Below are 57,671 nucleotides of genomic sequence, written 5' to 3'. Positions count from 1 at the left end.
CCGAACACCCAGGCCCTAGGTGCTGCAATGCGGGCCCTGGTGGAGGAAGGCCTGGATCAGCTGCCCTTGCCGGGCAGCGGCCAGACCCTGGAACGCTTCAGCCGACTGGCGCAAGTGGCGGGTCATGACCTGCGCTTGTGCAAGTTGTTTGAAGGCCACACGGACGCTCTGGCGATCATCGCGGAACTCGACAGCCCGTTGCCGCCGGTTGGCAGCACGTGGGGCATGTGGGCGGCCGAGCCGCCCACCGCCAAGGTACGAATCCGGCGCGATGGCCAGCGCGTGCGGCTGGAGGGCCGCAAGGCCTGGTGCTCGGGCGCGGCGGTGGTCAGCCACGGGTTGCTCACAGCGTGGGATGAAGAGGATCGCCAGCAACTGGTTGCAGTGCAAATGCACCAGCCCGGCGTAACCGTCACCGACGTGGGCTGGGCCGCCGTGGGCATGGCCGCTACCGGCAGTGTTGAAGTGCTTTTCCATGACGCCGTTGGCCTGGCTATCGGCAAGCCTGGGGACTACCTGGCACGCCCGGGCTTCTGGCAAGGCGGCATCGGCATCGCCGCTTGCTGGTACGGCGCGGCACAACGCCTGGCCGAGGCTTTGCGCGAGCAATGCAGCAAGCGCCCGGAGCCCCACGCCCTGGCGCACCTTGGCAGCGTCGACAGCGCCTTGCACAGCGCGGCCTGTGTGCTGCGTGACTGCGCCACGCATATCGACCGCCAACCCAAGGCCGATGCCCGGCTATTGGCACAACAGGCACGGGCCTGTATCGAGGAGACGGTCGACCAAGTGATCCATCACGTCGGTCGTGCGCTGGGGGCCGGCCCTTATTGCAAGGACCCGCATTTCGCGCAGTTGATGGCCGACTTGCCGGTGTACCTGCGCCAGAGCCACGCCGAACGCGACCTGGCGGCCCTCGGTGAACAAGTCGCCGGCGAGCCCACAGGGAGGTGGCAACTGTGAAAACCAATCCAATCGTTGGCCAGGGCACCCCATTGCACTTGTGGCAAAGCTCGTCGCGGCTGGCCGAACTGCCTTGCGTAACCATTGCCGAACTGGTACCTGAAGGCCGCCGTGCCGTGATCATCGCGCCGCATCCGGACGATGAAGTCCTCGGTTGCGGCGGCCTGTTGCAAAACCTTGCCGCGCTGGATCGCCCTATCCTGCTGATCTCCGTCACCGACGGCAGCGCCAGTCATCCCGGCTCACACCGCTGGCCGGTGGAACGCCTGAGCGTGGTCAGGCCGCAAGAGTCGGCGCAGGCCCTGCATCGACTGGGCTTGCCGTTGCACAGCCTGAAATGGCTGCGGGCCGGCTTTCGTGACAGCCAGGTGGCCGAGGGCGAAGAGGATTTGAGTCAATTTATCGAACGCTACCTCAAGCCCGGCGACGTGGTGTTCACCACCTGGCGCGAAGACGGTCATTGCGACCATGAAGCCGTGGGCCGGGCCAGTGCCAAGGCCGCGCGGACCGTGGGCGCTACCTTACTGGAACTGCCTGTATGGACCTGGCACTGGGCAACCCCCGAAGACGGCCAGGTGCCTTGGCACCGCGCGCGCAAGATCCTTCTAACGCCTGAGGAAGTGGCCCGCAAACGGCACGCCATTTATGCATTCGCCAGCCAGTTGGAAGGCGACCCGCAGATCGGCCTGCCGCCGGTGCTCGCGCCTTATGTGCTGGAGCGCCTGTTGCAACCCTTCGAAGTGGTGTTTGTATGAGTGTCGCCACGCCCTACTTCGATGAGCTGTTCGCCGGCAACGACGACCCCTGGGCCTTTCGCCAACGCTGGTACGAACAGCGCAAGCGGGCCCTGACCCTGGCGATGCTGACCCGGCCCCGCTACGCCTCGATTTTCGAGCCCGGCTGTGCCAACGGTGAGCTGAGCTTCGAGCTGGCCCCGCGCTGTGACCGCCTGCTGTGCTGCGACACGGCGCAAGCGGCCGTCAGCCTGGCACAGGCGCGGCTGCGGGGGTTCAGCCATGCCACGGTGCAGCAGAGTCGCTTGCCGGAGCAGTGGCCCAGTGAAACCTTTGAGCTGATCGTGCTCAGCGAGCTGTGCTACTACCTGGACCCGAAGGATTTCGATGGGCTGATCGATCGCGCCCTCGCCTGCCTGACAGCCGACGGACAAATCCTCGCCTGCCATTGGCGCCCGCCCATCGACGGTTGCCCCCAGACCGCCGAGCAGGTGCACGCCCGACTCGCCCAGCGACTGGATATGCCACATCTGACGCAGCATCACGAAAGCGATTTTCTAATGGACCTGTGGAGCCGTGACGGCACCACGGTTGCAACCCTGGAGGGACTGCGATGATCGGCATTCTGATACCCGTGCATAACGAAGAAAAGCTGCTGCCCGAATGCCTGAAAGCCGCGATGGTCGCCGCCAGTCATCCGGGCCTGCTGGGCGAAGAAGTGCAGATCCTGGTGGTGCTCGACAGTTGCAGCGATCGCAGTGCCATGATCGCCCGCGAATACCGCGTAGAAAGCCTGGAAGTGCAGGCACGTAACGTGGGCCACGTGCGTGGCGTGGGTGCGCGGCACTTGCTCAATAACGGCGCGCGCTGGATCTCCTGCACCGACGCCGACAGCCGCGTCGCCCCCGACTGGCTGGTGGCCCAGCTCGCCCTGGGTGCAGATGCCGTGTGCGGCACGGTGACGGTGGATGCCTGGAGCGAAGACTTCGACCCGGCGGCGCAAATCCGCTATCACCAGGCCTATGAGGCCCGGGGCGGCCATCGGCATATCCACGGTGCCAACCTCGGAATCAGCGCGGGAGCCTACATACGCGCTGGGGGGTTTGAGCCCTTGCCCTGCCATGAAGATGTGGAACTGGTGCGCCAACTCGAGCGCTGCGGGGCCTCCATTGCCTGGAGCCACTCGCCTCAGGTGATTACCAGCGCCCGCCTGGATTGCCGCGCCCAGGGCGGCTTCGGTGACTACCTGAAGAGCCTGATGCACGCCTCCTGAAAAAATTGCGACACCCGGCGGTGTTAAAGCGGCGATTCATAACTATCATCAGTATTCCTTGCACGGCAATCCAGGGTTGGAACGCCGTCGCGCCGCGAGCGCGCCTTGTAGGCCGCTCGCGTACCACAAGAGCCGTCCCGTCAACGGGGTACGGCCTGCACCACCGATGAACAAGGACGTGACACTCATGAAGCCTGCACTGTTAAGTGATAACCGCCGGGGCCCCGCGCAAATCTGGAACAGCGCCCCGCAACTCGCGCAAATCCCTGCCATCAATCCCGCAACCCTGGTGCCAGCTGGCGCCCGCGTGGTGGTCATCGCCCCCCATCCCGGCGACGAAGTGATCGCCTGTGGCGGTCTGCTGCAATTGCTCAGCACCCTTGAATACCCTCTGCAACTGATCTCTATCACCGACGGCAGCGCCAGCCATCCCGGTTCCACCGTCTGGCCGGTCAAGCGCCTGAGTGTGGTGCGGCCCCAGGAAAGTGTCGAAGCCCTGCGCCGCCTGGGTGTGCCCCTGCACAGCCTGAAATGGATCCGTGGCGGCTTTGCCGACAACGCCCTGGCCGCGCGGGAGCAGCAGATGAGCCAGTTCATCGCGCGCTATCTGCAACCCGGTGACGTGGTGTTCACCACTTGGCGTAACGACGGCAATGACGACCATGACGCCGTAGGCCGCGCCGCAGCCAAAGCCTGCGGACTCAAAGGCGTGCGCCTGCACGAACTGCCGATCTGGGCGTGGCACTGGCCCGTGCGAGAGTCCGCCGCAATCCCCTGGCAGCGCGCACGCAAAGTACGGCTTGATACCTGGAGCGTCGCCCGCAAGCTGCATGCCGCCCACGCTTATGCCAGCCAATTGGCGGGCGATCCGGAAATCGGCCTGGCGCCGATCCTGGCGCAGGTGCTGCTGGAGCGCATGCGCGAGCCCTATGAGATCGTTTTTTTGTAGGCGTATCAACTCGTCCATACCTGTAACTTCTGACAGTAGCGGACGCGCCCTCTGTATGGCTAGCTTAGAACCCTGGCTTGCACGGAGGGCGAATCATGAGCACACGTTTTTCTCCTGTGACGTATTTGAGCGTCTGGGGCGTGACAACGCTGCTGCTCAATTGGCCACTGCCCGCGCAAGCTGCCTGCACGCTGGTCATAACCGCTGGCGACGACACCACCATTTGCCGCGATGGCACTGCTGGCGCGCTGACGGATTTACAGGGAAACAACGTCCTGGAGTTCCCCCTCGGTGGTACCGGCATCATTGTCGGTAATGTGACCTATGGCGCGGGTAATGATCGGGTCACGATGGATTCCGGCGCGATCAATGGCGCGATCAACCAAGGTGACGGAAGAAATATTTTCCAGCTGTTCAATGGCAATATTTCCGGCACGGTGACTCAAGGCGCGGGCAGTGACATTGCGCAAATCAGCGGGGGCAGCGCCGGTGCAATCTCCCAGGGGGACGGGGTTGACCAGTACTTCCAGAGCGGTGGCACCGTCGCCTCACTGGCTCAGGGCGACGGTCATGACGAGTTCACCATGAGCAGCGGCAAGATTGTCGGCGCCTTTGAAGATGGAGATGTCGCGCTGATGACCGGTGGCAGCATCGGACGGGTCGACATGAAGCTCGACAACAACCTGTTCGACCTGAGGGGTGGAACGATCATCGGTAACCTCGTTACTGGCTTCGGAAACGATACCATTCTGGTTTCCGGAGGAACTGTCGGTGGCAACATCAGCGTCAGCGGCGGCGACGACATCATCAAAGTCAGCGGCGGGGAGATAGGTGGGCAGATCCTCGCCAGTTTTGGCAACGATGAGTTCAGTTGGGACGGAGGTGGCCTGATCCACAAGGAAATCCTCATGGGTGATGGCGCTGATAGGGGGTTCCTGTTCAACCTGACAGAAACCACCCTGGCCTCCACACCGCTCCTGGACGGCGGCCTGGGTAATGACACCCTGACCTTCGACAATACCCAATCCGCCACACCAACCCGCTATGTCAACTGGGAAACGGTCAACCTGGACAACCATTCACGCCTGACCCTGGGCGGCGACTTCAAGCTCGGTGACAGTGCTACGGGTACCGGCACGATGAACATTTTTGGTAGCGCCGCCCTACAGGTGACCCAAGGCAGCATCAGCCCCTTCACTGCCGGGCAACGTGCGAACTTGAACAACGGTGGCCTGATCGACATGACCACCGGCAGTTCCAGCGCGACCGATAGCCTGACCGTCAACGGCAACTACACCGGCAATGGCGGCGAACTGGCGCTGCAATCGGTGCTCGGTAAAGACGGCTCAGCCAGTGACAAGCTGGTGGTCAACCAGGGCACGATACAAGGTGGCACCACCATCACCGTCACCAACCTTGCGGGCCCAGGGGCCATGACCCTGCAGAACGGCATCCAGGTGGTTGAAGTTCTTAACGGTGCAACCAGCAGCGACCTCGCTTTTACCCTGCGCGGAGGTGCCGTATCCGCTGGCGCCTACGAATACTATCTGTTCAAAGGTGGCGTAACGCCAGGCACCGGCCAAAACTGGTTCCTGCGGTCCTCGGTCGTGGCTCCGCCACTGCCCAACCCTGGCGAACCTGAGAATCCTGGTAACCCTGAAAACCCCGGAAATCCTGGTAACCCCGGGAACCCTGAAAACCCGGTGGGCATCTTCCCCCCCGTTCCTGCCGATGGCACGCCAGAGCTTCCGGGCATCTTCCCAGGCGAAGAGCCCATACCGATCTATCGCCCGGAAGTCCCGGTGTATGCCGTGCTGTTTCCCGCAGTACAGCAAATGGTCCAGGGCATGCTGGGCACCTACCACGAACGCATGGGCGATCAAAGCCTGCAACGGCAACCTGGCACCTTGGCGGCAGGTTGGGGCCGGGTGTATGGCAGCAGCACACGCCAATCGTTCGCCGGCACGGTCAGCCCGTCGCTGGATAGCTCGATATCCGGTTTCCAGGTTGGCACTGACCTGTACGCCTGGACCAACGACGCTGGCCTGACCCAACGCTTCGGCTTCTTCGTCGGCCACAGTCGCCTGACGGGTGATGTGGCGGGATTCAATGGCGGTTTTCAAGGCAAGGACGCCGGCAACACCACCCTACGCGGTGATAGCTTGGGCGCCTATTGGACGCTCATCGGCGCCAATCGCGCCTATATCGATTTCGTGCTGATGGGTACACGGTTCGATGGCCACAGTGAATCCGACCGGGGCGTCAAACTCCCAACCAAGGGCCACAACGTGCTGGGGTCCGTGGAAGTGGGAATGCCGTTTGCGGTGTCTGAACACTGGGAGGTTGAGCCGCAGGCGCAAGTGATTGTCGATCGAAGCTATCTGCACAGCCAGAACGACGGGATTTCAGATGTCTCATTCAGCGCCGACACCAACGTTGTTACCCGCCTCGGCGTTCGCCTCAATGGCAGCTACAGCGTGAGCGGCATGCCGGTGCAGCCTTATGTGCGTACCAACGTGTGGCACGCCAGCGCCGGGAATAACACCATCACGTTCAATGACAGCACCAACATCAATACCGAACAGAAATCCACCACGCTGGACGTCAGCGCCGGGGCAACGTTGCAGGTATCGAGCACGGTCAGCGTGTATGGCGAGGTGGGCTACAACAGCAATCTGGACAGTAATCAGCTGAATGGGCGCAAGGGCACCATTGGAGTGAAAGTTGACTTCTAAGCCACACCACATCCCAACTGTGGGAGCGGGCTTGCTCGCGAATGCGGTGTGTCAGCCAAAAAATCTGGCACGGGTACTCCGCATTCGCGAGCAAGCCCGCTCCCACATGGGGGTCTTCAGCGCCTGAAAGTCAGGCGTCCGGCCGCAGAATCAGCACACCCAAAGGCGGCAGGTTCAACGAGAGTGACAACGGCTGCCCATGCTTGGGCTCTTCCTCCGTAAACGCTCCGCCACCGTTGCCAAAGTTGGAACCGGCATAGGTGTCGGCATCGCTGTTGATCACCTCGCTCCAGCGCCCGGCAAAGGGTACGCCGACCTTGTAAGACTCCCTCGGCACCGGCGTGAAGTTGGCCACCACCAGCACCGGCCTGCCGTCCTTGCTCCAGCGCAGCCAGGCGTAGACGCTGTTGATCGCATCGTCGCCGATCAGCCACTGGAAGCCCTGTGGCGCGTCGTCCTGGTCGTGCAGCGCCGGCTCTTCGCGGTACAGGCGGTTGAGGTCGCCCACCAGTTTCTGCACGCCCCGGTGTTCGGGGTATTGCAACAGGTACCAGTCCAGTTGCTGGTCGTGGTTCCACTCGCGCCATTGGCCAAACTCGCAGCCCATGAACAGCAGCTTCTTGCCCGGGTGCATCCACATGAAGCTCAGGTAAGCCCGTAGGTTGGCAAACTTCTGCCAGCGGTCGCCGGGCATCTTGTCGATCAACGAGTGTTTGCCGTGCACCACCTCATCATGGGAAATCGGCAGGATAAAACGCTCGGACCAGGCATACACCAGGCCGAAACTCAGCTCGTTGTGATGATGAGCGCGGTACACCGGGTCTTGCTGGATGTAGTGCAGCGAGTCGTGCATCCAGCCCATGTTCCACTTGTAGTTGAACCCCAGGCCACCCTGTTGGGTCGGCTGGCTCACGCCCGGCCATGCGGTGGATTCCTCGGCGATCACCAGTGCGCCGGGGGCTTCCAGGGCGACGACGTCGTTGAGGTGACGCAGGAAGTCGATGGCTTCAAGGTTTTCACGACCGCCGTGGCGGTTCGGCACCCATTCACCGGCCTTGCGCGAATAGTCGCGATACAGCATCGACGCCACGGCATCCACCCGCAGACCGTCGATATGGAAGTGCTTGAGCCAGTGCAACGCCGACGCCAGCATGAAGCCATGGACTTCGGTGCGACCGAGGTTGTAGATCAGGGTGTCCCAATCCTGGTGGAAGCCTTCCAGCGGGTTGGCGTATTCGTACAGCGCGGTGCCGTCGAATTGCGCCAGGCCGTGGGTGTCGGTAGGGAAATGGGCCGGCACCCAGTCGAGGATTACGCCAATGTCGGCCTGATGGCAGGCATTGACGAAGTACGCGAAATCCTCCGGCGAGCCGAAACGCGCCGTCGGCGCAAATTGCGACAGCGCCTGGTAGCCCCAGGAACCGCCGAACGGGTGCTCCATGATCGGCATCAGCTCGATATGGGTGAAGCCCAACTGCTGCACATACGGAATCAGCCGCTCGGTCAGCTCGCGCCAACTGTACTGGCGGGACACCTCGCCGACTTCGTCCAGTTCGCACTGCCAGGAACCGGCGTGCAACTCGTAGATCGACAAGGGTGCGCTGGGTTTCTGCCGTTCGCTGCGCGATTGCATCCAGTCGTGGTCCTGCCAGTCGACTTGCAGCGGCGCAGCGACCTTGGACGCAGTATCCGGCGGCAACTGCGTGGCCAGGGCCATGGGGTCGGCCTTGAGCGGCAGGATCCCGTGGGCACCGAGAATTTCGTACTTGTAGGCGGCACCCGGTTGCAGGCGCGGGATGAAAATTTCCCAGACCCCGGATGGATGGCGCAGGCGCATCGGATGACGGCGCCCGTCCCAGATATTGAAGTCGCCCACCACCGATACCCGACGGGCATTCGGTGCCCATACGGCAAAGCGCACGCCCTGGACGCCGTCGACGCTGGTCACTTGTGCCCCAAGGCAACTGCTCAGGTCGCGGTGATTGCCTTCGGCGAACAGGTACAAATCCATCTCGCCCAGCAATAACTGGCTAAAGCTGTAGGGGTCTTCAGTGACCTGTTCGCCACCGGCCCACTGGATCTTCAGCAGGTACGCCTGGCGACTGCCGAAATGCCCGACAAACAGGCCCGGCACCTGAGTCGCATCGAGGCTGCCGATGTGCTCGCCGCTGTCGCGGGCCAGTACCTGGACACTCAGGGCTTCCGGCAGAAAGGCCCGAATGAACTGGCCGCCCTGCTCGTCATCATGGGGGCCCAGGATCGAGAACGGATCATGGTGTTCGGCCCGTACCAGGGCTTCGATATCAGCAGGCTTGGGCATCACACTCAACTTTTCCTGCAGCGGTTCTTTGCTTGTAAAACTCATGACGACTCCCCACCGCGTGCAGTTTTCGATATTGGTTTCAACCCGCTGAGCAGCCCGTGCAAACCTTGCAACGGCACCGGCAACCAGCTTGGGCGATTCTCTGCTTCGTAGGCCACTTCGTACGCGGCCTTCTCCAGGCTGAACAACGCCAGCGCTGCGTCCTGGCCTTTGGCATCCTGCCAGTCATGGGCCAGTGTAGTCGTGGCAGCGTGATAGGCCTGGATAAATGCCTGTTTGGCCTCCTGCAGGTAGCGATCCGCTACCCGCTGCCGGGATGCATTGGCTTCAGGTGACTGGTCGACGCCCTGCACATTCACCGCCATGGCCGCCGCGTAATCAAACGACCGTAGCACTCCGCTCACATCCTTGTATGGGCTGTGTTTGCCGCGACGTTCAGGCAGCGGTCGCGCCGGTTCGCCCTCGAAGTCGATCAGGTAGGCATCACCTTTCACCACCAGTACCTGGCCCAGGTGCAGGTCGCCGTGCACGCGAATGCGCAACCCGCCCACCGTGGCTTTCGCCAGGTCCTGAACGTGACTGGCGATGGCCTTTTTCTGATCCAGTAAAGCACTGACCAACGCCTGATCGGCAGGGTTCAACTGAGTTTGATGCTGTTTGAGCAACTGCAACGCGCGGTCGATTTGTGCGCCCACGTGCTTGGCCCAGCCCTGGGTGTCCTTCAGGGACGTGACCTCGGGCTTGAAGGCCTTGTTGGTGGTGGGCGCCGCAAGCACCTGGTGCATCTCGCCCAGGCGCTGGCCGAGCAAGCCGGCGAAATCCGCCAGTTCGCCGAGGGCGTTGTAGTGCTGTTCCTGCTCGGACATGGCTTCGGCCAGTTCGTCGCGAATCGCTCGCTCCAGGTTGTTCTGGGTCCAGCCCCAGGCGTCGCCCTGGTTGCTCAGGTACCCCTGGGCGATCATCAGCAGGTTGTCCTGGCCGTCGGCGTCGTGGCGAATCACCGAGCCCAGCAGCGGCGAGATATGCTCGTAGCCGGCCTCGGTCAGGTAGGCGCCCATTTCCAGCTCGGGGTGAACCCCGGCGCTGACTTTTCGGATCAGCTTGAGCACCAGGCTGCCACCCACCACCACTGAACTGTTGGACTGCTCGGCCGCGAGGTAGCGCACTTCCGATTCGTCGTTCAATTCCAGCTTGGCCAACTGCGCCGTGGGCTCAAAGCGAATCTCGCCATCGGTGGAGCTGAGCACGGTGCTGGCCTGCAGGCCTTGGATCACCCCGCGGATATACGTATCGAGACTGAAAGCGTCAGTGACCAAACCCACCTGACGCACTCGCCGCACTCGGGCAAGCGCCAGTTGTTGCGGCAAGGCGCTGGTGAACTGGTCTTCGCCCAGGAAGCCGAACGGCAGCTGATAGCGGCTGACCTGCCCGGCGCTGGTGACTTCGATTTCACTGAGCAACACCGGATGCTGCGGGCTGCCGAAGCGCACGCCGTAGGCGATGTGCACGCTGTCGATCGCCGTGTCCTTGCTGGCAAACCAGCGGCGCTTTGGCAGCCACGCCGGCAACGCATTCTGTTCCAGGGTCGTGCGGCACGGCGCTTCGAGCAGCTCTTCCATGCGCTTCTTCAGCACCAGGGTGGTGAAGTCCGGGATGCTTTGCGCCGGTTCCACGTGCCAGCTTGGCATCTGGTTTTCCGCCGCGAGCACGAACCAGTAGAAGCCATACGGCGCCAGGGTCAGCAGGAAATTCAGCTGGCCAATGGGCGGGAAGGCATTGCCGCCAAGCATCTCCACCGGAACCATGCCGGCAAACGCCGAGAGGTCCAGTTCTGCGGCCTGGGCACTGCGGGACACGTTGGCCACGCAGAGGATGATTTCATTCTTGCCATCGGCGCCCACATATTCGCGGGTATACGCCAGGATGCGGCGGTTGCTGGGCGAGAGCATTTTCAGGCTGCCGCGACCGAAGGCTTTGGACTGTTTACGCACGGCCAGCATGCGCCGGGTCCAGTTCAACAACGAGTGCGGGTCCTGGGTCTGGGTTTCGACGTTGACCGATTGGTAGCCGTATTGCGGGTCCATGATCGGCGGCAGGACCAGGCTGGCCGGGTCGGCGCGGGAGAAGCCACCGTTGCGGTCGATGGACCATTGCATCGGCGTGCGCACGCCGTCGCGGTCACCGAGGTAGATGTTGTCGCCCATGCCGATTTCATCGCCGTAGTACAGGGTCGGCGTGCCAGGCATCGACAGCAGCAGGCTGTTGAGCAACTCGATGCGCCGGCGGTCTCGTTCCATCAGCGGCGCCAGGCGCCGGCGAATCCCCAGGTTGATCCGCGCCCGGCGGTCGGCGGCGTAGTAGTTCCAGAGGTAGTCGCGCTCTTTGTCGGTGACCATTTCCAGGGTCAGTTCATCGTGGTTGCGCAGGAAGATTGCCCATTGGCAGTTGGCCGGGATCTCCGGAGTCTGGCGCAGGATATCGGTGATCGGGAAACGGTCTTCCTGGGCCAGCGCCATATACATGCGCGGCATCAGCGGGAAGTGGAACGCCATGTGGCACTCGTCGCCGTCGTCGCCCTTCTTGTCACCGAAATACAGCTGGGTGTCTTCCGGCCACTGGTTGGCTTCGGCCAGGAGCATGCGGTCAGGGTAGTTGGCGTCGATCTCGGCGCGGATCTGCTTGAGCACATCGTGGGTTTCGGGGAGGTTTTCGTTGTTGGTGCCGTCACGCTCGATCAGGTACGGGATGGCGTCCAGGCGCAGGCCGTCGATGCCCATGTCAAGCCAGTAGCGCATCACCGACAGTACGGCTTTCATGACCTGCGGGTTGTCGAAGTTGAGGTCCGGCTGGTGGGAATAGAAGCGGTGCCAGAAGTATTGGCCGGCGACCGGGTCCCAGGTCCAGTTGGACTTTTCGGTGTCGAGGAAAATGATGCGGGTGCCGTCGTATTTCTGGTCGTCATCGGACCACACGTAGAAGTCCCGTGCGGCCGAACCCGGCTTGGCCTTACGGGCGCGCTGGAACCATGGGTGCTGGTCAGAGGTGTGGTTGATCACCAGCTCGGTGATCACCCGCAGCCCGCGTTGGTGGGCTTCGGCGATAAAGCGCTTGGCGTCGGCCATGGTTCCGTAGTCGCCGTGCACACCACGGTATTCGGCGATGTCGTAGCCATCGTCACGGCGTGGCGAGGGGTAGAACGGCAGTAGCCAGATGGTGTTCACGCCGAGGTCGGCGATGTAATCAAGCTTGGCGATCAGCCCGGGAAAGTCACCGATGCCGTCGTTGTTGGAGTCGAAATAGGATTTGACGTGAACCTGATAAATCACCGCGTCCTTGTACCAGAGCGGGTCTTTGATAAAGGTGGCAGCCTTGGGTTTCTTCGCCATTGGAAACTCCTGGAAAATTCGTGAGGGCCGCTGATCGTTCCCACGCTCTGCGTGGGAATGCCTGTTGCGACGCTCCGCGTCACGCTTGGGGGACGCAGAGCGTCCGGGGCTGCATTCCCACGCGGAGCGTGGGAACGATCTCAACTTACGGTAATGCGCCAGATGCCAAACGGCTGATGCCAGGGTTCGATCCGCATCCACTGGGTCTTGCCGTACCAGGTCCAGCGATGGCCGGTCATCAAGTCTTCACCTTGGGTCTGGGCGTCGTCCGGCAGGCCCATCTCCCACAGCGGCAATTCGAAATTGGCCTCCTGGGCGTTGAACGGGTCGAGACTCACGGCCACCAGAATGAAGTTGCTGCCGTCCTCGCTGCGTTTGCCGAAGTACAGGATGTTGTCGTTCCACGCGTTGTAGAGTTTCAGCCCGAGGTGCGTCTGCAAGGCCGGGTTTTGCCGGCGGATGCGGTTGAGCTGGGCGATCTCGGCAATGATGTTGCCGGGGGCCGTGAAGTCTCGCGGGCGGATCTCGTACTTCTCCGAGTCCAGGTACTCTTCCTTGCCCGGCACGGGGGCCGCTTCGCACAGTTCAAAGCCGGAATACATGCCCCACAGGCCCGAGCCCATGGTGGCCAGCGCGGCGCGGATCAGAAAGCCGGCGCGGCCGGATTCATGCAGGAAACCCGGGTTGATGTCCGGCGTGTTGACGAAGAAGTTCGGCCGGAAGCACTCGCGCCACGGCGACTCGTTCAGCTCGCTCAGGTATTCGCTCAACTCGGCCTTGGTGTTGCGCCAGGTGAAGTAGGTGTAGCTCTGGGAGTAACCGACCTTGCCCAGGCGCGCCATCATCGCCGGGGTGGTGAAGGCTTCGGCGAGGAAGATCACGTCCGGGTATTTGCCGCGCACATCGCTGATCAGCCATTGCCAGAACGGCAGCGGCTTGGTGTGGGGGTTGTCCACGCGAAAGGTCTTCACGCCCTCTTCCACCCAACCGACCACGATGTCACGCAACTCGATCCACAGGCTGGGAATCGCATCCGCCGCGTAGAAGTCGACGTTGACGATGTCCTGGTATTTCTTTGGCGGATTCTCGGCGTATTTGATCGTGCCGTCGGGCCGCCAGTTGAACCAGCCCGGATGCTGCTTGAGCCACGGATGGTCCTGGGAGCACTGGATTGCAAAATCCAGGGCGATCTCCAGGCCATGATCGGCGGCGGCCTTGACCAGGTTGCGGAAGTCTTCCCGGGTGCCCAACTGCGAGTGGATCGCCTCGTGGCCGCCCTCTTCGCTGCCGATGGCATACGGGCTGCCCGGGTCATCAGGCCCGGCGGTCAGGGAGTTGTTCTTGCCCTTGCGGTGGCTGCGGCCGATGGGATGGATCGGCGGGAAGTACAGCACGTCAAAGCCCATGTCATGGATCATCGACAGGCGCGAGTGCACGTCGTTAAAGGTGCCGTGGCGCGCCGGATCGTCGGTGATCGAACGGGGAAACAGCTCGTACCAGCTGGCGAACTGCGCGGCCTCGCGCTCCACGTCAATCGGGAACACCGGGCTGATGCTCAAATAGGCGCGGTGATCGGCCTGGGTCATGAGGTGTGCACTGTCTTCGTGCAGAAACAGTGCGACTTGCTCGGTTTCCAGCAGGCCCGAGAGTTCGTGGTGCAGCAGCATCAGGCGGTCACGAAGCTCATTGTCGCTGCGCTCGGCGGCTTGCAGGACCTGGCTGCGGCCTTCCTGCAACTCCAGGCTGACCGGTACCCCGGCCTCATGTTTCTTGCTCAATTCGTAGCGGAAGCTGGCGAACGTGTCGATCCAAGCTTCGATGCAATACTCATGCGGCCCCTGGGCGGTCACGGTGAATGCGCCCTCCCAGCCGTTGTTGCCGACATCGGTCATCACCACGCTGTGCCAGCTCTCTTCATTGCGCCGGCGCCAGCGGATCATCACTGCAAGCTTGTCGTGACCATCAGCGAACACCTTGCTGGCAACCTGCACGCGCTGGCCAACCACAGCCTTGACGGCAAACTCGCCGCCGTCGATCACCGGCGTGGTGCTTTCAATCGCAATCCTTGGCAGCAACAGTGCCTGGGACAGCGATAATGTGGAGGTTGAATCGTCTTGGGTCAGTGTTTCAGCAGTCATCGAGCATCTCCCCTTAACGCCCAGTGGACGCTCTTGCGCTTGATCCAAATTCTGAAACGGCAACGCTCTCCCTGAGCAGGGCCGTATAGGTTCCGAGCATGCTGGCGATTGAAAAGTTCAGGTGGATATGACGCCATCGGGCGGGGAATCAAATCCACCGGGCGATTGTCCACCGATAGAGCAAAGCACAAAGGAGGCCACACCGATGAATATCCCTATTCCAGCTGAAACGCCTGATCCCAATATAGATAAACCGACATTGCCGCCGACCGAACCCGACCCGGTTCCCGAGCAGGAGCCACCTGGCACTCAGCCACCACCCGTGGAGGAACCACCGACGACCATGCCGCCGGTCATCGTCTAATCCTTCTCCAGCAGCCGCACTATCCTTGGCATGACGCTGAACACCGCCAATGCCAATAACGTACTGAGCACCGCCGTCGACTCCCGCCCCATCCCCGCCGCCACCCCGATGGCGGCGGTCATCCAGAGGCCGGCCGCGGTGGTCAGGCCTTTGACGTGCTGGCCCTCTTCGTCTTCCTTGCCCTTGAGGATGGTGCCGGCGCCGAGAAACCCGATGCCCGCGATCACGCCCTGCAGCACGCGGCTCATGGCGTCTGCCTGCGAGCCCGACATGCTCGGTACCAACACGAACAACGCGGCGCCCAAGGCCACGAGCATGTGGGTGCGTACCCCGGCGGCCTTGCCTTTCTGTTCGCGCTCGTAACCCAGGATCCCGCCCAATATCGCCGCAATCAGCAGCCGCACGGTGATTTGCGTCAGTTGGCGGGCATCGCCGATATCGGCAAATTCCGCTTGCAGGGTTTCCCAAACTTCATGCCACCAAGCGTCCATGGGCGTGTCCTTGTCAGGTTCGTTAGAACATGGACAGCACCGACCGTCAGTCAGTTGCGCAGAACCATTGCCTGCGCATCCCACCCTAATCAGCAATAGCCCACAAAAAGGAGATCGATATGCCCGTACGTATCGAAGGTCAGCAATGTTTCTTCACCGTCGATGCCGGCGGCCAGGAGAAACAACTGGAAGCCACCCATGTCACTGTCGAAACCGACAGCGAAAAATCCATGTCGTTTGTGAAGTTGAACGGCGACCGCACCTACATCACCGAAGCCGAAGCCGACGCATTGACCGTCGCTGGCGCCAAGGATGGCCGTAAGCACTTGAAAGCTACCGACGGTGATTCGGTGATTTGATTAACCTGGATCAGGCCCGCCTCGAAAGCGCTGCACCCCGCGCACCACCGGGTGCAGCACATTGTCGCAGGCAGGCGCTGTCGGCCCATCTGATCCGCTTTTTATCGCCCTACCTGAGTCTGTTATGCAAACAGAGCGCCGGTCATAGTTCATCTGCCTGATGGAGGCTGATGAGCGAAAGACCATGAGCGATAGAATCCCCGTCCGAACCGTAGACGTGTTTGAGCCTGCACATCCAAAGAAGATGAAGGCCAAATCCAGCGACAACCTGATTCATACCCGCAGTTTTACCGGCCTGTTCCGCACCTTGCGTGTAGCGGGCGCAGGCTTTCTGTTCCTGGCGTTTTTCGGCACCGTGTGGCTGAACTGGGGCGGCCGGCAAGCGGTGCTGTGGGACCTGGCTGAAAGCAAATTCCATATCTTTGGTGCCACGTTCTGGCCCCAGGATTTCATCCTGCTGTCGGCGCTGTTGATCATCTGTGCATTCGGCCTGTTCGCGATCACCGTGTTCGCAGGCCGGGTGTGGTGCGGCTATACCTGCCCGCAAAGCTCGTTTACCTGGCTATTCATGTGGTGCGAAAAGGTCACGGAAGGCGAGCGAAACCAACGCATCAAGCTGCAGGCTTCACCCTGGGGCTTGAACAAGCTGGCTCGGCGCTCGGCCAAGCATACGCTGTGGCTGGGTATCAGCGTGCTCACCGGGCTGACGTTTGTCGGCTACTTCACACCGATCCGGCCGCTGGCCGAAGAACTGCTGACCTGGCAAATGGGCGGCGTCAGCCTGTTCTGGGTGCTGTTTTTTACCGGCGCCACCTACATCAATGCCGGTTGGCTGCGGGAAGCGGTGTGCATGCACATGTGCCCCTATGCGCGGTTCCAGAGTGTGATGTTTGACAAGGACACCCTGACCATTTCCTACGACGTGGCCCGTGGCGAAAACCGTGGCCCGCGCAAACGTGACGTGCAACCGGCGGACGTCGGCCTCGGTGACTGCATCGACTGCCAGTTGTGCGTGCAGGTGTGCCCCACCGGTATCGACATCCGTGACGGCCTGCAAATGGAATGCATCGGCTGCGCCGCGTGCATCGATGCCTGTGATTCGATCATGGATAAAATGGGCTATGCCCGCGGACTGGTCAGCTATACCTCGGAACATCAGTTGCAAGGTGGCAAGACCCATCTGCTCAGGCCACGACTGATCGGCTACAGTGCCGTGCTGCTGGTGATGATCGGCGCGCTGGTGGTGGCCCTGGTGGCGCGCCCGATGGTGTCGCTGGACGTGACCAAGGACCGTGGGATGTTTCGCGAAAACAGTGAAGGCTTGATCGAGAACATCTACAGCCTCAAGGTCATCAACAAGACCCAGCAACGCCAGGATTATCGCCTGGAGCTGGTGGACGGCGATGGCTTCCAGTTGCAGGGCAAGACCGACATCAGCCTGGCGCCGGGAGAGATTACCGATGTGCCGGTGTCGGTGGCGATGACGGCAGACAAACCCGCCAGCAGTTCCCAGCCCCTCCGCTTCAAGGTCACGGACGTGGATGAACCGTGGATCTACAGCGCGGCGGACAGCCGGTTTGTGGCGCCATTGAATCGCTGAACCCGAGCTTTCAGCAACACTGGAGATCAAATGTGGGAGCGGGCTTGCCTGCTCCCACAGTTTGATCTGTGTTCAATCAGCAAAATCTGTTCAACGTACTGAGCCTCAATGAAACGCTACGAAAAATTCGCCGACGACATCGCAGAACTGATCCGCTCCGGCGTCCTCGGCCCCGCCCAGCGCGTGCCTTCGGTGCGCTATGCCAGCCAGACCTACGGTGTCAGCCCGTCCACGGTGTTCCAGGCCTACTACCTGCTGGAGCGTCGCGGGCTGATCCGCGCCCGGCCGCGCTCCGGGTACTTCGTCAACACCCATGCGCCGAGCCCGTTTTCCGAGCCGGTGGTGAGTGCCCATGTGCACGAATCCACCGAGGTGGACGTCAGCGAATTGGTGTTCTCGGTGCTCGATTCCATCAAGGACCCGCAAACCGTGCCCTTCGGCTCGGCCTTCCCCAGCCCGACGCTGTTCCCGCTGCAACGCCTGGCCCGTTCCCTGGCCAGCGCCAGCCGGGAAATGGACCCGCGCATGGTGGTCACCGACATGTCGCCGGGCAACCCGCAACTGCGCCGGCAAATCGCCCTGCGCTACATGGTAGGCGGGCTTATGCTGCCCATGGAAGAACTGTTGATCACCAACGGCGCCCTTGAAGCACTGAACCTGTGCCTGCAAGCCGTGACCGAGCCGGGCGACCTGGTGGCCATCGAAGCACCGGCGTTCTACGCCAGCCTGCAAATCCTCGAGCGCCTGAAACTCAAGGCGGTGGAAATCCCCGTACACCCACGCGATGGCATCGACCTCAAGGTGCTGGCGCAAAGCCTGGAGCGCTACCCGATCAAGGCCTGTTGGTGCATGACCAGTTTCCAGAACCCGATGGGCGCAACCATGCCCGAGGCCCGGAAACAGGAACTGGTGGAGTTACTGCGCAGCCATCAAGTGCCGCTGATCGAAGACGACGTGTACGCAGAGTTGTACTACGGCCAACAGGCGCCCAAACCGGCGAAGGCGTTCGACACCGAAGGCCTGGTGATGCATTGCGGCTCGTTCGCCAAGAGCCTGGCTCCGGGCTACCGCATCGGCTGGGTCGCCGCCGGACGTTATGCGCAGAAGATCGAGCGGCTGAAATTGATGACGTCACTGTGTGCATCGATGCCGGCGCAGGCGGCGATTGCCGATTACCTGCAACACGGCGGGTACGACCGGCACCTGCGTAAATTGCGCTACGCGCTGGAAGAACAGCAAAGCGCCATGCTCGCGGCCATCGCGCGCTATTTCCCGGCGCAGACACGGGTCAGCCAGCCTGCCGGCGGGTACTTCCTGTGGCTGGAATTGCCGGAGCAGACCGACTCGTTGAAGTTGTTCCAAATGGCCCTGGCCCAGGGCATCAGCATCGCACCGGGGCCGATCTTCTCACCGACCCAGCGCTTCAGGAACTGCATTCGCTTGAACTACGGCAGCCCGTGGGATGAGTCGTGTGAGAAGGCGATGGAGACCCTGGGGAAAATTGTGCGTTCGTTTTGACAGGCTGTGAAGACAACTGACGCCATCGCGGGCAAGCCCGGTTCCCACAATTGATCGCGTATCTCTGTGGGAGCCGGGCTTGCCCGCGATGGCGTCCGAAAAGGCGCTATAACTTTATCGACCGCCCGCCAGGTCAATGAAGGTCCCGGTGGCATAGGACGCCTTGTCCGACAGCAACCAGATAATCCCTTCCGCCACTTCTTCGGCACGCCCGCCACGGGCCATTGGGATGCCCGGCTCAAGCTTGCTGACCCGATCCGGGTCGCCGCTCAGCGCGTGGAACTCGGTGAAGATGAAGCCGGGACGCACGCCATTGACCCGAATCCCCTCGCCCGCCACTTCCTTGGAAAGCCCCAGAGTAAAAGTGTCCAGTGCACCTTTGGACGCGGCGTAATCCACATACTCCCCCGGCGACCCCAGACGCGCGGCAGCCGACGACACGTTGACGATACTGCCGCCCTGCCCGCCATGCTTGGGCGACATGCGCAGCAGCGCATGCTTGGCACACAGGATCGGCCCCAACACATTGGTCCTGAGGGTCTTCAGGATGCGGAACTCGGACATTTCATCGACCCGCGACTTGTGTCCCACGGTACCGGCGTTGTTCACCAAGGCCGTCACCCGGCCCAGCTCGGTATCAACACGGTGGAACAGGCCGATCACTTCGTCTTCGATGCTGACATCGGCCCGCACCGCAATGGCCTGGGCGCCGAGGGCGCGTACTTGCTCAAGCACTCGGTGAGCAGCGTCTTCATCAGACTGGTAGTTGATGCAGATACGATAGCCTTGGGCAGCGGCCAGCAACGCCGTGGCGGCGCCGATCCCACGGCTGCCACCGGTGATGACGACGACTTTGTCCATGTGTAAGGTCTCCTGATTCAACGTGAGCTGATGGATCCAATACTACCTGCGACCGGCGGGTTTTGCATGGGCTCAGGTCAACCCGAGAAGAGGGTGTTGATCACGCCAGGGTAAAAAGCTCGGCATTGGACAGTGGCGCCGGATGAGGGGTGGCCCTCGAGCCCCCAGCAATCAGCACTTGCCCCGTAGAAAGGCAGCACGCGCCATGGCCGAAACGTCCGGGGTGGAGGTCCGCGGTCAGCGTCCATTGTGCAGACCGCGGATCATAGAGCTCCGCGGTGGACGCATGTTCGGGTTGGGAGAGGCTGCTGGCGCCCACCACCAGCACTTCTCCCGTCACTAAACGGGTCGCGCTATGGTCTTTGCGCGGGACACACATCAGTGTCCGGTCCCAGCTGTTCAGGACCGGGTCATAGATAAAAGCCAGGTCTTGCGCCGGGCCAAAAGGTTCGGCAGCGCCGCCGCAGATCAACACCCGACCGTCGGCCAACAAGGTCGCCGTGTGTTGCATACGGGGAGCGGGCAAAGGCCGCAGTTCAGTCCAGCGGCTGGTGGTGGGGTCATACAGAAAGGCCCGGGGCAGTGCCGCGTTCTGCATGCCGGAATAGCCTCCGACCACCAGGACCTCCCCCGTCGCCAGCAAGGTTGCGGTGTGATTCATGGCATCCACGGGGAGCCAGGCTTTACGCTGCCAATGGCCGGTGAGCGGGTCGTAGCACTCAACGCTGTCTTGCACCTGCCCGCTACCTGACTGCAGATTATTGCCACCGACCACCAAGACGTTTCCTGACGCCAACAGCGTGCTGGTATGACCGAAACGCGGCGTGTGCAAGGGCCCGGTTGGCGTCCAGCGGTTGGTTGAGACGTTATACAACTGCACATCGCTGATCGACTGGCCGGACTCGCTCCCAGCCGTCAACAGCACAAGGCCCGACTGCAAAACCACTGCGGCACTGGCACTGCGGGGAAACGGAAGCGGCGCAACCGTCGACCACTGTGCTGACGCTTGGTGGTAGAACTCCACGCTGGCCATGAGGCGCGTGGCAGATGAACCACCGGGTGCGCCAGGCGCCAATTGGTCGAAACGCGAGCCTGAAGCCTCGCCGAGGCCTTCCCCGGCGATGACCAGTACGCCCAGGTCGCCGATGCCCACGGCGTTGTGGAAATAACGGGGTTCGAGCATCGAACCTGTGGGCGTGAATACACCGGTCATGAGCGATGCCATGTCGGTCGGCTCCCAAGTCAGCTTCCTGGAATCGACTCTATACGCGCTGTATCACGGTCGCTACTGTCAGAATTAACAGGTATGACCCGCACTCAGCCGCGGGTATCGGCCACTCCGGCGGTGGCCTTTTCAATGTCCTTCATAAACTGGTCCGCCGGCAGCGGATGCCCCAGCAGATAACCTTGCAATGAATCGCACCCCAACCGTGTGAGGAAGCTCTGCTGTGAGTCGGTCTCGACCCCTTCGGCCACAATACGCAGGCCCAAGGCTTGGCCGAGGGCGACGATAGCCGAGACGATGGCGGCATCGTCACTGTCGTGCTCCAGGTCGCGCACAAACCCACGGTCGATTTTCAGTTCATTGGCCGGCAGGCGCTTGAGGTACATCAGGCTCGAATAACCGGTACCAAAGTCGTCGATGGACAGGTCCACCCCCATGTCCGAAAGCTTCTGCAACACCGTCATGCTCGCATCGGCATCGCTCATGGCAGTGGTCTCGGTGATTTCCAGGGTCAGGCTGTTAGCTGGCAACCGGTGGCGCTCCAGCGCGTTGGCGACACTCTTGACCAGCCCGGCATGGCAGAACTGCAACGCCGACAGATTCACCGCGATGCGCCAGTCGTGATAGCCCTGGGCGTACCACACCTGCATCTGGCGGCAGGCCTCATTGAGCACCCAGTCGCCGATGGGGATGATCAGCCCGGTCTTTTCCGCCAGCTCGATAAACTTGTCCGGCAATAACAAGCCCTGTTGCGGATGCTCCCAGCGCAGCAGGGCTTCGGCACCGACCGGGCGACCGCTGACGGCGTCGAACTTGGGCTGGTAATACAGCCGGAACTGTTCATGCTCCACGGCGTTGCGCAAGTCCTGCAGCAGTTGCAGTTGTTTGCGCGCATTGGTGTTCATCGACACGTCGAAAAAGCTGTAGCCGTTCTTGCCCATGCCCTTGGCGTGATACATCGCCGCGTCGGCGTTCATCAGCAGTTCCTGGGGCGTGGCGCCATTGCCGGGGAACAGCGCGATACCGATGCTGGCGGAGATCTTCAGCTCGTGCTCGGCCACGCGGAACGACTGGTTGATCAAGCCTACCTGGCGCTCGGCCAGGCGCAGCGCGTCGTCGGGCTGGGTCAACTGCACCAGCAAGACAAACTCATCACCGCCGATGCGGGCCAGGGTGTCCTGGCTACGCAAGTCTTCCCGCAGGCGCAGGCCGACCTGCTGCAACAGCAGGTCGCCCATATGGTGGCCGAAGGCGTCGTTGACCGGCTTGAAGCCGTCCAGGTCGATAAACATCAGCGCGAAACACCCACCCTCCTCGTTCACCCGCTGTATCGCTTGTTGAATCCGGTCGGCGAGCAAGGTGCGGTTGGGCAAGCCGGTGAGCATGTCGTGCAGGGCCAAGTGAGTGAGTTCCTGGTTGGCCTGGGTCAAGGAGTCGGCCAACACCGCGGTACGGGCTTCCAGGCGGGCATCGGCCAGCGAGGTCAGCAGCGCAATGATCAGCACCGCGAGGGTGGTCACCAGCACCAGGTTATCCAGGCCCTTGCCGCTGAGGCCTGTCAGGGCTGCGCCGCAAAAACTGCCATCGGCGAAACGCGCAGCGGCCATGCCGGTGTAATGCATGCCGACGATTGCCACGCCCATCACCATCGCCGCTCCGCCCCGGGCCAAACGCACGTAAGGCGTGTTGCGCCGCAGATTGAAGGCGATCCACAAGGCCGCCGCCGAAGCCCCCACTGCAATCAACAGGGAGGCGGTGAACAGCGTGGGGTCGTAGTCGATGCCGGGCGTCATGCGCATCGCGGCCATGCCGGTGTAATGCATGGCGCTGATGCCAGCGCCCATGATCAAGGCGCCAAACGCCAGCTGCCAGGCGGGCAAACGCGGCTGGCTGACCAGCCACAAGGCAAAACCACTGGAAAGGACTGCGATCAGCAATGACAGCGCCGTGATGTCGACGTCATAGCCCAGACTGATGGGCAAGCGAAAGGCAAGCATGCCGATAAAGTGCATCGACCAGATACCCACACCCATTGCCAACGCACCGCCGCCCATCCACAGGTATACGGCGCGGCCTTTGGCCGTGGCAATACGGCCTGTCAGGTCCAACGCGGTATAGGACGCGAGGATCGCGACGAACAGGGAAATCAGGACCAGGGCGGGGGAATAACTACCGGTGAGCATGGGACTTCTCGTGACCAATGGGCCAAACGGCTTCCGTGCCGGGGTGAAAAGTCGGGGATTGTAGCGAGATTAATTCTTGTACACCTGAAATATTATCGTATAGCCATCATTCAGAATTTGACGCCAAACTACTGGCTCAAAAGCACCGCAAAACCCTTGTGGGAGCGGGCTTGCTCGCGAAAACGGAGGGTCAGTTGATACACAGTTGACTGACCCTCCGTTTTCGCGAGCCAGCCCGCTCCCACACAAGCCAGTACAGCTGCGGATCGTTGTTTACTTCTTGTCGCTCAGCTGCATTTGCCCATCCCAACCACCGCCCAGAGCCGCGATCAGTTGCACGCTGGCAACCAAACGGGTTTGCAGCAGGGTCAGCACCGTGCGTTCGTTGCTCAGGGCCGTCGCTTGCACGGTGACCACATCGAGATAAGCGATCAGACCGGCCTTGTACTGGTTCTGGGTCAGGCGCAGGGATTCACGGGCGGCGTCGAGGGCTTCGTTGCTGACAACCGCTTCGTCTTCCAGGACCTTGAGCTGCACCATATAGTTTTCCACTTCGCGGAAACCATCCAGTACGGTCTGGCGGTACTTGGCCACGGTTTCGTCGTAGGACGCTTCGGCGCGGTCGACTTCGGCCGAACGCTGGCCCCCGTCAAACAGGGTCATGGCGAGTTTCGGCCCCACCGACCAGAAGCGGTTCGGCAGGCTGATCCAGTCGGCGTAGGTGCTGCTGGAATAGCCGCCGGCCAGGCTCAGGGTCAGGTCCGGGTAGTACGCGGTCTTGGCGACGCCGATATTGGCGTTGGCCGCAATCACCGAGCGTTCTGCCTGGGCGATATCCGGGCGGCGCTCCAGCAGTTGCGACGGCAGGCTCACCGGAATCTGCGGCAGCGCCGGAATGTCCTTGCTCACCGCAAGGTTGAAGTTGGCCGGCGGCACACCTATCAGCACGGCAATTGCGTTTTCCAGCTGGGCCCGCTGCCAGATCAGGTCGATCATGCTGGCCTGGGTGCTTTTCAGCTGGGTCTGGGCCTGGGCAATGGCATCCTTGCCCGAGACACCGGCACGGTATTGGTTCTGGGTCATTTGCAGGGAGCGTTGGTAGGTGTCCACCGTGGCTTGCAGCAAACGGGTCTGTTCGTCCATGACCCGCAGTTGCAGGTAATCCTGCACCAGCTCCGATTGCTGGCTCAGGCGCATCGCCGCGAGGTCCGCTGCGCTGGCTTCGGCGCTGGCTTCATTGGCTTCCAGGCCCCGGCGCAGTTTGCCCCAGATATCGGCTTCCCAACTCACACCCAGCTGGGCGTTCAAGGTGTCGCGGATACCGCTGCTGGAGCTGCTGAGGCTGGCGTTACTGCTGCCGGTTCCCTGGCTGGCCCGGCTTTTCGAGGCACTCAGGTCAACCGTGGGGAAGAACGCACCACGGGCACTGCGCACCTGCGAGGCAGCCTGGCGATAACGCGCCTCGGCCTGGGCCACGGTCTGGTTGGAGCTGTTGAGTTTCTCTACCAGCTCATTCAGTTGTTTGTCGCCGTACAGCTCCCACCAGGCCCCCCGGGCCAACGAGTCGCTGGGCGCGGCCTGGCGCCAGCCCTGGGCTTCCTTGTACTGGGCCGGCTCGGTCAATTCGGGGCGTTTGTAATCCGGGCCGACGGCGCAGGCGCTGAGCATCAGCACGAGGCCCACTGTAGGAGCGAGCTTGCTCGCGAAAAGCCTGAGAACACCAGGTTCATTCAGGATGCCAGCGTTATCGTTGTCGCCCTTCGCGAGCAAGCTCGCTCCTACAGGGGAACGCGTTGAATCGGTCATAGCGCAGTGTCCAGGGCAGCATCGGTACGCACTCCGCGCCAACCGTTGAAACGGTGGCGCAGGCGGTCGAGATAAAGGTAAACCACAGGCGTGGTGTAGAGGGTCAGGATCTGGCTGAATACCAGCCCGCCGATAATCGTCAGGCCCAGGGGCTGGCGCATTTCCGCACCTTCGGCGGTACTGAGCAGCAGCGGCACGGCGCCCAGAATCGCCGCCAGGGTGGTCATCAGGATCGGGCGCAGCCGCACGAGGCAGGCGGCGCGAATCGATTCCAGCGGGCTCATGCCGTCCTTGCGCTCCAGTTGCAGCGCCAGGTCGATCATCAGGATCGCGTTTTTCTTCACTACCCCGATCAGCAGGAACAGCCCCAACAGCGAGATCAGGCTGAATTCCCCACCCAGCAGATAAATCGAGAGCAAGGCGCCCACCCCCGCCGACGGCAAGGTCGACAGAATGGTCAGCGGGTGAATGTAGCTCTCGTACAGAATCCCCAATACCAGGTACACCGCCACCAGCGCACCGAGGATCATGAACGGCTGGCCTTTCTGGGTGGCGGCGAAGGCGTCGGCCGTACCGGCCATCTTCGCGATCACATCTTCGGGCAAGCCGACCTTGGCAATCGCCCGCTCGATGGCGGCCGTGCCCTGCTCCACCGTGACCCCGGGTGACATATCAAACGCAATGTTTTCCGAGGCGAACTGGCCTTCATGGCTGACCCGATCATCCGCCAGGCTGTTTTCATAGTGGGCGATGGCCGACAGCGGGACGCGTGCACCGGTGGACGTGATCACCTGCATCTGATTGAGGGTGATCGGGTCCTGGGCGTACTTCGGATTGACCTCCATCACCACCTGGTACTGGTTGAGGCTGTCGTAGATGGTGGAAATCTGGCGCTGGCTGTAGGCGTTGTTGAGCACCGCGGTGACCATGTTCATATCAATGCCCAGGCGCTTGGCCTGGTCGCGGTCGACAATCAGCGTGACCTGGGCCGCACCACGGCCTTCACGGGCATCGATGGCGGTGAGTTCCGGCAGTTCACGCAACGCGGCGACCACTTTCGGGTACCACAGGCGCAACGCCGCCAGGTCGCCGCTTTGCAGGATGTAGGAATACTGCGAGGTGGTCTGGTCGCGGCCGCCACCAAATTGCAGGTCCTGGTCAGCCATCAACATCAGGCGCCCGCCGGGCACCAGCGGCACATTCTTGCGCAAGCGTTCGATCACCGCCTGGGCAGAAATCTTGCGTTCGCTGATGGGCTTGAGCCGCACCAGCATCACCGCGTTATTGGTGCCGCTGTTGCCGCCAATAAAGCCCGCCACGCTCAACACGGCAGGGTCCTGCAGGACTGCCTTGCGGAAGATTTCCATCTTCGGCTGCATGACACTGAATGACAGCCCGTCGTCGCCACGCACAAAACCGATCAGTTGCCCGGTGTCCTGCTGGGGCATGAAGGTTTTCGGCACCACCACATACAGGGCGACATTGACCCCGATGGTCACCAACAGGCTGAGCAGCGTCAGGCGCTTGTGGCGCAGCACCCAGTCCAGGCTGCGGGCGTAGCCGGCCACCATGCGGTCGTTGATCTTCTGGCTCCAGCGCTGCAAGCCTGTCTCCTGGCCTTTGACATGGGGCTTGAGCCAGCGGGCGCAGAGCATCGGGGTCAGGGTCAGGGACACCACCAGCGAGACGATGATCGCCGCCGCCAAGGTGATGGAAAACTCGCGGAACAGGCTGGTAACGATCCCGCCCATGAACAGGATTGAGAGGAACACCGCCACCAGCGAGACGTTCATCGACAGCAGCGTGAAGCCGACTTCCTGGGCCCCCAGGTACGCCGCCTTCATCGGCGGCACGCCTTCGTCGATGTGCCGGGAAATGTTCTCCAGCACCACGATGGCATCGTCCACCACCAGGCCGGTGGCGAGGATCAGTGCCATCAGCGACAGGTTGTTCAGGGAAAAGCCGAACAGGTACATCACCGCAAAAGTGCCCACCAGCGACACCGGCACCGCCAGGGTGGGAATCAGCGAGGCACGGAAGTTACCGAGAAACAGGTACACCACCAGGATCACCAGGGCCACGGCAATCAGCAAGGTCATCTCGGCTTCGTGCAAAGTGGCGGTGATCACCGGCGAACGGTCCATGGCCAGGTTCAGCTTGACGCTGGACGGCAATACCGCCTGCAAGGCCGGCAGTTGCGCCTTGATCTGCTTCACCGTCTCGATGATGTTGGCACCGGACTGGCGGTTGATCACCAGCAGCACCGCCGAGTCATTGTTGAAGAAGCCGCTGTTGTAGCGGTCCTCGACGCCATCGCTGATTTTCGCCACATCCCCCAGGCGCAGGGCCGCGCCATTCTGGTAGCGGATCAGCAGTGGTTCGTAGTCCTTGGCCTTTTCCAACTGGTCGTTGGCCTGGATCTGCCAGTTGCGCTCACTGTCTTCCAGCGAGCCCTTGGGCCGGCGCACGTTGGCATTGGCGATGGTGTTACGTACATCGTCCAGAGCCACGCCGTATTGGTCGAGGGCCTTGGGTTCAAGTTCGATGCGCACGGCGGGCAAGGAGCTGCCGCCGATCTGCACTTCACCCACCCCCGGCACCTGGGACAGGCTCTGGGACAGAATGGTCGAAGCCAGGTCGTACAACTGGCCCTTGGGCAACACGTCCGAGGTCAGGGACAGCACCATGATCGGCGCCTGGGACGGGTTGATCTTCTTGTAGGTGGGCATGCTGCGCATGCCACTGGGCAGCAGGTTACGGGAGGCGTTGATCGCCGCCTGCACTTCCCGCGCCGCGCCGTTGATGTCGCGATTGGAGTCGAACGCCAGGATCACCCGGGTCGAACCCTGGCTCGACGAACTGCTCATGGTGGTAATGCCGGCAATTGCGCCGAAGGAGCGCTCCAACGGTGTGGCCACCGTAGACGCCATCACCTCGGGGCTGGCGCCGGGCAAGCTGGCCGACACCACGATCACCGGGAAGTCGATCTGCGGCAAAGGCGAGACTGGCAGCAGGTTGAAGCTGACGCCGCCCAGCAGCATGATCGCCAGGCTCAGCAGCATGGTCGCTACCGGCCGGCGAATGAAAGGTCCGGACAGGTTCATGACTCAACCGGCTCCAGGCGCACGGGCTCTTTGCGCCAGCGACGGCCGAGGCGGTCGAAATACAGGTAGATCACCGGAGTGGTAAACAGGGTCAGCACCTGGCTCACCAGCAGCCCACCGACCATTACCAGGCCCAGAGGCTGACGCAGTTCTGCACCGGAACCGGTGGCGAGCATCAACGGCACCGCACCGAACAGCGCCGCCAGGGTGGTCATCAGGATCGGCCGGAAGCGCAACAGCGCCGCCTGGTAGATCGCGGTTTGCGGGTCCAGACCCTGGTTGCGCTCAGCGTCGAGGGCAAAGTCGATCATCATGATCGCGTTCTTCTTCACGATACCGATCAACAGGATGATGCCGATGATCGCGATCATCCCCAGGTCGTTGCCACTGAGCAGCAAGGCCAGCAAGGCCCCTACCGCTGCCGACGGCAAGGTCGAGAGAATGGTGATCGGGTGGATGTAGCTCTCGTAGAGCACACCCAGCACGATGTACATGGTCACTACCGCCGCCAGGATCAGCAGCAAGGTACTCGACAGTGAAGCCTCGAACGCCTGGGCCGCGCCCTGGAATTGAGTCTGCACGCCGACGGGCATGCCGATGTCCTTCTGGGCCTGGTTGATCAGTTCCACACCCTTGCCCAGCGCCACGCCGGGGGCCAGGTTGAACGACATCATCACCGCCGGGAACTGGCCGATATGGGCGATCGCCAGCTGGGCCTGGCGCTGTTCCACGTGGGCCAGGCTCGACAGCCGTACCTGACCGCCGTCGGTGGTTTTCACGTGGATCTGGTTCAGGGCGGCCGGGCCGAGGGTTTCCCCCGACTGGGCCTGCAGCACCACACGGTACTGGCTGGCCTGGGTATAGATGGTGGAAATCTGCCGCTGGCCGAACGCGTCGTACAGCGCATCAGTGATGGTCGAGACCGACACGCCAAGGCGCGAAGCCGCGTCGCGGTCGATCACCAGGTACACCTGCAGGCCTTTATCCTGCAGGTCACTGGCGACGTCGGAGAGTTCCGGCAGTTGACTGAGGGCGTGCACCAGCTTGTCACTCCACAGCGCCAGCAGCTCGGCGTCCGGCGAGGACATGCTGAACTGGTACTGGGTGCGGCTGACGCGGTCTTCAATGGTCAGGTCCTGCACCGGCTGCATGAACAGGCGGATACCCACCAGCTTGTCCAGCTGCGGTTGCAGGCGCGTGATGATCTGTGCCGCGCTGAGGTCCCGTTCGCCGTGGGGTTTGAGGTTGATCAGCAGGCGGCCGCTGTTGAGGGTGGCGTTATCACCGTCCACCCCGATGTAGGACGACAGGCTTTCCACCGCCGGGTCTTCGAGGATGATCTTCGCCAGTTCCTGCTGGCGCTGGCTCATGGCCGCAAACGAAATCGACTGCGGCGCTTCGGAAATGCCCTGGATCACGCCGGTGTCCTGCACTGGGAAGAAGCCCTTGGGCACCACCAGGTACAGCACCACGGTCAGGCCCAAAGTGGCGATGGCCACCAGCAGGGTCAGCGGCTGGTGTTTGAGCACCCACTGCAACTTGCGCCCGTAGGCTGCGATCAGCCAGTCGATCCAGGCGCCGCTGGCCTTGTAGAAACGGCCCTGCTCTTCTTCCTTGGGTTCGCGCTTGAGCAAACGCGCGCACATCATCGGCGTCAGGGTCAGGGACACCACCAGGGAAATCAGGATCGCCACCGCCAGAGTAATGGCAAATTCACGGAACAAGCGTCCCACCACGTCGGCCATGAACAGCAACGGGATCAATACCGCAATCAGCGACAGGGTCAGGGAAATCAGGGTGAACCCGATCTGCTTGGCGCCCTTGAGCGCGGCCGCCATGGGCGTCTCGCCTTCCTCGATATAGCGGGAAATGTTCTCCAGCATCACGATGGCATCGTCCACCACAAAACCGGTGGCGATGGTCAGAGCCATCAGCGTCAGGTTGTTGATGGAGAAACCGGCCAGGTACATCACGCCAAAGGTGCCTACCAGGGACAGTGGCACAGCAATGGACGGGATGATGGTGGCACTGAAGCGGCGCAGGAACAGGAACGTCACCATCACCACCAGGGCAATGGCGATCAGCAATTCGTGCTGTACGTCACGGACCGAGGCCCGGATGGTCTGGGTCCGGTCGGTGAGCACCGTCACGTCGAGGCCGGCCGGCAGGTTGTCGGTGATGCTCGGCAACAATGCCTTGATCCGGTCCACCACTTCGATGACGTTGGCCCCGGGCTGGCGCTGAATGTTCAGCAAGACCGCCTGGTTTTCATTGGCCCAGGCCGCGAGGCGTTCGTTCTCGGCGCCGTCGACGATCTGCGCCACGTCCTTGAGTCGCAGCGGCGCGCCGTTGTTGTAGGCGAGGATCAGCTCGGCGTATTCCTTGGGCGAGACCAACTGGTCGTTGGCGTCGAGCATCGACACCCGCGTAGGGCCGTCAAAGTTACCCTTGGGCTGGTTGACGTTGGACGCGGCGATCAGGGTACGCACGTCTGACAGGTTCAAGCCGTTGGCCGCCAGGGCCTCGGGGTTGACCTTGATTCGCACCGCCTGGCGCTGGCCACCGGCGATGCTGACCATGCCGACGCCGCTGATCTGCGCGATTTTCTGCGCCATGCGCGTGTCGACCAGGTCGTTGAGCTTGGGCAGCAACATGGTCTTGGAGGTGATGGCCAGGGTCAGTACCGGGGTGTCCGCCGGGTTGACCTTGTTGTACACCGGCGGTGCCGGCAAGTCCTTGGGCAGCAGGTTGGTGGCGGCGTTGATCGCGGCCTGCACCTGTTGCTCGGCGACATCCATGTTGATGTCGAGGTTGAAACGCAGGGTCAGCACCGAGGCGCCGCCGGAGCTGGTGGACGCCATCTGGGTCAGGCCGGGCATCTGCCCGAACTGACGCTCCAGGGGCGCCGTCACCGCGCTGGTCATCACGTCCGGGCTGGCGCCGGGGTACAGGGTCATCACCCGGATGGTCGGGTAGTCCACCTGGGGCAAGGCCGAGACTGGCAACAGGCGATAAGCGATCGCCCCGGCCAGAACAATGGCCAGCATGCTCAGGGTGGTGGCTACCGGGCGAAGGATGAACAGCCGCGAGAGGTTCATGCGCCGCCCTTTTGCGCCTTGCCGGCATCAGCCGGGCCTTGCTGCGTCTTGGCTGCCGGCTGGCCCTGGAGGTGTTCGGTCGGCGTGGTCGGCACTTCAGTGCTGTCGTTGACCACTTCGATATCGCTGCCGTCCTTCAGGCGGTCGGTGCCTTCCAGTACCACACGGTCACCGGCGGCCAGGCCTTGTTTGATCACGGTGTTGTTGCCGTCGGAGTCACCGATCACCAGCGGACGTACCTTGACCTTCTTGTCGCCATCGAGCACGTAGACGAAGGTGCCATTGTTGCCGAACTGAATCGCCGCCGACGGCGCCAGCACCACGTTATGCAGGGTGTCGGCCAGCAGGTGCACATTCACGAACTGGTTGGGGAACAGCGCCTGGTCCTTGTTATCGAACCGCGCCTTGAATTTCAGGGTGCCGGTGGTGACGTCGATCTGGTTGTCCAGGCTCTGCAACACGCCGCTGGCTTTCAGGGCCACATCGCCACGGTCCCAGGCTTCTACCGGCAGCTTGTTGCCGGCGTGATAACGCGCCAGCACGGTTTCCAGGGTGTTTTCCGGCAGCGTGAAGACCACGCTGATGGGTTGGGTCTGGGTGATCACCGCCAGGAAGGTGGTGTCGTTGGCCGCGACGAGGTTGCCCACGTCCACCTGGCGCAGGCCGACACGCCCGGTAATCGGGGCGCGGATCTTGGTAAATTCGAGGTTGAGTTTGGCGTCATCCACCGCGCCCTGGTTGGTCTTGACCGTGCCCTGGTACTGCAACACCAGCGCTTCGGCGGTGTCCAGGGTCTGCTTGGCGATACTGTCCTGGGCATACAGGTCGCGATAACGCTGCACGTCGACCTGGGCGTTTTTCAACTGGGCCTGGTTCTGCAGCAACGTGCCCTGGGCCTGGAGCAAGGCATTCTGGTAACTGCGCGGGTCGATTTCCGCCAGCAAGTCACCGGCCTTGACCATCTGCCCTTCTTCAAAGGCGATCTTGACCAGCTCTCCCCCTACCCGACTGCGCACATTAATGGTGTTCAGTGCGGTGACCGTGCCCAGTGCCTTGTAGTACACCGGGAACTCACCCAGCACGGCGGGCGCCACACGCACCGGGACCGGGCCAGTAGAACCACCAAAGCCCGGACGCATCATGCCCGACTTGCCGGCATGCCCCGCGGGCTTCTTCTCGGCACTGTCTTTGTGGCTGCTGCCGGGCCAGAACTTCCAGCACAGGCCGGCAATAACCAGCAGCACGAGCAGGCCGAACAGCCAGCGGCGGGAGTGACGAGGGGTGGATTGCATGGAGTGATCAACCATTGGGTGCGAGAGCTTCTTCTTCGGGAGGCTGAAAGATAAGCACTGGGGCGCGTTAAGAAAAGCGCCTTTACCGGCTATTTACCTTGGATTACAACTTTTAACTTCTTCGCTTAGTCCATTGGCTATCCGGCTAAGCGTCTGAAGCACAAATAAAAACGGCCTGGACTAGGCCAGGCCGTAATACTGCATCACGCGTGTTACTGCAAAACGACAGTCACGCGTAGTTACAGTTACTTCAAAACAGCCAGGGCTGCTTCGTAGTTTGGCTCTTGGCCGATTTCGCTGACCAGTTCGCTGTGCAGCACGTTGTCGTTTTCGTCCAGTACCACGACGGCACGGGCGGTCAGGCCGCGCAGCGGGCCATCAGCAATCGCAACACCGTAGTCGACAGCAAAGGCTGCCTCGCGGAAGTCAGACAGGTTCTTCACGTTTTCCAGGCCTTCGGCACCGCAGAAGCGCGCCTGGGCGAATGGCAGGTCAGTGGAGATGCACAACACCACGGTGTTGTTCACGTCATTGACCTGGGCGTTGAACTTGCGAACCGAAGTGGCGCAGGTCGGGGTATCAACGCTTGGGAAGATGTTCAGCACTTTGCGCTTGCCGGCAAAGCTTGCCAGGGTTGCGTCGGACAGATCGCCGGCAGTCAGGGTGAAGTCTGGCGCCTTGGCGCCGACTTTCGGCAAATCGCCTTCGACCTGGACAGGGTTGCCTCGGAGGGTAACTTGAGCCATGAACGGAATCCTTCTAGTGGTGGTAGTGAAACGAAATTCAGGTGCCGAAGTTAAACACAAAGTTCGATTGGCACCTATGGGCGCACGCAAATTGTCATGGGCCGCGGCTCAACGACCCGCCGCCACGAACCCCCGCTGCCGTTGATTCTGGTGGATGAGCCGAGCATCTATCGGCGCTATGCCCTGGAGGCACTGGAACGGGCGAACATTCCGTGGCGCCGGGCGTACCTGGCGTCGAACCTGATCGGGATCAAGGCGGCAACTCGCGCAGGGCTCGGCGTAACCCCACGGAGCATGGAAATGCTCGGGCCGGACATGCGGGTATTGGGAGAGATTGCACGCAAGGCTTATGACTTGATCAGGGCCAGCCAGGGGCTGGCACTGGGGTGACGGTTATTGCTGGGTCAATTGGGTCCACAACGCAGGTGCGCCGGCGGACTTGGCGATCGCCTCAAGGCGCGCCGCGTGTTCGGCCATGTCTTGCTCGCTGGCGCGAATAATCGTGGTGGGCTGGCGATCCGCTGGCAGGCGGCGGATTTCCGAAGGACGATTGCCCGAGCCTTCTGCCGAGCCATTGCCGTCCGAAGCGTTACCGGCCAGAGACAGGCTGGTCTGGCCGCCGGTCATGGTCAGGTAGACGTCGGCGAGAATCTCGGAGTCGAGCAAGGCGCCGTGGAGTTCACGGCCGGAGTTGTCGACCCCATAGCGTTTGCACAAGGCATCGAGGCTGTTGCGCTGACCCGGATGACGCTCACGAGCCATCATCAGGGTGTCGAGGATCGAGCAGTGTCGGGTGATATCGGCCCGGTCGGTCGCCCCCATCAGCGCGAATTCGTTGTTGATGAAGCCAACGTCGAACGCCGCGTTATGGATGATCAACTGCGCGCCGTTGATGAACTCGAAGAACTCATCGGCCACTTCGGCAAACCGCGGCTTGCCCACCAGGAATTCGTTGGTGATGCCGTGGACGCCGATGGCGCCTTCGTCACTTTCGCGATCCGGTTGCAGGTAGACGTGGAAGTGCCGGCCGGTAAGGCGGCGGCCCATCAGTTCGACGCAGCCGATTTCAATGATCCGGTGGCCGTCGGTCACCGGCATGCCGGTGGTTTCGGTATCGAGTACAACAGATCGGATGGCCATCAGGGTTCAGCTCTCAACGGTTTGGTACATTTCAAGGGGCGGGATCTTAACACGTCAACCGGCATCAGCTCTGCTTGTAGCCACGCACTTCATCCACGCCGCGATTGGCCAGTTGGTCGGCCCGCTCGTTGCCGGGATGGCCGATGTGCCCGCGCACCCATTTCCAGGTGATGTTGTGGCGGTTGCATTGTTCATCGAGCAACTGCCACAGGTCGGCGTTTTTCACCGGTTCCTTGGCGGCGGTTTTCCAGCCGCGCTTCTTCCAATTGACCATCCACTCGTTGATGCCCTTCATCACGTATTGGGAGTCAGTCACCAGCAATACGTCGCAACGACGCTTGAGCTCTTCGAGGCCACGGATCGCCCCCATCAGCTCCATGCGGTTGTTGGTGGTGTTGGCTTCGCCACCCCACAATTCCTTCTCCACGCCCTTGCACACCAGCAAGGCGCCCCATCCGCCGGGGCCGGGGTTGCCCTTGCAGGCGCCATCGGTGAAGAGTTCTACGGTATCGGTCATTTCACTGTCCATTAAAGCGGGATCCATCAAAGCGGGTTGCCGATAATCGACCGACAAGGGCCCGAGGTCGGGAGACTCGACCTGAAATCAAAAAAGGTTTTTTACTGTTCGCTCTGCTTGCGATTGACCTTGGCCATGGGCATCGGCACGAGCTTGCCCATCGGTTCGCGGCGTACCTGGCGCACTGGGCGCAGGCCAACGACGATCTTGCGCGCCACCAACAAATAGAAACCACCGCCAGACAATTGCCAGGCACCGGCCCTGCGTTCCCAGCCCGCCAGCCGGCCTTGCCACTTGGCAGACGCAAGCGGCGGACGATAGCACCCGAAGCGGCGTTTCTCCAGCGCAAAGCCCAGCAGGTTCAACCAATCGCCGACGCGCGACGGGGATATGCAGCGCGCCTGGCGTAACCCGTCGTGGGCGAATACATGGCGCAAACCCCAACTGCTCCAGGGGTTGATGCCGATGATCAGCAAATGGCCACCTGGGCGCACACTGCTGGCGGCTTCGCGCAGCAAACCATGGGGCGACAGGCAGAAATCCAGGCCATGCTGCAACACCACTACGTCGGCCGCATGCTCGCTCAACGGCCAGGCCTGCTCCTCGCACACGATCTCGACACCCGGCAACGGCGCCCCCAGGCGCACATTGCGTTGTACCTGGGGCGCCGCCGGCGGGGTTTGTGCCGACGGGCCGTAATGCACCAGGTAGCCACCAAAGAACCGACCCAGCTCGTCTTCGAGCATGCGTCGTTCTTCATCCAGTAAAAATTGCCCGACAGGCCCGGACAGCCATTCACGGGCGGCACTGATCAGTGCCAGCCACTCGGGATCGGCCTGGGCGAACGCTTTATCAGTCATTGCATTCTCCAACTCGCCAAGAAGCTCTAAGATGCACCAATGTGTTCAGCTTGGCGAATCAAAGAATGATACAGATCAGTGCCCTGCCCGCTTTCACCGATAACTACATCTGGTTGTTACAGGATCAGCCGAACAAGCGCTGCGCGGTGGTCGATCCCGGTGATGCCGCGCCCGTGCTGGCCTGGCTCCAGCAGCATCCCGACTGGACCCTCAGCAACATCCTGGTGACTCACCATCACCACGATCATGTTGGCGGCGTCGAGCAACTGAAAAGTGTTTCAGGCGCCACGGTCTACGGCCCGGCGAACGAAAACATCCCGGCGCGGGACGTCGCGCTCCAGGACAACGACCGCATCAACGTGCTGGGCTGGGACTTCGAGGTGTTTGCCGTGCCCGGGCACACCCTGGGCCATATCGCCTTTTATCACGAGGGCGTGCTGTTCTGTGGTGACACCCTCTTCGCCGCCGGTTGTGGCCGGCTGTTCGAAGGCACACCGCAACAAATGCACACCTCCCTGGAACGCTTGGCGGCACTGCCGGCCAACACGCAGGTGTACTGCACCCATGAATACACACAAAGTAACCTGAAGTTCGCCCAGGCCGTGGAGCCGCATAACGCGGATATCGCCGAACGGGTGGAGAACGTGCGGCAACTGCGGGCGAACGGCGAGATCACATTGCCTTCAACCCTGGCCCTGGAAAAACTCACCAACCCTTTTCTGCGGACCTCTGAAACATCCGTTAAAGAAAAAGCGGACGAACGGAATGGCCGGGATAACCAGGCCGGGAGTGAGGTATTTGCTAGCTTGAGGTCGTGGAAAGATACGTTCTAAGTGGAAGGATTCTGATACGTAATTTCTGAATGGTTGACCGGAACCAAAGCGCTTTCTAGAATCGCCCGACATTTTTGCCCGGAACTTACTTCCAGCCAATGTCGTCATCTATTCGTAAAACCAACCATTCAGACGCATTGACCCGCCTGGCTCAAGCCGTGGCGGTGGCTGTGTCCGCTACTCTGGCGGGCTGCCAATCGACCAATTTTGCCGCACAATCCACCGTGCAACCCAAACCCAACCTTACCGCCAAGATCAAGCAAAAACCCATTTGGCTATCAGAGAAGCCAAGCCCGGAAGTGCCCCAGGATGTCTGGGAACGCATGCGCCGGGGCTTTCAATTGCAGGACGGGTTAGGCGTCAACCCGCGCATTGAACAGCAACGATTGTGGTTTGCCAGCAACCCATCCTTTCTTGAGAACGCCGGCGAACGCGGCAGCCTCTACATTCATTACATCGTCGAACGCCTTGAAGAACGCAACATGCCCCTGGAGCTGGCGCTGCTGCCAGTGATTGAAAGTGCCTACAACCCAATGGCCTATTCCCGCAGCGATGCGGTGGGCCTGTGGCAGTTCGTTCCCGCCACCGGGCGCTACTTCAACCTGCGCCAGACCCGCGCCTACGACGGCCGCCGCGACATCACCGCCTCCACCACCGCCGCCCTCGACTACCTGACACGTCTGCATGACATGTTCAACGGTGACTGGCTGCTGGCACTTGCGGCCTATAACGCGGGCGAAGGCACGGTCAGCCGGGCCATCGAGCGTAACGAGAAGCTCGGCTTGCCGACGGACTACTGGAACCTGCCACTGCCCCAGGAAACCAAGGACTACGTGCCCAAGTTCCTGGCGCTGTCCCAGGTGGTGCTGGCCCCCGAGGCGTACGGCGTCAACCTGAACCCGATTGCCAACACGCCGTACTTTGAAGTGGTAGAAATCAAAACCAGCATGGACCTTTCACGGGTCGCCGCGCTGGCCGAGATCGACGAAGACGAACTATTCCAGCTCAACCCGGCCTTGAAGCAGCGCACTACTTTGGACGGCCCGCAGCATTTGCTGGTGCCGACTTCCAAGGCGCAGTTGCTGGCCAGCAGCCTTTCGGCGATGAAGCCCGAAGAATTGCTGAGCATGCGTCCGAAAAAGCCGGTGTTCGACGACGTTGAGCACAAGGCTATTGCCGGTCGTACCCGCAGCTACAAGGTGCGCAGCGGCGACAACCTGACGCTGATTGCCAAGGCCAACAAGGTCGACGTACATGACCTGCAGCGCTGGAACAAGCTCAATGGCCAGGCGCTCAAGGTCGGCCAGACCCTGGTGATGCAGGACACCCGCAAGCTGGTGGCCAAGGCTGACAGCAAGAAGCCGGTGCAATACAAGGTCAAGAAAGGCGACTCGCTGTACATCGTTGCCAAGCGCTTCAACGTCGAGATGCAACATCTCAAGCGCTGGAACCCGCGCACTGGCCAGGCGCTGAAGCCAGGGCAGATGCTCGTGGTTTCCGGGCCTAGATAACACCGCAAACCCCGTAGGAGCGAACTTGCTCGCGCAAAACGCAAGGACACCGCGTTAATTCAGAATGCCAGCGTTATCGTTGGCGTCCTTCGCGAGCAAGCTCGCTCCTACAGGTTTCACCGCGCCTCAATCCCCGCCGCTTCACCAGCCTTTTTCCAATCGGAACAAGCTGTTACTGTACGCTTCATAAAGCCCAAGCCGCCTGGATCGGATCTCTGACTTGAAGCGTCCCCTCCTTCTACTAATAAGTCTGGCCTTGAGCTTTTCCGCGAACGCAGCCATCACCGAGAGCCACGGTTATGCGCAGTTCGGCACGCTCAAGTACCCGGCCAAATTCACCCACTTCGACTGGGTAAACCCCGCAGCGCCCAAGGGCGGCACCTTGCGGGTCATGGCGTTTGGCACGTTCGATACTCTCAACCCTTACACTTTCAAGGGTTCCAGCCCGGTCTCCACCGCCAACTTCCTGCAATACGGGGTCAACGAGCTGAATGAGCCGTTGATGGTCGGCACCGGCCAATACGCCCCTTCCGGCGATGAGCCGACTTCCAGCTACGGCCTGATTGCCCAATCGGTGGAATACAGCGAGGACCGCAGCTGGGTGGTGTTCAATCTGCGCCCCGAGGCACGCTTCCACGATGGCAAGCCGATCACGGCCTACGACGTGGCGTTTTCCTATCGCACGCTGCTGACCGAAGGCCACCCGCAATACCGCACCAACCTGCAGGAAGTGGCCCGGGTCGACATTCTTAACCGGCACCGCATTCGCTTCGTGTTCAAGCGCGCCGGCAACCCATTGCTGATCCTGCGTCTGGGCGAGCTGCCCGTATTGCCCCAGCACTACTGGAAAAACCGTGACTTCAAGGCCACCACCTTTGAGCCGCCGCTGGGCAGCGGGCCTTACCGCATCACAAAGGTCTCGCCGGGACGGCAACTGGTGTTCGAACGGGTCAAGGATTACTGGGGCAAGGACCTGCCGGTCAACCGTGGTTTCTATAACTACGACAAGGTCGAGGTGGAGTTCTACCGCGACAGCGACGTGGCCTTCGAAGCCTTCAAGGCCGGCGAGTTCGATATCTATATCGAGCACCAGGCGAAGAACTGGGCCAACGGCTACAACTTCCCGGCGGTCAACCGGGGTGATGTGATCAAGGCGCAGATCGCCCACCAGATCCCGACTCAGAGCCAGGGCCTGTTCATGAACAGCCGGCGCCCGGCCTTCAGCCAGGCGAAGGTGCGTGAAGCCCTGGGCTTGATGTTCGATTTCGAGTGGACCAACCGCACCCTGTTCAGCGGCGCCTATAAACGCACCCTCAGCTATTACCCCAACAGTGAATTCTCTGCCACCGGCGTGCCCACCGGCCATGAGTGGCTGATGCTCTCGCCCTATCGCGATCAACTGCCGGCCAACCTGTTTACCCAGGCCTTCAGCCTGCCCCAGACCGACGGGCGCGGCATCCCCCGGGACACCCTGCGCCGCGCCCTCGCCTTGCTGGCCGAAGCGGGCTGGAAGCTGTCAGGGCAACGGTTGCTTAACAGTGACGGGCAGCCCCTGCGCCTGGAAATCCTGCTGGTTAATCCGAACCTGGAGCGCATCCTGCAACCCTATGTCGAAAACCTGACAAGCATCGGCGTCGATGCCCGCTTGCGCACGGTAGATCGCGCACAGTACAAACAACGCCTCGATCAGTTCGACTTCGACATGATTCTGATGACCCTCAACCAGACCCTCAGCCCCGGCCTTGAGCAGTGGCAGTACTTCCACTCCAGCCAGGTGGGGATCAAGGGCAGCAAGAATTACGCGGGCATCGCCAACCCGGTGGTCGACCATCTGCTGGAACAACTGCTGGCGGCGCAAACCCGTGAAGAACAATTGGCAGCCGGCCGGGCACTGGACCGCGTCCTGCTGTGGCAGCACTACAGTATTCCCAACTGGTACCTCAACTATCATCGCCTGGCGTACCGCAACCGGTTCGCCTTCGTCACCACGCCGCCCTACAGCCTGGGCCTGAGCGCATGGTGGCTGAAAGCTTCGGAGAAAGCCCAATGATGCCTTTGCGTACTGCGATCCTTGGCAGCCTGTTGTTGTGCGGCGCGGCCAATGCGGCCCCACAACATGCCCTGACCCTCTATAACGAACCCCCCAAGTACCCCGCCGACTTCAAGCATGTCGACTATGTAAATCCCGACGCACCCAAGGGCGGTACCTTTCGCGAATCCAGCATGGGCGGCTTCGACAGCCTCAACCCGTTCATCAGCAAGGGCGTGCCGGCAGACAATATCGGGCTGATCTACGACACCCTTGCCCAGCAAAGCCTGGACGAACCCATCACCGAATACGGCCTGGTGGCCGGCAAGATCGAAAAGGCCCCGGACAACAGCTGGGTACGCTTCTACATTCGCCCCGAAGCGCGCTTTCACGACGGCCACCCGATCCGTGCCGAAGACGTGGTATTCAGCTTCCAGACGCTGATGAAGGACGGCTCGCCGATCTACAAGACCTACTACGCCGACGTCGACGAAGTGGTCGCCGAGGACCCGCTGCGGGTGCTGTTCAAGTTCAAGCGCACCAACAACCGCGAACTGCCGCTGATCCTTGGGCAACTGACAGTGTTGCCCAAGCATTACTGGGAGGGCCGCGACTTCTCCAAGGGCAACCTGGAGATTCCGTTGGGCAGCGGCCCGTATAAGGTGGCGGAGGTCAAGGCCGGGCGTTCGGTCCGCTACGAGCGGGTCAAGGACTACTGGGCCAAGGACCTGCCGATCAACAAGGGCTTCTACAACTTCGATTACCGCGTCACCGACTACTACCGCGACAACACCGTGGCCCTCGAAGCCCTCAAGGCCGGGCAATTCGATTACTGGCTGGAAATCAGTGCGAAAAACTGGGCCAACGCCTACAACACCCCCGCCGTTGCCCAGGGCCGCCTGATCAAGGAAGAAATTCCCAACGGCAACCCTACCGGGATGCAGGGCTTCGTGTTCAACACCCGCAAGCCGATGTTCCAGGATGTGCGAGTGCGCAAGGCCATCAGCCTGTTGCTGGACTTTGAATGGAGCAACAAACAACTGTTCAATGGCGCCTACACCCGCAGCCGCAGCTATTTCGAAAACTCCGAGATGGCCGCCACCGGCCTGCCCGGCCCGGATGAGCTGGCGATTCTTGAACCGCTGCGGGACAAGATCCCGCCCCAGGTATTCACCGAAGCCTTCGAGCCGTCGAAGACCGACGCCAGCGGCATGATCCGCACCCAGCAGCGCGAGGCCTATCAGTTGCTGCAAGAGGCCGGCTGGAAGATCGTCGACGACAAGATGGTCGACAGCACCGGCAAACCGGTGACCATCGAGTTCCTGCTGGCCCAGACCGAGTTCGAACGCATCCTGTTGCCGTTCAAGCGCAACCTGGCAGACCTGGGGATCGACCTGGTGATCCGCCGGGTCGACATCTCGCAGTACATCAACCGCATCCGCTCCCGGGATTTCGACATGGTGGTGGGCAGCTTCCCGCAGTCCTCCTCGCCCGGTAACGAGCAGCGTGAGTACTGGAAGTCATCCAGCGCCGACAAGCCCGGCAGCCGCAACTACATCGGCCTGAAAGACCCGGCCATCGACCAACTGGTGGAAGAGCTCATCGACTCCGACTCACGCAAGAGCTTGGTCGCCCACGCCAAGGCCCTGGACCGTGTGCTGCAGTTTGGCTACTACGTGATCCCCAACTGGCACATCAAGACCTTCCGCGTGGCGTATTGGGACCACCTCGGCCATCCGAAGGTCTCACCACGGTATGACGTCGGCACCGCCACCTGGTGGAGCAAACCCGACGCGAAACCTGCGATAACCGTGGACACCAACCAGACTGCCGATCCGGCGAGCGGGGGCGACTGAGATGCTGGCCTATATTGTTCGTCGACTGCTGCTGATCATCCCGACGCTGTTCGGCATTTTGCTGATCAACTTTGTGATCATCCAGGCCGCCCCGGGTGGCCCGGTGGAGCAGATGATCGCCAAGCTCGAAGGCTTTGAAGGCGCCACCAGCCGAATCGCCGGGGGCGGTGCCGAAGTCTCGGTGGCCGGCTCCAGCTACCGCGGCGCCCAGGGCCTGGACCCGGCGCTGGTGAAGGAAATCGAGAAGATGTACGGCTTCGACAAGTCGGCGCCGGAACGCCTGTGGATCATGGTCAAAAACTACGCCCGGCTGGATTTTGGCGACAGCTTCTTCCGTGACGCCAAGGTCATCGACCTGATCAAGGAAAAGATGCCGGTGTCCATCTCCCTCGGGCTGTGGAGCACCCTGATCATGTACCTGGTGTCGATCCCCCTGGGGATCGCCAAGGCTACGCGGCACGGCAGCCACTTTGACGTGTGGACCAGCTCGGCGATCATCGTCGGCTATGCGATCCCGGCCTTCCTGTTTGCGATCCTGCTGATCGTGGTGTTCGCCGGCGGCAGTTACTTCGACTGGTTTCCGTTACGCGGGCTCACCTCCAACAACTTTGATGAATTGAGCTGGGGCGGCAAGATCCTCGATTACTTCTGGCACCTCGCCCTGCCCGTGACGGCGTTGGTGATCGGCAACTTCGCGACCATGACCCTGCTCACCAAAAACAGCTTTCTGGACGAGATCAACAAACAGTACGTGGTCACCGCCAAGGCCAAGGGCCTGACCAATCACCGCGTGCTCTACGGCCACGTGTTTCGCAACGCGATGCTGCTGGTGATTGCCGGCTTCCCGTCGGCCTTTATCGGCATCTTCTTTACCGGCTCGTTGCTGGTGGAGGTGATCTTCTCCCTCGACGGCCTGGGCCTGATGAGCTTTGAAGCGGCGATCAACCGCGACTATCCGGTGGTGTTTGGCACGCTGTTTATCTTCACCCTGCTGGGGCTGGTGGTGAAACTGATCGGTGACCTCACCTACACCCTGGTCGATCCGCGCATCGACTTCGCCAGCCGGGAGCATTGAGATGAATCTATCCCCCCTCAATCGTCGCCGGTTCGAGCGTTTCAAGGCCAACAAGCGTGGCTGGTGGTCGCTGTGGTTGTTTTTGATCCTGTTCGGCCTGAGCCTGGGCGCCGAGCTGATCGCCAACGACAAGCCGCTGGCGGTGCATTACGACGGCGACTGGTACTTCCCGGCGCTCAAGCGTTACCCCGAGACCACCTTCGGCGGCGAATTCCCGCTGGAAGCCAACTACAAGAGCCCGTATATCCAGGAGCTGCTCAAGGCCAAGGAGGCCTGGACGTTGTGGGCGCCGATCCCGTTCAGCTACCAGAGCATCAACTACGACCTGAAAGTCCCTGCACCCGCGCCGCCCTCACGGGACAACCTGCTGGGCACCGATGACCAGGGCCGCGATGTACTGGCACGGGTGATCTACGGGTTCAGGATTTCGGTGCTGTTTGCCCTGACGCTGACCGTACTCAGTTCGATCATCGGCGTGATCGCCGGGGCCTTGCAGGGCTTCTACGGCGGCTGGGTCGACCTGGCCGGGCAGCGCTTCCTGGAAATCTGGTCCGGCTTGCCGGTGCTGTACCTGCTGATCATCCTTGCCAGTTTTGTGCAGCCGAATTTCTGGTGGCTGCTGGGGATCATGCTGCTGTTTTCCTGGATGAGCCTGGTGGACGTGGTGCGCGCCGAATTCCTGCGCGGGCGTAACCTGGAATACGTGCGGGCGGCCCGGGCGCTGGGGATGCAGAACGGCTCGATCATGTTCCGCCATATCCTGCCCAACGCCATGGTCTCCACCATGACCTTCATGCCGTTCATCCTGACCGGCGCCATCGGCACCCTCACCGCCCTGGACTTCCTGGGCTTTGGCCTGCCAGCCGGCTCGCCGTCCCTGGGTGAACTGGTGGCCCAGGGTAAATCCAACCTGCAGGCGCCGTGGCTGGGCATCAGTGCCTTTGCCGTGCTGGCGATCATGTTGAGTTTGCTGGTGTTTATCGGCGAGTCCGCTCGCGATGCCTTCGACCCGAGGAAATGAGATGAATCAGGACAATCTGATCGAAGTCCGCGACCTCTCCGTCGAGTTCGTCGTAGGCAACACCCACCAGCGTGTGGTGAACAACGTCAGCTTCGATATCAAGCGCGGCGAAACCCTCGCGCTGGTGGGCGAAAGCGGTTCCGGCAAGTCGGTCACGGCGCACTCGATCCTGCGCCTGTTGCCCTATCCGCTGGCGCGCCACCCTTCGGGGACGATCCAGTACGCCAACCACGATTTGCTGACCCTGAAAGAAAAGACCATCCGGCATATTCGCGGCAACCGGATTGCGATGATTTTTCAGGAGCCGATGACTTCGCTGAACCCGCTGCACTCCATCGAGAAGCAGATCAACGAAGTGCTCGGCCTGCACAAGGGATTGACCGGCAAGGTCGCCACCAAACGTACCCTGGAGTTGCTGGAACTGGTGGGCATCCCCGAGCCCCACAAGCGCCTCAAGGCCTTGCCCCACGAGCTGTCCGGCGGCCAGCGCCAGCGGGTGATGATCGCCATGGCCCTGGCCAATGAACCAGAGCTGCTGATTGCCGACGAACCGACCACGGCACTCGACGTCACCGTGCAGTTGAAGATCCTGGAGCTGCTCAAGGAATTGCAGGCGCGCTTGGGCATGGCCTTGCTGTTGATCAGCCACGACTTGAACCTGGTCAGGCGCATTGCCCACCGGGTATGTGTGATGCAAAAAGGCTGCATCGTCGAACAGGCCGAATGCGAAACCCTGTTCCAGTCGCCGCAGCATCCGTACACCCAGGAGCTGCTGGCAGCCGAGCCCAGCGGCGGCCCTGCCACCAATGAAATCGGCCCACCGTTGCTGGAAGTCGATGACCTGAAGGTCTGGTTCCCGATCAAGAAAGGCTTCCTGCGCAACACAGTCGATTACGTCAAGGCGGTGGACGGCATCAACTTCAGCCTGCCCCAGGGCCAGACACTCGGCATCGTCGGTGAAAGTGGCTCGGGCAAATCCACCTTGGGCCTGGCGATTTTGCGGCTGATTGCGAGCAAGGGTGGCATTCGCTTCGAAGGCCATCAGATGGATAAACTCAGCCAGCAGCAGGTGCGCCCGCTGCGCCGGGAAATGCAGGTGGTGTTCCAGGATCCGTTTGGCAGCCTGAGCCCGCGCATGTGCGTGAGCGAGATCGTCGGCGAAGGCCTGCGCATCCACAAAATGGGGACTGCTGCCGAGCAGGAAGCAGCGATTATCGCCGCGCTCAAGGAAGTGGGCCTGGACCCGGAAACCCGCAATCGCTACCCCCACGAATTTTCCGGCGGCCAACGCCAGCGCATCGCTATTGCCCGCGCGTTGGTGCTCAAGCCACGGCTGATTTTGCTGGATGAGCCCACCTCAGCCCTCGACCGTACCGTGCAGCGCCAGGTGGTGGAACTGCTGCGCAACCTGCAAGCCAAGTACAACCTGACCTACCTGTTCATCAGCCACGACCTGGCGGTGGTCAAGGCCTTGAGTCACCAGCTGATGGTGGTCAAGCACGGGCAGGCGGTTGAACAGGGAGATGCACCCGCGATCTTCGCCAACCCCCAGCATGCCTACACCCGGCAACTGCTGGAGGCCGCGTTTTTGGTGCCCGGCCCCTAGTAACAGAACCACCGTAGCAGCTGTCGAGCCCCAGCGAGGCTGCGTTGGCCGCACCCGTGTTATCGAGCCAGGCATTGCACCGGGGCGCTCCGGACGCAGCCTCGCTGGGCTCGACAGCTGCTACGGGCGCTCGGGTCCTTCTTGCCCAAAAGCAAACCAATATCATTTGCGCAGTGCCTGGTCCTTTGGTTTAATCGCGACCAATTCTTATTTACGCCAAGGCTTCTACGCCACATGGATACTGTGTCGACCTCGCCCACCTCATTCAGCGACCTCTACGGCAATCACCATTCCTGGCTGCTGGGCCTGCTGCGCAGACGCCTGAGCAATCGCTGGGATGCGGCGGACCTGGCCCACGACACGTTTATCCGGGTGCTCAAGCGTCCGCCTGCCGACGCCGATGAGACGCGGGAGCGCTCCTACCTGGCCACCATCGCCCGGGGACTGTGCATTGATCACTGGCGCCGGCGCCAGCTGGAACAAGCGTGGCTGCAAAGCCTGGCGGATCGCCCGCAAGCGCTGCAACCGTCGCCGGAGCAGCGAGCGATCATCGTCGAAACCCTTTACGAAGTGGACGCCATGCTCGCCCGACTGCCCCACAAGGTGCGCGAAGCGTTTTTACTGGCGCAGTTGCACGGCATGCCCTACAAGCAGATCGGTGAGCAACTCGGGGTGGGCGAACGGATGGTGAAAAAATACCTGGCCCAGGCGCTGCTGCATTGCGCGGTGCTCGAAGCGGAACTGGACGGGATGCTCGTGGAGTGACCAGCCCCGGAAAACTCAGCCATGCCAGCCTGGAACAGGCTGCCCAATGGTACGTGCGCCTGCAGGATCAGCCAGAGGCTGCCCAGCACTGGCGGGCATGGCTCGGACAAAGTCCGGAACACCAGGCTGCCTGGGGTTACGTAGAGCAGGTCAGCCAACGCTTTGCGCCGCTGACCGAGCAATCCCACAGCGCCAGCCGTGCGTTGCGCAGCTCTCGGCGCCAGACGCTCAAGACCCTGCTGGTGCTGTGCGCCGGTTCAACCCTGGCCTGTGGCACTTGGCGCCACACTGCCCTGCCCCGGTTGGTAGGGGGTTGGAGTGCCGACTACGCTACCGCCGACGGCGAAACCCGCGAAGCGCTGCTGGACGATGGCAGCCGCCTGTGGCTGAACGCCTTGAGCGCCCTGGATGTACGTTTTGACCGCGGCCAGCGCTTGCTGCACCTGCGCTTCGGCGAAGTGCTGATCGAGACCGCCAAGGACCCGAACCGCCCGTTTCTGGTGGAGACTGAACAGGGTCGCCTGCGGGCACTCGGCACCCGCTTCAGCGTGTTGCAGGACGGCGAGAGCACCGTGCTCAATGTGTTTGAAGGCCGAGTCGAAGTGCGCACCGCCGCCAGCCAGCAAGAACGAATCATCGAGGCCGGGCAACAAGTGGCCTTCACCCGCGACGGGTTCAACCTCAATTCACCCGCATCCGCCACCCGTGAGGCCTGGAGCCGTGGCGTGCTGCTGGCCGACAATCTGCCGCTTGGCCAACTGGTCGCCGAGCTCAACCGTTATCGCCCCGGCCACCTGGGCTGTGATCCGGCGGTGGCGCAATTGCCGGTAATGGGCTCGTTTCCCCTCAAAGACAGCGACCACGCACTGCGCCTGCTACAGGCTGCGCTGCCGATTCAGGTCGACATACTCATGCCGTGGTGGGTCATGGTCAGACCCAAACACCCAAGCACATAAAAACTTTCAGCCGTCAGTTCCCTTTTCCAAAACTCGTTCGGTTAACCCAGCAGATGCTTTCAATTCGCCGATCGATTTGATCCAAAGGGAATGTTCATGTCGCAACCCGCTCGCTTCACTTTACGCCCGCTGGCGCTGGCTGTTACTGCTACCTTGTTGTGCCTGGGCGCGCTCGACGCGCAAGCCGCCGAGTCGCCGTCGACTCAGGAAACGGCCCGCCACTACACCATCGCCGCGGGTTCTTTGGTCAACGTGCTGAACAGCTTCGCCGAGCAGTCAGGGATCTTTTTCGCCGGCCACAACAGCCTGGCCAGCGGCAAAACCAGCCCGGGTCTCAACGGCAGCTACACCCCGGCCAGCGGTTTGCAACGGCTGTTGCAAGGCAGCGGCTTGCAGGCCGTGTCCCAGGGCAACAACGGCTACGTGCTGGAGTTGATTCCGGCCAACACCGGCGCCCTGGAACTGGGCGCCACCACCATCTCCGGCGAAGGCCTGGGCGCCACCACCGAAGACACTCACTCCTACACCACCGGCGCCATGGCCTCGGCCACCGGCCTGGCGCTGTCGATGCGCGAGACACCGCAATCGGTGACGGTCATCACCCGCCAGCAAATGGATGACCAGGGTTCCACCAGCATCGCCGACACCCTGCGTCGTGCGCCCGGCGTGAGCGTGCAGAACTACGACAGCGAGCGCTGGGAGTTTTCCAGCCGCGGCCTGCCGATCACCAATTTCCAGTATGACGGGGTCAACTCCACCTACGACGGCGTGTATGACTACGGCACCACCAGCACCGACATGGCGGTGTATGACCGCCTGGAAATCATCAAGGGCTCGGCGGGCCTGATGTCTGGCTCCGGTGATCCTTCGGCGACGGTCAACCTGATTCGCAAAAAGCCCACCCGGGACTTCAAGGCTTCGGTCACGCAGACGTTCGGCTCGTGGGACAACTACCGCACCGAAGGCGATATTTCCGGGCCACTGACCGACGCCGGCAACGTGCGCGGGCGCTTCGTCGGGGTGTATCAGGATCGCCAGTCGTACCTGGACCACTACCAGAACACCAAGGACATCGCCTACGGCATTCTCGAAGCGGACCTGACGCCGGACACCCTGCTGACCTTCGGCATCGACCAGCAGGACACCCGCTCCCGTGGCGCCAGCTGGACCGGTTTCCCGATGTACTTCAGCAACGGTTCGCGCACCGACTTCTCGCGTTCCTTCAACCCGGCCGCCGACTGGAGCCGCCGCGACTTCCAGAACCAGACCCTGTTTGCCTCGGTGCAACAAAAGCTCGCGAACGACTGGTCGCTGAAAATCAGCCTCGATCGCAAGCGCAGCCAGCACGACACCCTGCTCGCCTCCGCCAGCGGCGGCAACCCGGACCCGGTCACGGGCGACGGGATGTACATGTTCATGGGCAAGTACAAGGGTGACCAGGTGCAAAACACCCTGGACATCAACCTCAATGGCCCCTTCAGCCTGTTCGGGCGCGAGCATGAATTGATCATGGGCTTCATGGCCACCCGCTCGAAACAGGACGTGCCGGTGTACGGCTCGATCTACCCGCCCGTGGGTGGCAGCATTTACGACTGGCGCGGCGAATACCCGAAGCCTGACATTCCCCGCAGCGGCCAGAACGACATCGTGCAACGCCAGACCGGCGCGTACCTGGCCACGCGTTTGAAACCCACCGATGACCTGTCGGTGATCCTGGGTACCCGCGTCAGCAACTTCAGCGGCACCGACAACACCGACTTCTACGACCCGACCAAGGCCGACAACCGTATGACCTATCGCCAGTCGGGCGTGGTCACGCCCTATGCCGGCATCGTCTATGACCTCAATGACACCTGGTCGGTCTACACCAGCTACACCAAGATCTACAAGCCGCAGAACAGCAAGGACGCCGACCGCAAGTTGCTCGATCCGATTGAAGGCGACACCTACGAAGCCGGGCTCAAGGCAGCGTTTTTCGACGGCCGCCTGAACGCCAGCTTCGCCGCATTCCGCATCGAACAGGACAACGTCGCGCAGTACGTTTCCGGGTTTGAGACCGACTCGGTGTATCGACCGATTGCCGGCGCCACCACCAAGGGCTTTGAAGTCGAACTGGCCGGTGAAGTGCTGGACGGCTGGAACGTCTCGGCGGGCTACACCTACCAGCACAGCCGTGACGCCAACGGCGATTACGTCTATGGCTCCGTGCTGCAAACCACCACGCCGCAGCAAGTGGTGCGGCTGTTCAACACCTATCGGCTGCCCGGCGCTCTGGAAAACCTGACCGTGGGTGGTGGCGTGAATTGGCAGAGCGAGTTCTTCGGCAATGTGTTCCAGCCCGATCCCAATGACTCGGTGAATTTCGGCCACAACTCACGCATCACCCAGGACAGCTACTTCCTGGTGGACGTGATGGCGCGCTACCGCTTCAACGAGCACTTGAGCACCACGTTGAACGTGAAGAACCTGTTCGACAAAAAGTACTACACCGGCCTGGGCAACTTCGGCACCGGTTTCTACGGCGAGCCGCGCAGCCTGCAATTGGCGACACGCTGGGATTTTTGAGCCCAAACGCCAGACTGCCGTAGCGCCTGCAACGGCAGTCGACTCGTGCTACACCCCAGCAGGAAGGTACGTCTTTTGTTCTTGTCCGGCCCAGCCGACGATGCAGGCTCCGGTCGCCCACAGCACGTGGGCGACCTTGCACAGAGCCTGAACGCCATGGATGACTTACCCTTTCTGTCCCACCTGTTGAAGAATATTTCGCCCTCCGCCCTGGACCTGATCAAGCGCCAGGCATTGCGCCTCAAGGATGACCAAGTGCTGATTGCGCAGCTGATCGCGGGCTTGATCAGCCTGGTTGGCCAAGGCACCACACCCGCCACCGACCCCATCCTGGTCAGCGTGCCCGAACACAGCATGCTCGGTCAGTGGGCGCGGCTCTTCTGCGATGCCATCGGCCGCCCAGCCTTCCGTGAGTGGGCCTCGCAGCATGACCTGGAACTGGCGAGCCTGGTGTTTCGGGGCGGCGATTTGCAGGCCACGATCCTGGAAGGCACGGTCAAAACACCGTACACCTTCACCCTGGACAAAGACTCCGACTGGTGGCGCGTCGCGACCCCGATCCTGGAAGTAGTGCAGGTTATCGACCCGGTCAACGCCGGCTTGCCGTACATGGAAAACCCCGCTGAGCCTCGTTCGCGGGCATTGCCCCTGAATCTGATATTGCCGTTCTACGGCTATCCGGTACCGACCAACCATATACAGGCCCAGGTCATTCTCGAAGAAATCCACACCCTTGACACGCTACCCGGTGTCGATGAAAGCGGGCGCCTCAAATCAACCCTGCGCAAGCGCCTGACCGAGGAGCAACGGGATTACCAGCAACTGGCCGACGCGCTGCAGGCCCTGCTGGGGCAGAGTACAAACGGCAGCCCGCCTTTCGATTGGCTTCAGCTCTACCTGCAACGCTGCACCCTGGAATCAGACTCGATGTTGTCGAGCACGTTAAAGTACGCGGCACAGCTGCTTGATACCGTGACGCAAGGGGAAGAATTCGCAAGCCTCAACCCGTCGAGTCAAGGCGCAGTAACCACCTACCGCTACTCCGTCGACCAAAAAGCAGTGATTGCCATGACCGACGCGCGAGAGGTCAATACCTCGCCCCGGGATCGCTCCAGCAACTCGCCGCTGAACCAGCAATGGGACGAACTCGAGCGCTTGGCCAATCTCGCCCATACCGACATATTGCCGGACGCCAGCCTCACGCTGGCGGCGCTGATGACGGTGTATCGCCTACCCCGCCCCGCCAGCACTGAGGAAGCCCTGGCCCTGATCGAACAACTGCGCGCCACCACCGTTGCCACGTTTCCCTATGTCAGCTCGGCGGCGCACTCGTTGATGGCCGTCAGCAAACACACGCGGTATATCGCGGTGCTCAACGACCGCTACACCATGCGGGCAGCACTCAAGTCGATCACCCTCGATACACAGCTCAACAGCACCCTGGACATGACCTTCAACCTGGCCCTGGACTCGCCCTTTTCCGCGCTGGTCGACAAAGGCGCGCAATTGCTCGCAGGCCTGCGCCAGGAAGCGACCTTCCAACGCCTGAGCGCCAGCCGCCAGTTCAACTCGGCCCGGGAATACGTGCTGAACGCGGACGGCGACCTCAGTGGTCATGCGCTGGACGACACCCCCAAGGTACTCACCCGTATCGACACCCCCCTTTCAAGCCTGACCGCGATGGCCGAACCTTTGCTGGAGCTGGCCCGCCAATCCGGCGGTCGCATCAGCACCGATGGCCAAGTCAGCCTGCGACAGTTACTTAACCTGTACCAGATGGCAATACCAGGCACCCGTGACGAAGCGCACATCACCGCACGCCTGCTGGACATTGCGATACTCAAGCCGCCCAGGCACGGCAACTACTGGCGGGCATTGCAGGTGATGCCACTGCTGGCGGCGCAACGCACCCAGGTGCTGCAGACCGTCGCCGCCTTCCTGCCCAACCCGGACATAAAACTATTCGACTACCTGAGCGAAGCGATCGTCGGCGAAAAAAACCGCGACCAAGTGCGCGCCGAGGCTGATCTGCTGCTGCACCAACTGTTGGCGTCGCCCCTGGCCCAGGCGCTGGCAGCGCGGCTGTCAGAAACCGTGGGCTGGTACGGTGAACATGCCGGCGCCGCGAACACCCGTGCCAGCCGCAACGCTCTGTTATTCGCCGCACTGATTCTCAGCCTGGACGCGAATGCCGGCACGCGACGGGCCACCGTCGCGGGTTACGACCTGACGGATTCCCACAACTGGGGTCTGACCTTCGATGAAGTACGTGGCGTGGTAGAAGCCATGGTCCAGTTCAAAGTGTTGCGCACCAACGCCGTGCCCATGGCCGCACACTTGCTGCTGGCGGGTGTCGCCCCGGAACTGCTGGTGCGATACATCCCTGATGAGGTGTCGTACATGAGTTCGCATATCTGGGTGCATTTCAAGCAATACGTAGACCTGATCGAAGCTGAAACACCAGGCGCATCACGGACCATGAGCTTCGCTGACTTCAGGGCGCTGATCTACTTCATCATTCCTTCCCGTAGGGTCCGCCGGGGCAGCCTGCCGATTACCGACTGGGCCGTGGCCAACGGGGTGCTGGCCAAAAGCGCGAATGCCCGAGATACCACCGAAAAGAATCGCGCCATTGCCGCGTTGAACGAACAGATCAATCTGTTGCAGGTCAGTTCCGAGTTGTTGAAGAACGGGCATATCAGCCTGTATGAGATGGCCTTGCAGGACCTTCAACGGGTGTTTGCCGGCAACACTGACCTGGAGCGATTGGTCATGCAGTGGCAGACCAGGCCTGGTACCGGACCCGAGCCGGGCATCGCCGGCAACACCTCCGTTTCGCTGGTTCAGTTGCACATGGCAGGCAAGCTGACCAAGGGCACGACGCAATGGCGTTCTACCGTCAAGGACATTGATTTCCCCAGCATGGCGTTACGGTTCAATGAGTTGGGGTCGATCCACTCCGCCTTCGCCGCCGAGTTCGAGAAGCGCTACACGGCGGTGCGCGCAGCGCTGCTGCAGTCGATCATATATTGGATGTCACAACTGCCCCTGCTCAGTCGTGAAGGCATGGAATATGGCAACCTGGAATTCCATCGCCTGCGAACGCTGCTCCCCAGCGCTGGCGGGCAACCAGGGGGCATCGGGCGATTCGGGGTGCTGGTGTTGTGCCAGTACGCCGGCGACAAGCGCTTCTATGAGTTTCTCCCCAAGCAATTGAAGGTTGCCCCACTACCGGGCCTGAGCGTTCAAATGTTCGAGCAGGCCCTGCGCACCGGCAATACCCAGGGCAGTACGCTGCCGATCGACTGGTCAGCCTACGCCCGCGGCACGCGCCCCAACGGGCAGCAACAAGCACAAGTCATCGCCCAACGCTTTGCCGGACTGCCTGACGTCTATGGGCCTCGCCCTGCGGTGCCCAACACCTTCACCTCACCACGCAGCCTGGCCATTGCCAGCATTGTGATTGACCAGCACTTGCTGGTAGGCGCCGATGAGGCGCGAGCCGCGGCGAAACAACCCCTGTCCCTGGCAGACGCCATCAGCGGCACGGACCCGCGGGTCGGTTTCCTGCGCAGAATGGAGCCCGAAACCATGAAATGAAACGTTACAGGCCGGGTTCTGTGTAATTATTCACTTCATTGTTTCCCGGTGAGACTTGTAGTGATGCGATCGCCCCTCGAACCGACTGCCCCTTCCTTCTGGCGCGATGAACGCCTGCCGTTCATTGAGGCCCGCACCATCGCCGATGGGCGAAAGGTCTGCTACACCCGCCACGCCCACGAACACTTTTCCATCGGTGCAATCACGGCCGGGCAGAGCCTGTACATCCATGGGGCATCGACTTTCAAGATCAGCACCGGCACCGTGGTCTTGATGAACCCCGGAGATGTCCACGCCTGCAACCCCATTGATGATCTGCCCTGGTCCTATCACATGCTGTATATCGATACGGCCTGGCTGACCGACCTGCAGCACCAGTTGGGTTTCAGCAAGGACCAGGACTTTCGGCCGTTCACCGCCACCCACACCACGGATGTCGCGTTGTACCGCGGGCTGAACGAGCTGTATGAGGTGCTGGTGGACAACCACGCCGAACACCTGCACAAGCAGAGTGCGGTGGTGAGTTTTTTCACCGAGGTGCAGCAACGCCTCAACCCGTCGGAGACCCCGGTGCGCGAGGTCAATCACAAGCTGGAGCGGGCCGCCGACTATATTCGCGAACATTGCACCGAGGCCCTGAAGCTCGAAGACATTTGCCAGGCGGCGGAACTGTCACCGTCGTACCTGATCCGCGCGTTCAAGCAGTATTACGGCATGACGCCCCACGCGTTTCTGGTCAATCGCCGTATTCAGTTTGCCCGCACCCAGTTGCGCAGCGGCCAGTTGATTGCCGACGTCGCACTGGCGGCTGGCTTTTCTGACCAGGCGCATTTCCAGCGCACGTTCAAACAGCATCTGGCGGCAACGCCCGGGCAGTATCGCGGCTGATTCAGGCGAGCAGTAAATATCCCACGCTGGCCACCAGCAACGCCGCCATCGAGCGATTGAACAGGCGCACGCCCTGCGGATTATTCAGATAGCGCCGCAGGAATGTGCCTGCGTAAGCCCAGCACGCCACCGACAGGTAGCAAATCACCAGGTAGATCGCCGCAAACAGCCAGACTTGCCGGGCATCACCATCGGCGACAAACAGCCCCATGCCCGCCACACACGCCAACCAGGCCTTGGGGTTGAGCCACTGCATGATTGCTCCATACAGCATCGAGGGCGCCGTAGCCGTACCGTCGGCCTCCAGGCGCCCATCGTCCACTGCCAGTTTCCAGGCCATGTACAACAGGAAGGCCACCCCGCCCCACTGAATCAACTGGGTCAGCAGCGGCCAGCGCACCAGCACCTCATGCAGCCCCAGGCCAATCAGCACCAACAGCAAAGTGAATCCCAGCGCCGCCCCGGCCACATGCTTCTGGCTGGCGGCAAACCCAAAGCGCGCGCCTGAACTGAGGGCCACCACATTCACCGGTCCCGGGGTGATGGAGGTGGCCAGGGCGAAGGCGGCCATGGAGATGATCAAGCTCATTGCAGTTCCTTGTTGTTGTGCAGGTATGAGCGGAACCTTAAGGGGAAGACGGATCGCGGTATTGAAGAAAATGCCCCTGGCGAGGCTACTCTCCCGTCATCCGCTCCAGGCTGTTGCTCAAGTGCAACAGCATGGCGGCTCTGGCGGCATCCGGGTCCTGTCGGCGAATGGCTTTCAGGATCGCCTCGTGCTCAAGGTTTGCCAGCCGCCCCAACTCCATCAGGTCCGCGTCGCCGCGTTCTTCAGCGTTGATTCGGGTACGCGGGATTACCGAGTTGCCCAGGTGATAAATCACGTCGGTGAAATAGGTGTTGCCGGTGGCTTGGGCGATCAGGCGGTGAAAACGCACATCCGGCTCAACAGCGCTGTCGTTGTTGGCCAGTGAGTCCTGGTAATCATCCAGCGCCTGGCGCATCTGCTGCAATTGTTCGTCGGTGCGGCGCAGGGCCGCCAGTGCGGCCGCTTGAGTCTCCAGGCCCATGCGCAGCTCAAGAATGCCGCGCACGCTGGCGGCGGTGTCATGGGTCAGGTGCAGGCCTTGGCGTTCGTCACGCGCCAGCACAAAGGTGCCGACACCATGGCGGGTTTCTACAAGCCCGGCGGCCTGTAATTTGGAGAGCGCTTCGCGCACCACCGTGCGACTGACGCCGTACTCGCCCACGATGGCCGATTCGGACGGCAGTTTTTCACCCGGCGCCATTTGCCCCAGGAGAATCTGCTGGGTCAACGCGGTGACGATGTCGTGAGCAAGGCCCGGGGAGCGCTTGCGATGAGGTGCCGAGCTGGGGTTTTGCATCAGGAATTCCGTTCAAGGGCGCCTGGCAATACTAGCATTCTTAAACGAGCCAACTTGTATGACAACAAACAAATACCTGTAGGAGCGAGCTTGCTCGCGAAAAAGCTCGCCGCACCGCAAAAAATCAATATTACTGCGTAATCATTGAGGATTTTCGCGAGCAAACTCGCTCCTACAAAGGGTTGCCATCTCTGAAATTGCAGTTGTATGATGTCTATCAAGTTGTCAGACATCTCTGGTAACCCAAGCACTTCCCCGCACAACAATAATCAGTGGGAGTTTGACCTCGTGACCTCTTCCAGCCCTGCGACAGCTGCGCCTGCCACCGACCCGGTCCTGGCCCGCGCGATCAAGAAAGTGAAGAGCCACGTGCTCCCGCTCTTCGTGATCATGTTCATCGTCAACTACATCGACCGCGTCAACATCGGCTTTGTGCGTACCCATATGGAGCACGACCTGGGCATTGGTGCCGCCGCCTACGGCTTCGGCGCCGGGTTGTTTTTCATCGGCTACGCGCTGTTCGAAGTACCGTCCAACATGCTTCTGCAAAAAGTCGGCGCACGCATCTGGCTGACCCGCATCATGTTCACCTGGGGCATCACCGCGACGTTGATGGCCTTCATCCAGAACGAAACCCACTTCTACATCCTGCGCTTCCTGCTGGGCGTGGCCGAAGCCGGCTTCTTCCCTGGAGTGATCTACTACTTCACCCGCTGGTTGCCCGGTGTCGAACGCGGCAAGGCGATTGCGATTTTTCTCAGCGGCTCGGCCCTCGCCTCGCTGATCTCCGGCCCCTTGTCCGGCGTGCTGTTGCAAATCACCGGCCTTGGCCTGCACGGCTGGCAGTGGATGTACATCATCGAAGGCATGGCGTCGGTACTGCTGTGCTTTTTCGTGTGGTTCTGGCTTGACTCCAAGCCCCACGACGCCAAGTGGCTCAGCCTTGAAGAAAAGGATGCGCTGGTGGGCGAGATCGACCGCGAGCAGCGCGAGCGTGACGCCGCCACCACGGTCAAGCCGACCCTGGGCAAACTGCTCAAGGACCGCCAGATCATGCTGTTCTGCGCCCTGTACTTCTGCATCCAGCTGACCATTTACGCCGCCACCTTCTGGCTGCCGAGCATCATCAAGAAAATGGGCGACCTGAGCGACATCCAGGTGGGTTTCTACAACTCGATCCCGTGGTTGATCTCGATCATCGCGATGTACGCCTTCGCCGCATTGGCGGGCAAGTTCAAGTTCCAGCAAGCGTGGGTCGCGGCGGCACTGTTGATCGCTGCGGTCGGGATGTTCCTGTCCACCACCGGCGGGCCGATCTTTGCCTTTATCGCCATCTGCTTTGCGGCGATCGGCTTCAAGTCGGCGTCCTCGCTGTTCTGGCCAATTCCTCAGGGTTACCTGGATGCACGCATCGCCGCAGCGGTGATCGCGCTGATCAACTCCATCGGTAACCTCGGCGGGTTTGTCGCGCCCACCACCTTTGGCTTCCTGGAACAGACCACCGGTTCGATCCAGGGCGGCCTGTATGGCCTGGCGGGCACTTCGATCCTTGCGGCGATCCTGGTGTTTTTCGCCAGGACACTACCTGCGCCGACCGCCAGCAACGTGCTGCAACCCGCCCCCGTCTTGAGCAAATAAGGACTCCACGATGAACACAGAACACCAGCACCACGCCAATGGCGCCCCAGTCGTTACCGGCCTGCAAGTCATCCCGGTGGCCGGCCACGACAGCATGCTGCTCAACCTCAGCGGCGCCCACGGGCCGTTTTTCACGCGCAATATCGTGATCCTTACCGACAGCGCCGGCCGTACCGGTGTGGGTGAAGTACCGGGTGGCGAACGCATCCGCGAAACCCTGGAAGACGCCCGCAGCCTGGTGATCGGCAAGCCCATCGGCCAGTACCAGAGCATCCTGAATG

General features: G+C 61.6%; 41 protein-coding genes and 1 pseudogene (2 of these 42 only partly in view). 25 read left to right on the top strand and 17 right to left on the bottom strand.

The window, feature by feature from the left end; all coding sequences use genetic code 11:
- The 6 genes from D109_RS0114755 to D109_RS0114730 all read left to right on the top strand — a co-directional run.
- On the top strand, positions 1 to 960 hold the 3' portion of the coding sequence (locus tag D109_RS0114755; RefSeq protein ID WP_017477586.1) for an acyl-CoA dehydrogenase family protein. Its footprint begins 39 nt before the window's first position; only the last 960 of its 999 coding nucleotides appear in the window; its start codon lies off the left edge, out of view; it ends in the stop codon at positions 958 to 960.
- Positions 957 to 1,715, top strand: coding sequence for a PIG-L deacetylase family protein (locus D109_RS0114750; RefSeq protein WP_017477585.1), 759 nt, complete (start codon positions 957 to 959; stop codon positions 1,713 to 1,715). Before D109_RS0114755 ends, D109_RS0114750 begins: the two co-directional genes overlap by 4 nt.
- Complete coding sequence (locus D109_RS0114745) at positions 1,712 to 2,311, top strand: SAM-dependent methyltransferase (RefSeq protein ID WP_017477584.1); 600 nt, start codon at positions 1,712 to 1,714, stop codon at positions 2,309 to 2,311. Before D109_RS0114750 ends, D109_RS0114745 begins: the two co-directional genes overlap by 4 nt.
- Complete coding sequence (locus tag D109_RS0114740; RefSeq protein WP_017477583.1) at positions 2,308 to 2,967, top strand: glycosyltransferase family 2 protein; 660 nt, start codon at positions 2,308 to 2,310, stop codon at positions 2,965 to 2,967. Before D109_RS0114745 ends, D109_RS0114740 begins: the two co-directional genes overlap by 4 nt.
- 187 nt (positions 2,968 to 3,154) lie before the next feature.
- A complete protein-coding gene (locus D109_RS0114735; protein ID WP_026077980.1) occupies positions 3,155 to 3,916 on the top strand; it encodes a PIG-L deacetylase family protein in 762 nt (253 codons plus the stop codon).
- Positions 3,917 to 4,011: 95 nt separating this feature from the next.
- Positions 4,012 to 6,651 (top strand): autotransporter outer membrane beta-barrel domain-containing protein, encoded by a 2,640-nt coding sequence (locus tag D109_RS0114730; protein ID WP_017477581.1) that lies wholly within the window; start codon positions 4,012 to 4,014, stop codon positions 6,649 to 6,651.
- Positions 6,652 to 6,781: 130 nt separating this feature from the next.
- Here D109_RS0114730 and glgB read toward each other — a convergent pair whose 3' ends face one another.
- The 3 genes from glgB to D109_RS0114715 form a co-directional block, all read right to left on the bottom strand.
- Positions 6,782 to 9,016 carry a 1,4-alpha-glucan branching protein GlgB gene (gene glgB / locus D109_RS0114725; RefSeq protein ID WP_017477580.1) on the bottom strand — a complete coding sequence of 745 codons (2,235 nt, stop codon included), beginning with the start codon at positions 9,014 to 9,016 and terminating at the stop codon, positions 6,782 to 6,784.
- The gene (treS, locus tag D109_RS0114720; protein ID WP_017477579.1) at positions 9,013 to 12,360 is read right to left on the bottom strand and encodes a maltose alpha-D-glucosyltransferase; all 3,348 of its coding nucleotides are present in this window, start codon (positions 12,358 to 12,360) and stop codon (positions 9,013 to 9,015) included. The genes glgB and treS overlap by 4 nt, the downstream gene beginning before the upstream one ends.
- Positions 12,361 to 12,500: 140 nt before the next feature.
- Positions 12,501 to 14,498: an alpha-1,4-glucan--maltose-1-phosphate maltosyltransferase gene (locus D109_RS0114715; protein ID WP_017477578.1), complete on the bottom strand. Its 1,998-nt coding sequence runs from the start codon at positions 14,496 to 14,498 to the stop codon at positions 12,501 to 12,503.
- Between the two features lie 205 nt (positions 14,499 to 14,703).
- Here D109_RS0114715 and D109_RS1000000134610 point away from each other — a divergent pair, with 205 nt between their 5' ends.
- Positions 14,704 to 14,862 carry a hypothetical protein gene (locus D109_RS1000000134610; RefSeq protein WP_166742161.1) on the top strand — a complete coding sequence of 53 codons (159 nt, stop codon included), beginning with the start codon at positions 14,704 to 14,706 and terminating at the stop codon, positions 14,860 to 14,862.
- Here D109_RS1000000134610 and D109_RS0114710 read toward each other — a convergent pair.
- Entirely contained in the window at positions 14,859 to 15,353 is a 495-nt protein-coding gene (locus tag D109_RS0114710; RefSeq protein ID WP_017477577.1) for an MgtC/SapB family protein, read from the bottom strand. The genes D109_RS1000000134610 and D109_RS0114710 overlap by 4 nt on opposite strands.
- A gap of 119 nt (positions 15,354 to 15,472) precedes the next feature.
- On the opposite strand from D109_RS0114710, the gene D109_RS0114705 reads away from it, so the two are divergent.
- The 3 genes from D109_RS0114705 (at position 15,473) to mapR (ending at position 18,830) form a co-directional block, all read left to right on the top strand.
- A complete protein-coding gene (locus D109_RS0114705; RefSeq protein WP_017477576.1) occupies positions 15,473 to 15,712 on the top strand; it encodes a DUF3203 family protein in 240 nt (79 codons plus the stop codon).
- 184 nt (positions 15,713 to 15,896) lie between these two features.
- Positions 15,897 to 17,312, top strand: a complete 1,416-nt coding sequence (ccoG, locus tag D109_RS0114700) for a cytochrome c oxidase accessory protein CcoG (protein ID WP_026077979.1) — start codon at positions 15,897 to 15,899, stop codon at positions 17,310 to 17,312.
- 108 nt (positions 17,313 to 17,420) lie between these two features.
- Positions 17,421 to 18,830: a GntR family transcriptional regulator MpaR gene (mapR, locus tag D109_RS0114695; protein ID WP_017477574.1), complete on the top strand. Its 1,410-nt coding sequence runs from the start codon at positions 17,421 to 17,423 to the stop codon at positions 18,828 to 18,830.
- A gap of 114 nt (positions 18,831 to 18,944) precedes the next feature.
- Here the strand turns inward: mapR and D109_RS0114690 are convergent, their stop codons facing one another.
- The 8 genes from D109_RS0114690 to tpx all read right to left on the bottom strand — a co-directional run bounded on the left by D109_RS0114690 (position 18,945) and on the right by tpx (position 33,145).
- Positions 18,945 to 19,691: an SDR family oxidoreductase gene (locus D109_RS0114690; RefSeq protein WP_017477573.1), complete on the bottom strand. Its 747-nt coding sequence runs from the start codon at positions 19,689 to 19,691 to the stop codon at positions 18,945 to 18,947.
- A 100-nt stretch (positions 19,692 to 19,791) separates the two neighbouring features.
- Positions 19,792 to 20,916: a kelch repeat-containing protein gene (locus D109_RS01000000131940; protein WP_081585349.1), complete on the bottom strand. Its 1,125-nt coding sequence runs from the start codon at positions 20,914 to 20,916 to the stop codon at positions 19,792 to 19,794.
- Positions 20,917 to 21,008: 92 nt separating this feature from the next.
- A complete protein-coding gene (locus D109_RS0114680; protein ID WP_017477571.1) occupies positions 21,009 to 23,099 on the bottom strand; it encodes a bifunctional diguanylate cyclase/phosphodiesterase in 2,091 nt (696 codons plus the stop codon).
- A gap of 273 nt (positions 23,100 to 23,372) precedes the next feature.
- Complete coding sequence (locus tag D109_RS0114675; RefSeq protein ID WP_177325520.1) at positions 23,373 to 24,767, bottom strand: efflux transporter outer membrane subunit; 1,395 nt, start codon at positions 24,765 to 24,767, stop codon at positions 23,373 to 23,375.
- Positions 24,768 to 24,901: 134 nt separating this feature from the next.
- Entirely contained in the window at positions 24,902 to 28,009 is a 3,108-nt protein-coding gene (locus D109_RS0114670) for an efflux RND transporter permease subunit (protein WP_017477569.1), read from the bottom strand.
- Positions 28,006 to 31,107, bottom strand: coding sequence for an MdtB/MuxB family multidrug efflux RND transporter permease subunit (locus tag D109_RS0114665; protein WP_017477568.1), 3,102 nt, complete (start codon positions 31,105 to 31,107; stop codon positions 28,006 to 28,008). Before D109_RS0114665 ends, D109_RS0114670 begins: the two co-directional genes overlap by 4 nt.
- Positions 31,104 to 32,414 (bottom strand): MdtA/MuxA family multidrug efflux RND transporter periplasmic adaptor subunit, encoded by a 1,311-nt coding sequence (locus tag D109_RS0114660; RefSeq protein WP_017477567.1) that lies wholly within the window; start codon positions 32,412 to 32,414, stop codon positions 31,104 to 31,106. Before D109_RS0114660 ends, D109_RS0114665 begins: the two co-directional genes overlap by 4 nt.
- A gap of 230 nt (positions 32,415 to 32,644) precedes the next feature.
- A complete protein-coding gene (tpx, locus tag D109_RS0114655; protein WP_017477566.1) occupies positions 32,645 to 33,145 on the bottom strand; it encodes a thiol peroxidase in 501 nt (166 codons plus the stop codon).
- A gap of 123 nt (positions 33,146 to 33,268) precedes the next feature.
- Between tpx and D109_RS0114650 the strand changes: the two are divergent.
- Positions 33,269 to 33,535, top strand: a pseudogene (locus D109_RS0114650) (LysR substrate-binding domain-containing protein); the annotation flags it as partial.
- Between the two features lie 3 nt (positions 33,536 to 33,538).
- Here D109_RS0114650 and dnaQ read toward each other — a convergent pair.
- The 3 genes from dnaQ to D109_RS0114635 all read right to left on the bottom strand — a co-directional run bounded on the left by dnaQ (position 33,539) and on the right by D109_RS0114635 (position 35,662).
- A complete protein-coding gene (gene dnaQ, locus D109_RS0114645; RefSeq protein WP_167410183.1) occupies positions 33,539 to 34,279 on the bottom strand; it encodes a DNA polymerase III subunit epsilon in 741 nt (246 codons plus the stop codon).
- A gap of 70 nt (positions 34,280 to 34,349) precedes the next feature.
- Entirely contained in the window at positions 34,350 to 34,802 is a 453-nt protein-coding gene (gene rnhA / locus D109_RS0114640; RefSeq protein ID WP_003207474.1) for a ribonuclease HI, read from the bottom strand.
- Between the two features lie 101 nt (positions 34,803 to 34,903).
- On the bottom strand, positions 34,904 to 35,662 hold the full coding sequence (locus D109_RS0114635; protein WP_017477562.1) for a class I SAM-dependent methyltransferase: 759 nt from the start codon (positions 35,660 to 35,662) through the stop codon (positions 34,904 to 34,906).
- Positions 35,663 to 35,727: 65 nt separating this feature from the next.
- Here D109_RS0114635 and gloB point away from each other — a divergent pair, with 65 nt between their 5' ends.
- The 12 genes from gloB to D109_RS0114575 all read left to right on the top strand — a co-directional run bounded on the left by gloB (position 35,728) and on the right by D109_RS0114575 (position 54,367).
- Positions 35,728 to 36,495, top strand: coding sequence for a hydroxyacylglutathione hydrolase (gene gloB, locus D109_RS0114630; RefSeq protein WP_017477561.1), 768 nt, complete (start codon positions 35,728 to 35,730; stop codon positions 36,493 to 36,495).
- A 98-nt stretch (positions 36,496 to 36,593) separates the two neighbouring features.
- On the top strand, positions 36,594 to 38,006 hold the full coding sequence (locus D109_RS0114625) for a lytic transglycosylase domain-containing protein (RefSeq protein WP_026077977.1): 1,413 nt from the start codon (positions 36,594 to 36,596) through the stop codon (positions 38,004 to 38,006).
- 220 nt (positions 38,007 to 38,226) lie between these two features.
- Positions 38,227 to 40,056 carry an extracellular solute-binding protein gene (locus tag D109_RS0114620; protein WP_026077976.1) on the top strand — a complete coding sequence of 610 codons (1,830 nt, stop codon included), beginning with the start codon at positions 38,227 to 38,229 and terminating at the stop codon, positions 40,054 to 40,056.
- Positions 40,053 to 41,891: an extracellular solute-binding protein gene (locus D109_RS0114615; RefSeq protein WP_017477558.1), complete on the top strand. Its 1,839-nt coding sequence runs from the start codon at positions 40,053 to 40,055 to the stop codon at positions 41,889 to 41,891. Before D109_RS0114620 ends, D109_RS0114615 begins: the two co-directional genes overlap by 4 nt.
- Before the next feature lies 1 nt (position 41,892).
- Entirely contained in the window at positions 41,893 to 42,966 is a 1,074-nt protein-coding gene (locus D109_RS0114610; protein WP_017477557.1) for a microcin C ABC transporter permease YejB, read from the top strand.
- A gap of 1 nt (position 42,967) precedes the next feature.
- On the top strand, positions 42,968 to 43,987 hold the full coding sequence (locus D109_RS0114605; RefSeq protein ID WP_017477556.1) for an ABC transporter permease: 1,020 nt from the start codon (positions 42,968 to 42,970) through the stop codon (positions 43,985 to 43,987).
- Between the two features lies 1 nt (position 43,988).
- Positions 43,989 to 45,593: an ABC transporter ATP-binding protein gene (locus D109_RS0114600; protein WP_017477555.1), complete on the top strand. Its 1,605-nt coding sequence runs from the start codon at positions 43,989 to 43,991 to the stop codon at positions 45,591 to 45,593.
- 234 nt (positions 45,594 to 45,827) lie between these two features.
- Positions 45,828 to 46,358: a sigma-70 family RNA polymerase sigma factor gene (locus D109_RS0114595; protein ID WP_017477554.1), complete on the top strand. Its 531-nt coding sequence runs from the start codon at positions 45,828 to 45,830 to the stop codon at positions 46,356 to 46,358.
- Positions 46,355 to 47,314: a FecR domain-containing protein gene (locus tag D109_RS0114590; RefSeq protein ID WP_017477553.1), complete on the top strand. Its 960-nt coding sequence runs from the start codon at positions 46,355 to 46,357 to the stop codon at positions 47,312 to 47,314. The genes D109_RS0114595 and D109_RS0114590 overlap by 4 nt, the downstream gene beginning before the upstream one ends.
- Positions 47,315 to 47,410: 96 nt before the next feature.
- Positions 47,411 to 49,879, top strand: a complete 2,469-nt coding sequence (locus D109_RS0114585; RefSeq protein ID WP_026077975.1) for a TonB-dependent receptor — start codon at positions 47,411 to 47,413, stop codon at positions 49,877 to 49,879.
- Positions 49,880 to 50,035: 156 nt separating this feature from the next.
- Positions 50,036 to 53,479 (top strand): hypothetical protein, encoded by a 3,444-nt coding sequence (locus D109_RS0114580; protein WP_152416371.1) that lies wholly within the window; start codon positions 50,036 to 50,038, stop codon positions 53,477 to 53,479.
- A gap of 63 nt (positions 53,480 to 53,542) precedes the next feature.
- Positions 53,543 to 54,367 (top strand): AraC family transcriptional regulator, encoded by an 825-nt coding sequence (locus D109_RS0114575; protein WP_003207444.1) that lies wholly within the window; start codon positions 53,543 to 53,545, stop codon positions 54,365 to 54,367.
- Between the two features lies 1 nt (position 54,368).
- Here D109_RS0114575 and D109_RS0114570 read toward each other — a convergent pair whose 3' ends face one another.
- Both D109_RS0114570 and D109_RS0114565 read right to left on the bottom strand, forming a co-directional pair.
- On the bottom strand, positions 54,369 to 54,956 hold the full coding sequence (locus tag D109_RS0114570; protein WP_017477550.1) for a LysE family translocator: 588 nt from the start codon (positions 54,954 to 54,956) through the stop codon (positions 54,369 to 54,371).
- A gap of 85 nt (positions 54,957 to 55,041) precedes the next feature.
- Positions 55,042 to 55,752 (bottom strand): FadR/GntR family transcriptional regulator, encoded by a 711-nt coding sequence (locus tag D109_RS0114565; RefSeq protein WP_017477549.1) that lies wholly within the window; start codon positions 55,750 to 55,752, stop codon positions 55,042 to 55,044.
- A gap of 288 nt (positions 55,753 to 56,040) precedes the next feature.
- Between D109_RS0114565 and D109_RS0114560 the strand changes: the two genes are divergently transcribed.
- Both D109_RS0114560 and gudD read left to right on the top strand, forming a co-directional pair.
- Positions 56,041 to 57,390, top strand: coding sequence for an MFS transporter (locus D109_RS0114560; RefSeq protein ID WP_026077974.1), 1,350 nt, complete (start codon positions 56,041 to 56,043; stop codon positions 57,388 to 57,390).
- A 10-nt stretch (positions 57,391 to 57,400) separates the two neighbouring features.
- On the top strand, positions 57,401 to 57,671 hold the beginning of the coding sequence (gene gudD, locus D109_RS0114555; protein WP_017477547.1) for a glucarate dehydratase. 1,079 nt of this gene lie beyond the right edge of the window; the window shows 271 of its 1,350 coding nt (coding positions 1-271); the start codon lies at positions 57,401 to 57,403; its stop codon lies beyond the right edge, outside the window.

Origin of the sequence: Pseudomonas sp. PAMC 26793 (assembly GCF_000313235.1) — a bacterium.
Taxonomy (GTDB): Bacteria; Pseudomonadota; Gammaproteobacteria; order Pseudomonadales; family Pseudomonadaceae; genus Aquipseudomonas; species Aquipseudomonas yamanorum.
The sequence above is the reverse complement of the archived record's forward strand: the minus strand, read 5'-3'. Positions and strand labels throughout refer to the sequence as shown.

Bases quoted from the DNA above. Each gene is read 5' to 3' on its own strand.
- D109_RS0114745 (WP_017477584.1), top strand. From the start codon at position 1,712: ATGAGTGTCGCCACGCCCTACTTCGATGAGCTGTTCGCCGGCAACGAC.
- D109_RS0114715 (WP_017477578.1), bottom strand. From the start codon at position 14,498: ATGACTGCTGAAACACTGACCCAAGACGATTCAACCTCCACATTATCG.
- D109_RS0114705 (WP_017477576.1), top strand. From the start codon at position 15,473: ATGCCCGTACGTATCGAAGGTCAGCAATGTTTCTTCACCGTCGATGCC.
- D109_RS0114665 (WP_017477568.1), bottom strand. From the start codon at position 31,107: ATGAACCTCTCGCGGCTGTTCATCCTTCGCCCGGTAGCCACCACCCTG.
- D109_RS0114570 (WP_017477550.1), bottom strand. From the start codon at position 54,956: ATGAGCTTGATCATCTCCATGGCCGCCTTCGCCCTGGCCACCTCCATC.
- D109_RS0114690 (WP_017477573.1), bottom strand. From the start codon at position 19,691: ATGGACAAAGTCGTCGTCATCACCGGTGGCAGCCGTGGGATCGGCGCC.
- D109_RS0114635 (WP_017477562.1), bottom strand. From the start codon at position 35,662: ATGACTGATAAAGCGTTCGCCCAGGCCGATCCCGAGTGGCTGGCACTG.
- D109_RS1000000134610 (WP_166742161.1), top strand. From the start codon at position 14,704: ATGAATATCCCTATTCCAGCTGAAACGCCTGATCCCAATATAGATAAA.
- D109_RS0114600 (WP_017477555.1), top strand. From the start codon at position 43,989: ATGAATCAGGACAATCTGATCGAAGTCCGCGACCTCTCCGTCGAGTTC.
- D109_RS0114670 (WP_017477569.1), bottom strand. From the start codon at position 28,009: ATGAACCTGTCCGGACCTTTCATTCGCCGGCCGGTAGCGACCATGCTG.
- D109_RS0114730 (WP_017477581.1), top strand. From the start codon at position 4,012: ATGAGCACACGTTTTTCTCCTGTGACGTATTTGAGCGTCTGGGGCGTG.
- gloB (WP_017477561.1), top strand. From the start codon at position 35,728: ATGATACAGATCAGTGCCCTGCCCGCTTTCACCGATAACTACATCTGG.
- D109_RS01000000131940 (WP_081585349.1), bottom strand. From the start codon at position 20,916: ATGGCATCGCTCATGACCGGTGTATTCACGCCCACAGGTTCGATGCTC.
- D109_RS0114610 (WP_017477557.1), top strand. From the start codon at position 41,893: ATGCTGGCCTATATTGTTCGTCGACTGCTGCTGATCATCCCGACGCTG.
- D109_RS0114595 (WP_017477554.1), top strand. From the start codon at position 45,828: ATGGATACTGTGTCGACCTCGCCCACCTCATTCAGCGACCTCTACGGC.
- D109_RS0114580 (WP_152416371.1), top strand. From the start codon at position 50,036: ATGGATGACTTACCCTTTCTGTCCCACCTGTTGAAGAATATTTCGCCC.
- D109_RS0114605 (WP_017477556.1), top strand. From the start codon at position 42,968: ATGAATCTATCCCCCCTCAATCGTCGCCGGTTCGAGCGTTTCAAGGCC.
- D109_RS0114615 (WP_017477558.1), top strand. From the start codon at position 40,053: ATGATGCCTTTGCGTACTGCGATCCTTGGCAGCCTGTTGTTGTGCGGC.
- glgB (WP_017477580.1), bottom strand. From the start codon at position 9,016: ATGAGTTTTACAAGCAAAGAACCGCTGCAGGAAAAGTTGAGTGTGATG.
- D109_RS0114740 (WP_017477583.1), top strand. From the start codon at position 2,308: ATGATCGGCATTCTGATACCCGTGCATAACGAAGAAAAGCTGCTGCCC.
- ccoG (WP_026077979.1), top strand. From the start codon at position 15,897: ATGAGCGATAGAATCCCCGTCCGAACCGTAGACGTGTTTGAGCCTGCA.
- D109_RS0114575 (WP_003207444.1), top strand. From the start codon at position 53,543: ATGCGATCGCCCCTCGAACCGACTGCCCCTTCCTTCTGGCGCGATGAA.
- mapR (WP_017477574.1), top strand. From the start codon at position 17,421: ATGAAACGCTACGAAAAATTCGCCGACGACATCGCAGAACTGATCCGC.
- D109_RS0114585 (WP_026077975.1), top strand. From the start codon at position 47,411: ATGTCGCAACCCGCTCGCTTCACTTTACGCCCGCTGGCGCTGGCTGTT.
- D109_RS0114625 (WP_026077977.1), top strand. From the start codon at position 36,594: ATGTCGTCATCTATTCGTAAAACCAACCATTCAGACGCATTGACCCGC.
- D109_RS0114660 (WP_017477567.1), bottom strand. From the start codon at position 32,414: ATGGTTGATCACTCCATGCAATCCACCCCTCGTCACTCCCGCCGCTGG.
- D109_RS0114565 (WP_017477549.1), bottom strand. From the start codon at position 55,752: ATGCAAAACCCCAGCTCGGCACCTCATCGCAAGCGCTCCCCGGGCCTT.
- D109_RS0114710 (WP_017477577.1), bottom strand. From the start codon at position 15,353: ATGGACGCTTGGTGGCATGAAGTTTGGGAAACCCTGCAAGCGGAATTT.
- D109_RS0114675 (WP_177325520.1), bottom strand. From the start codon at position 24,767: ATGCTCAGCGCCTGCGCCGTCGGCCCGGATTACAAACGCCCCGAATTG.
- treS (WP_017477579.1), bottom strand. From the start codon at position 12,360: ATGGCGAAGAAACCCAAGGCTGCCACCTTTATCAAAGACCCGCTCTGG.
- rnhA (WP_003207474.1), bottom strand. From the start codon at position 34,802: ATGACCGATACCGTAGAACTCTTCACCGATGGCGCCTGCAAGGGCAAC.
- D109_RS0114735 (WP_026077980.1), top strand. From the start codon at position 3,155: ATGAAGCCTGCACTGTTAAGTGATAACCGCCGGGGCCCCGCGCAAATC.
- D109_RS0114680 (WP_017477571.1), bottom strand. From the start codon at position 23,099: ATGCTCACCGGTAGTTATTCCCCCGCCCTGGTCCTGATTTCCCTGTTC.
- tpx (WP_017477566.1), bottom strand. From the start codon at position 33,145: ATGGCTCAAGTTACCCTCCGAGGCAACCCTGTCCAGGTCGAAGGCGAT.